Consider the following 57671-nt stretch of genomic DNA (forward strand, 5'->3'; position numbering starts at 1 on the left):
ATACAGAATTTCGGATTTAAAGGATATTCGATTTACTAAACTGTTGAATACATTAAAAGGAACATTAGTTGACTGAAATAAAACTGCATACAACAATGTATAACCTGTGCTAGCCAAATATTAAAGAAACAAACCCGTAACTAGCGGTTATACGAGACCGTTATGCACAAGCAAAAACCAATACAAATAAATGAGTGAATTGATTAAGAAGTATGCTGTTTTATTAATAATTGGATTACTCATATCTCGAATTTTATCTGTTATTATTCTGCTTGCAATTCCAAATTTATTGACATCTGAATTACCAGAAGGCGGAACTTCAACTTTGAGTGGTAGCTATTTAAGTGGTGGACTTGAATATCTTGTCAACATTGGATTTATTTTTCTCTTGTCAAAGGATATGAGCAATGAACGAATTAAATCAAATTTGATTTTGGTTATGACCTTTTTCTCATCAATGATTGGCGTTGTCCTTTTCCTATTAAGTGTGGCTCAAAAAAAGTCGAACCTTACCAAAATTAAACTGAATGAATAAACTCTTAAAAATTTTAAACAAATACATTGTTCTACTAATTCTATGGTCAATTATTGGAATGGTTTGGATTTACATTCAGCCTATTTTAATGCGGAAAGGAATGTTGAGCACATCTGATTTTGAGTCGTACTCATTCATAAATTCTTTGCAAACATATATAGATTATCTGATTCGAATTATAATTGTTGCTCTAATAATAATCGATTTTAAAAAGTATAAATTGAATTATATTTTACTGTCAGCATTCGCTACATTGTTTTATCCTCTTTTGGGAATTGTAATATTATCACTTTTACTAATAGAAAAATGGAAGGAAAATGCCAGTGCATAACAACGGCTATAGTTCATTATGGCTGAAATTTCTAACAGCTACGCTAAAGCTTCGGTGCTCGCAGTCGGAATTTCGAGGCTTTTTGCTAAATTTATGGTTTGCTAGCGCCAGTTCGTTTCGCTCGTGTCGGCGGAATGGTACTCGCGTAACATTCCGTAACGAAACCATAACCAAAACCGTTAGCCACAAGTTGAATGAATAAACTAATTGAAAAACCACATCTGATTTTCTTACTTGTTATTCCAATAATAATGCTGATTGGAATTTTGAGTGGAGACTCTGTGTTGGACATCAATGTTCACGACACTTATTTTGTAATTGCCTATTTACATTTAGCAATATTGATTTCAATACTTTTCGGAATAATCGGAATTGGATATTGGATTATGAAAAAGGCGAACAGAAAATTATCAAAGTGGCTGAATTGGACTCACATTGGACTTACTTTTGGCGGAACTTTAGTTGTATGGATTTTGACTAATTTTTATCGGACTGAAATTATGGAATATGAATTCAATAATAATCTGACTTTAATTATCACTCTGATTATTTTATTAATAATTATTGGACAACTCATTTTTCCGATTAACATCATTTACGGACTGATAAAAAAGAAAAATAAAACCAGTGGCTAACATTGGCTATGGTCTCATCCCTAGTCCTCGGGACGAAACCATAGCCGAGACCGTTACCTGCAAGCAGAAAAAATTATGTTCCAAGATTCAATAACTCTTAAAAATCGACATCAGAAATTCATAAAAACAGTTTCTGAAAACGGAATAGTTTACGGACTGAAAAGTAAAAATGGATTTGCAACATCAAGTGCGAATAACTACGAAGACGATGATGGAAATCCAATTGGAATGATATGTTTTTGGGCTGAAAAAGTTCGAGCCAAATCTTGTGCTAAAGAAGAATGGAAAAAATACAAACCAACTGAAATTCAATTAGCTGAATTTATGGAAAATTGGTGCGTAGGAATGGCTAATGATGGACTTATAATCGGAACGCAATTTGACCAAAATCTATTCGGGCACGAAGTTGAGCCATTAACCCTGATTTTAGAACTAACCGCTGAATTAAAATCAAATGGAAAGGATTTAAATTTCAGAAAGTTCGACGGAATTGAGGACTTAGAAAAACAAGTAAAAGAAACAACAAAATAAAAAGCCAGCAGGTAACAACGGCTATAATTCATTGCGGTTGAATTCCTAATCAAAATTCAACGCTTTTTTGCTAAATTTATGGTTACGGCAGAATGATACTCGCGTACCATTCCGTAACGACACGAGAGACTGAAGGTCTCGAACTGACGGAGTAAACCATAGCCAAAACCGTTAGGTGCAATACTTAGAATCAGCCATGAGAATTCGAATCCTTCTATTATTATTTCTTTCAATTCTAAGTTGTAATCAACCTAAAAATAAGAAATCAGAAACTGTAGAGAAACCAGAGCCTGAAGTTATTATTGAGAAAAAAGTAGAATTCGAATATAACTCACTTTATATATCAGACTCTTTTGATTTTCCTGTTGGTAAGCCAGATGCCAGTGGATATTACAATGCCCAAAAGTTCGGCGAAAACTTGCATTTAGGTGATGACTGGAATGCTATAACTGGAGGAAATTCGGACTTAGGTGATCCTATTTACTCAATTGCAAATGGATATGTCAAATATGCTCAAGACTATGGTGGTGGATGGGGAAATGTCATAAGAGTTATTCATAAAATGCCGAATGGAAAAATGGTAGAATCTCTTTATGCGCATTGCGATACAATATTAGTTAAAGAAAAGCAATGGATTACAAAAGGAATGAAAATAGGAACGATTGGAAATGTAGATGGACAATATTTTGCGCATTTACATTTTGAAATTCGAGATGATTTGGATTTACCTATAGGTTATGGGTATTCTGATAATACCAAAGGATATTTGGATCCAACAGAATTTATAAAAGAAAACAGATAACCGTACAGCACCTAACAACGTGTATAGTTAATGCAGCTTGCTGGTTAAGCTGAAGAATTTTTCTTACTTTTATTAAAACATGACTTCCATCGGAATCATCCTGCGGACGATTCCGCACAAACCATACACGAACACGTTGTAAACAGTTATGGAAAACGTACTAACATTTTTACTTGGAGCTTTGTTGATAGCACTTGGAATTATTTGGTACAATTACGAAAGAAAGAAATTCGTTGCTCAAAGAAAAAATGAAGATTATATGCGAATGTCGTTCACGATTGAATTCATTTTAGGTGCATTTATCCTTTTTGCAATTGGAATAAGACTAATTTACGACTCATTTTAAATGAACGAAAACAAAGATTATTTTAAAATCTCTAAAAATGGAAGTATTCACACTTTGAGTGACCGAATTCCATTTAACTGGAAAGAACTAATGATTTGGACTTCTGCTTCATTCATTTTCCTGATTTGGTTTCTCGGAATTGGAATAGGAATTTTTGTAGCAATTTTAACTTTAATCGGATATACATTTTACCGATTTACTTCTTGGATTTACTACACGGAATTAAAAATTGACGAGCAAACTGGAAAAATAACCCGACTAAAAAAAATACTCAACCGAACTCAAAAAACGGAATTAATTGCAGATAAATTTGACCCAACCCGATTTGAGTATTCGGAATTGACTCGTAGCGGAAAAACAAAATTCTTAATGAATTATAGAACACATAAAAATAATGAATTACTGATTCTAAAGAATAAAGCTGATAAAGAACTTATTATAAAATACATTGCGGAAAAAATAACTGGTTACAACAATGCATAACCGCAATTTGCTGCCGCCAGTTCGCTCCGCTCTTGTCGGCAGATTCGCCTACCCTTCGACAAGCTCAGCAAAGGCCAAGCGAATCCACTCGGAATTGCTAAAGTCTGGGCTTAACCGAAAAACAGTAACTTAAAATCCGTAACTGACGGTTATACGAGACCGTTGTGCTTAATTTAACCCAAACAAAAACATAATGAAAAATTATTCAAAAAAAATATTTTTACTTGTTCTATCTCTAACTCTAATCCATTGCTCAAGCGGCAATGATTCATCGGAAAACCCTCAAAATAATGATGATTATTTTGTTCAAATGTTTTCTGGGATAGTACGCTTTGGCTTTGAAACTATACCAAATGACAATTCAATTTACATAAGAACAAATATTGAGACCCTTGTAGCAGAATTCATAAGAATAGATGAATCTGGAAATACTACAACTACTGATATTTCTTCTATCGCATTTAATAATAGTGCTTACATAGATGCCATTTTTTATGATTTTAATAACCAAATTAATATTGTAGTACTGGAAGAAGTAAATCCATCCGAATCAAATATTAAAATGATATCATTAGATTATAATGGTACTTTGATTAATCAACAAACACTTGAAACTAACACTATTTACACAAATCTAAGAATTCATTCAAATGGATTCTTAGCATATACTGAGATTTCTGATTTGCAGGAACACACTCTAAATTATAAGATATTTAATCAGTCAGGAAATCCTGTAAATACTCAAATAATCGATTTTGGTGCAGACAATCCTAGAATTGATGATGTCTATTTTGAAAACAATAATGTTTTCGTAATTGGTAAAAATAATTGGATGCAAGGACAAGGTTATACTAACCAGATATGCAGAGTTTATAATAGTAATGGAGAGTTAATTAACAGCCATAGTTTTGATTTCATTTATAATAGCAACAACGTATTAAGAGTGTTAAACAATAGAATCCATCGTTCATATAATGCTGGACTAGGTACTGAAATGGAAGTTTATGATATTGATGGAGTTTTAATTAACGCTACAACTTTAAATCATTTGCTTAATTTTAGTTACAATTCTATTGGGCAATTTATGTACGTAGAATATAATAGTACATTAAACAAAAACCTTGATTTTAAAATTTTAGACTCTCAATTAGAATCCGAAATCTATTCTAGAAATTTTGGTGCTGATAATAGCACAGGTAATACTGGAACAACTTGGGTATTTTCGATTAAAGAAACCGAAAATTTCTACAAAGTATTTGGTCAAACTACGGCACCAAAGAATGGTGATTTTGATTTACCAGAAAACTCAAGTAGCTTCGATGATTATCTAGCTCGATTCAATAAAAACTAAGCACAACAACGTGTATAACTCATTGCAGCTGAATTCCTAATTGAAGTTCATTAACTTTTGGTTACGGCAGAAAATCAGCTATGATTTTCCACAACAAGCCATACACAAAACTTTGGCTAACATTTACGCAACCTTTTGAGAAAATCGCATCTTAAAATAAATTAAAGTATGAGAAAATTAATCTTGATTTTATTTTTAGCTACTTCATGTGAAATTAAAATGGATAATGATTTCCCTTTGTCAGTATCTAACAATTCGGAAACATCCATTAACGTATATTTTAATACTGACCAAAACTTTCAATATATATATCCTGATTCTACAATCACAAATTTTGAAAATAGAATTAGTGAAAAAATTTTGCCTAGTCAGATAATTGCTGTTTCAGGAGGAAGTTCTCACTGGGAAAGTATTTTTGAAATTAATGTGCCTAACGATACTTTATCTATGTTTATAATAAATTCTGATACATTAAATTTATACAATTTGGGCGAAATTGGTTCCACATATAATATTTTAAAACGCTATGACTTAAGCTTGAGTAACTTAAAAGATTTAGACTTCATTGTTAGTTACCCACCAACACTAGAAATGGAAAACATTAGACAATACCCTGAATTTGAATAAAAAACGATTTGCCAACAACGTGTATAGCTCATTACGGCTGAAATTCCTAATACCTACGCTAAAGCTTCGGTGTTAGATGCGGAATTCATTGCAATTTGCTATCTTTCGGTTACGGTGGAAAATTCTAGCAGATTTCCACAACGAACCATACACAAGACCGTTGTGCAACATTAGTAAAAATGGAAAAAATAAGAAGGCAACTGACTTTGTTCCTTAATGAACCGAATGGTATTATCGAGAAAATTCGTGCCGAATTTAATCCAAAACAATACAGACTGATATCTGCACATGTAACACTCTGTCGCGAAGACGAAATTGAACCGATTGAAAATATTATTTCAAGAATAAAGTCTATTGAATTAGAAAAAACAATCCGAATTGAATTTGGAAAAGCAGAACGGTTTTCGAACGGAAAAGGCGTTTGTATTTCATCCTTAGACCATAACAATGAATTTAAAGAATTAAGAAAATTAGTTCTAGGACAAACCGAATTGGAAAAAGAGCAAGTTCCTCATATAACACTAATGCACCCAAGAAATTCGACTTGTACTAATGACATATTTGAGAGAATTGAAAAATATGACTTACCAACTGAATTGAATTTTGGGAAAATTAGTCTAATCGAGCAAAGAAATGGTGGAAAATGGAAGGTATTACAGGAATTTGGAATTGTAAAAAAATAACGTTGCACAACAACGGCTATAGTTCATTGCGGCTGAATTCCTAACACCTACGCTAAAGCTTCGGTGTTCGATGCGGAATTCATTGCAATTTGCTATCTTACGGTTACGGCGGAAAATCGGCTATGATTTCCCGCAACGAGCCATACACAAAACCGTTGTAAGCCATTAGAACGAACATGACGATAAGAAAACTAAGAGATACTGAATCGGACTTTCTAGCAGAAATGTTATATGAAGCGATTTTTATTCCAGAAGGACATGACCCTTTACCAAAAGAAATCCTTAAAGAAAAATCATTATCCAAGTACTTTGAAAATTGGGGAAAAGATAAGTTTGACATTGCTTTGGTAGTGGAATCTGACAATGAACTTGTCGGAGCAATATGGGGACGACTTTTCACAGGTGAGAGCAAAGGGTTTGGATATGTGGACAACAAAACACCAGAAATCAGTATGGCAGTTCAACATGAATATCGAAATCAAGGAATTGGAACCGAATTGATTAATGCAATCGCTTCTGAGTATCAAAGAATCAACGTGGATTATTTGTCGCTTAGTGTAGACAAGGCAAACAAAGCTGCAAATTTGTACAAACGCCATGGCTTTGAGATAGTGGCGGAGAATAAAACAGATTGGACCATGAAAAAACAGATATGAAAAAAATTGACAGAATGATGACCAATATTTGTTCAGAGAACCAAATAACTAAAGTAGTGATAAGGTAATGAAAGGGCAAATTTTCTTTTACTTAGGTCTCTCCCTTATGGCAATGCACGAAATGGATGCTATCCGTTGCAAAGAGTGGCGAATATTTCCAGGACTTTCAATGCTTGATGACAAAGTTGGACATATTTTATTTCTCTTTGCTCACATTCCTCTGTTTTACTTTATATTTTGGAAACTAACCAATAACAAAAATATTGAATCATTTATCTACGGCTTTGACATTTTTATGATTGTGCATTTAGGACTTCATATACTATTTCTAAAACACAAAAACAATGAATTTAAGGATTGGATTTCTTGGTCAATAATTGTCGGTGCAGGACTTTGTGGACTAATAGACTTAGTGATATGATATTTGTTACATAAAATAAACTAACTACTAAAAGAGAATTGAAGTGCCTTGAAATTCAGCACTACTCATATACGATATAGTTGTAACCAACTTGAGAAAATGTCTAAAGCAAAAGAAAAAAATATTGGTTTTAAGAATACGCCTGCAAAAGTGAGAGAGATTGTTTTTGCTCTCAGAGATGGCTTACAAAATACAATTAACGATAAACTTATTGGTTTGTACTTGTATGGCTCTCTTGCTTATGATTGCTTTAATCCCGAAATAAGCGACATAGACTTCGTTGTAGTTTTGTCTGAATTACTAACCCTTGAAGAAGAGCAAAGAATATCTCAACTGCATAAGCATTTGGGCTGTGAACCCAAGTATGGAAAACGTCTCGAAGGGACATATATCACGGAAGAACAGGTAAAATCTGATAATTACCCGCCTAATTTCCTTTATTACGTAGAAGGTCATGAATTTGTAAAAGCAAAAAACGGACAAAAAGAGCAAGATTTCCCCATGCATCGCCAGCATTTACATGAATCAGGCGTAAGGATTATTGGCTATGATACTCAGAAATTGTTTAAACCTGTGCCGTGGGAGGTATTAAAGCATTCCCTCAAGCAGGAAATGCCATTCATCAAAGAACAATTCGAAAAACGACCTATATATGCTGTACTTAATTTGTGCCGAGTAGTTCGAGCATATGAAACTCGGAGACTTTCTTCAAAGAAGCAAGGCGGTGAATGGGGACTTCAATTTTTACCTGTTAAATTTTATGAATTAATCAAAATTGGACTTAACGGATATACAAACAGAATAACGGACGGACAAAAAGAATTCTTAATAGAAAACCTTCCACTTTTCTATGAGTATTGTTTTGAAAGGACAGCTAATAGTTGAAAAGAAATAAAAAAACTGGCTACAACAACACCTATACGCAATACCCTTCGGGACACTGCGCATAGCCAACATTGTAGAGCACATTAAATCAAACCAAGAACCAATGAACAAAACCATAGTTTTATTATTACTCTTGACAATCGGATTTTTATCCTGCAAAAACTCTGAAAAAGAAGTTGACAAAATTGAAATTGTTAAACAATACTTTAAGACTCTTGACAATTCTGACTATTCTAAAATATCTGATTGGTTTGCTGACAGTTTAACTACAATTGAAGGAGAATATAAACAGGCATATTCTAAAAGCGATTATTTGGGATTTTTAAAATGGGATTCTGTTTTTGACCCTAACTACGAAATACTTGAAATTGGGCAAAATAATGGAATTGTAAAAGCAAAAATTTCAAAGATGGACAAAAGAATCTCTTTTCTTCACGAAGAACCGTTTATAATAAATCAGATAATCAAATTCGAGAACGATAAAATAATTAGTGTTGAAACGGAATACATGGGTTTTAATGAAGCGACTTGGGAAAGGAATAAAAACGGACTTTTGAGCTGGATTGATGAAAACCATGCTGAATTAAACGGATTTATATACGACCAAACTGAATCTGGAGGAATAAAATTCTTAAAAGCAATTGAACTGTATAAGAATAAAAAATAACGTGCTACAACAACCTCTATAGCTCATTACCACACATTTTTCAAAATGACGAAAAAACAACGAAAAATATTCTATGCTATAATTTTCATTTTAGGAATTTTATTAATGATTTGGCAAATCAAAATATATCGGAATACTATGATTGACTTATCAATCTTAATCGGAATTATTATTATTGTCGGATTGGTAGCTTTTATTGCAGACTATAAAAATTATGAAAAAACATACGGTCACGAAGGAATTGGACTCTACTTTTATTCTGGAATGCAGTACATAATTGGATTTGGATTTATTGCTTGCTCAATTTTCACACTATCGAATTACTATTTTGCTGAATCGAAAACCAAAACCGAATCTTACGAAATTATTGACCGAACTTGGATACAAGGCGGAACGAAATACAGGAGGAATAAAAAACAACCAGTATTCACAATAAATTACGAAGGAAAAAATAAAGAACTTGTTTTTAATTCCAATTACTATGAAAAAATGGAACTTTATAAAAGTGTTGAATTTGAAACTAGAGAAGGTTTATTTGGATTTAAAATTCTGGAAAATAAAAAACTGAATGAATAAAAACGTTGGGTAACAATGTATAACCTCAATTTGCTGCCCCCTGTTCGCTCCGCTCGTGTCGGCGGATTCGACTACCCTTCGACTTCGCTCAGGGCAGGTCAAGCGAATCCACTCGGAATTGCTAGCATCAGTTCTAAACCAAAAACCAGTAATTTAAAATCCATAACTAACGATTATACGAGATCGTTTTAGCCAATTAAAACTAAACAATTGCAACGTAGATAGAATTCAATCGTCTTTTTTCCAAAATAAATACAATAATGATAAAAAATCTATTTTGCGTAGCCCTGTTTTTCTTGATAGTCTTTAGTTGCCAAACTAATCAAGAAGGGACGACAGTCTCAAAAAAAGAAATTAAAGAAACTAAGCAACTAAGTGTTGGTAGGAAACAAATGATTAGTTCCACAATTCTAAACGAGGATCGTCCAATTATCATTTCCTTGCCAAAAGATTATGATATATCTGATGCAAAATATCCTGTTTTGTATTTAACCGATGGCCTGCAGAATATTTGGCACGCTGTAGGAACACTAGAAGTATTAACAAGAACCGGTAGCATTCCGCCAATGATTGTTGTTGGTATTGAAAGCACAAATAGAATGCGTGATTTTACACTAACAGTTAGTGAGAACAATCCAGGAAGTGGAGGCGGAAAAAAGTTCTTGGAATTTATTGAAAAAGAATTAATTCCTTATGTAGAATCGAATTATAGAACGAATGCCTACCGAGTCTTAGAGGGGCATTCTTTGGGCGGATTATTTACAGCATCAACCTTTATGGAAAATCCAGATTTGTTTAATAGTTATATAGTGATGAGCCCTTCATTATGGTGGAATGGAGAGGAACTTACGAAGAAAGCTCAAGAATTTTTCAAAACAAATTCTAAGTTAAAGAACTCATTGTTTTTTGGTATTGGCACTTATGAATCTGGTGCTGAATATGGAATGAGAAAAGAACTCAAAAACTTTGTGGATGTCATATCAGAAAACAAACCTAAACAATTAAGATTTGAGCGGAAAGAAATCGAAAAAGAAGGACATATGTCTTCAGTTCTATTATCAAACTATCATGGGCTAAAATTTATTTTTTCTGATATGAATTTTCCCGAAAGTCTGTATAAAAACTACACCGATGGAAAATTTTTGGAACACGAAAACTATATAATGGATAAATATGGCGAAGCAGCAAAACAATCAGCAGAGTCTTACGTGAATTTAGCCGCCACGTTAAGGCAACAAGAAAAATATCCAGAAGCAATTACTGTACTTAAGAGAAGTGTGTCAGCTTATCCTTTTGATGTAGGTTTAATGAATTTTTTAGCCAATACATATGAAAAGAATGATGATATTGACTCAGCAATAGCAACTTATAAAAATGCAATAGCAACTTCAAAGAAAAACAATTACAATCGAGAAGAAGAATTTAAAACTCAAATTGAACGACTTATAAAAAAATAACTGGCTATAACAATGGCTATAATTCATTACTAGGAAAGAATTAAAAAGAAAAACAATTGCTACATTTGAAATCTAAAAACAGCAACCCAATTATCGATTTATGCTGCGCCTCTTTCTAGCTCGACTTGCCTTATCCGCGTCACAGTTTGAAGACGCAACGACATCAAAGCTGAGACCATTGGTAATTATTAAACTAAAATGCTAGAAAACATATATTTTATCGCATCTTTCGTAGGGATATTGATGGGATTTATATTAATATCTCAGCTATTTAAAGGCAAAAAATCAGATTTTTTTATTGGAATCGTTGTTTTGACTTTAGGCATAGAATTATTGTTTTCTTGGGGTGTTCTATCTGGCTATACCAATAGCCCAAATGCCATTCCTTACTGGAAGTTGTTGAATTACCTACTACTACCACCATCTACTTGGTTGTTTATTAAGTATAACACAAATGATAATTTCAAACTACAACTGTGGCATTACAGTCTGTTTTTACCAGCAATTATAGCCTATGGTTTAGAGCTTTACTCAGACCTTGTAACAATTTCATTGTGGAAATATGATGCATGGATTTGGCTGACTGAATACCTGCCAATATTGGGTATGCTTTATGTAATTATATTTTTTTGGGTCATTTATTATAAGCTACACTTCGGCAAAGGAAAGAGCAAACAAAAAAAACAAAAAATCCAACAATTAAGGCTAGTTCTATTAATGGTAAGTATAACTCTATTGACATTGTTATGGTTGATTTTCACCTTTATTGGTTGGGATTATTATAACATGATTGAGATTATCATAATATCTATGTTCCTTGGATTCACTGTTTTGAACTTTGTGCATAATCAAGGATTTCAGACACTAAAGCTAGAAGAAAAGAATCGTAGTTTTCCTAATTATAACGACGAGGAAAACGTTAAATTATTGAAAAAGCATTTAGAGCAAAATCAACCATACCTAAAACCCATACTTCCTTTGAAGGAATTAGCACTCCAATTAAGCCTCCCACCAAGATATTTATCATTTTTAATCAATGAATACCTCGGTAAAAACTATAAGGAATTTATTAATGAGTATAGAGTTAATGCCTTTTTGAACAAAGTTCAATCTAACGAACTGAATACCAAAACCATTTTAGGTCTTGCCTTGGAGTGCGGCTTCAATTCAAAATCTACTTTCAACTACGTTTTTAAAAATATTACCGGTAATTCCCCTAAGGAGTATTTAAATAAGTATTCCAAATAAGTGTTTTTGTACTTCCTAAAACGTGTTTTAGGTCGATTCTTACCATAGAACAGTGGTTCTTTGTGTAAAATTTAAAAACACTATTTATGAGAATTACAATTATCCTTTTGATTATTATTTTGCCTACACAGGTATTTTCACAGAACAATAAAATTACGATTAACACAAATAAAAATATTGAGTTCTTAGGGTATATTATTGAACAAGGTGACCCTATGGGCAACGAAAAGAGCCATCCCATTTCTGTCATAATTAATAAGTATCCCGAGAATAAGAATAGTGAAACGTTGTTGAAGCTATTCAATCTGGCTAGTGATATAAATTATAGCACGCTAACATATCTAATGTATTTTTTACCTGAATTACCCTTAGCCAAAGATTACAGTGTATCTCTAGAACTTGCATCCTATCTAGGATTTAATTCAGAAACCGAAAAGAAAAACCTCAATCAAATGGTATCGGAATTAAATAACTACTATCATGAATCAAATTTCGACACCATATGGAACGAACTTAGACCTTATCGAAAAAATATAACATCTATTTTGCACGAAAATCGACCTGAATCAAAGGTTTTTGACCAAATGGAAATGTTCTATCAATACAAATATGATCATTACAGCATACAGCCAATTATAACGCTTTGGCCATGTGGATTCGGTATCCGAGATTTAGAAAACAAAAGAGCCGTCTTTGTAATGGGACCTTTAAACATAAATTATGATTTCACTGATCAAGAAGCTTATATAAATTTAGCAATTCACGAATTTGGACACTCATTTGTAAATCACGTGGTACTTAAAAATGAAAATCTTTTAAACAAAACGAAGAAACTATTCGCACCTATTAAGGAGGATATGACCAGACAGGGATATTCCGATTGGAAAACGTGTATCATAGAACATTTTGTCAGAGCTGGAGAAGTTATTATTAGAGATTTAATGGGTGATAAAAAACAAAGTGAAGCCTTATTAAAGTCCTATACAGAAGATAAAAAATATATTTTTCTTCCTTCTATAGTTCAGAGCCTTAAGGCTTATCGATTGGATAAAAATTTATCTTATGAAGCTGCTGTAACTGCTTCGCTGAGTGATTTATCCGAAGAGATGAAAATTGAAAACGAATAGTCTAACTGTTGCTAATAATGGCTATAATTCAACGTTACCTTTTAACTTTAAAACAAAAACCAAATCTGATGCAAAAATTATTGACTTTAGGAATTTTAACACTACTCATTTCCTGCCAAACCCCAAAAAAGCATTCTGACAAATTCTTTACAAACTTTAATAAGAATATAGAAACCTATTTTCTAGCCGAGCTACTTTCTATAAATCATAGAAAAACAAACAAGCAATGGGAGGAATACAAACTAAAAACCTGTAAAGAATACCAACCTATTGTTGCCAAAGCCTTAGCTGATTTTGGAAACCTTAACCAAAGTAAAATAGCGATAGAAACAGCTAAACTAAATGATACCTTAGTAAGTTTAGGATATGGAAACGATGTTATGATGGGAATTTTATTAGAGCAACCTGAATTTAATCTTTTACAAGAGCCTTCAGATTTTAAATTTTCATATACCCATTTGAAAAACCCACAAAAAAAGGGATTGGAACAACTAATCTCAGATTATTTAAAATTACTATACAATTTCTATCAAAATGAGAACATCGATGATTTCTACGAGAAAAATATACGTTTTTACAATGGTGCAATCAATGAAGTTCAGACGCATATACCCGAAGGATTTACAGAAGCAATGGAAATATATTATGGGGACGACAGAGATGAATATATTGCTTTGGTGAGCCCTATGATGATTTGGCCCATAGAAGACAATGAAGGACGAGGAATAGCAGCGACGGTTAAAAAAGATGGTAAACGCATAGTTTATGAAGTTATGAGCCCTTACGTTCAAGTGCCAGTTGATTTTACAAAAAACAACTACGATCAATTCGGTTTTGATTATCAACCGAGAGCAAGAACTTTAACGATTCATGAGTTTGGACATTCATTTGTCAATTCAGAACTCGTACCATATCAAAAACAAATTGAGAGACATTCTTATCTATTTACCGATCGTTTAGAAAAAGTAATGGAAACAAAGGGTGTTCAAGATTGGAATGTTCATGTCATTGAAAGCTTTGTACGCTTAGGAGAGATTAGAATAGCCGAAATTCAAAACGATAAAAAAAGGGCTGATTATTTACGAAACTATCATACTAATTTGGAGGATTTCATTTTTCTACCACAATTAGAGGAAAAAATAATCGAGTTTGAAAATAATCGGGAAAAATACCCAATGTGGAAAAATTTCATTCCAGAACTTTTAAGCGTGTTTGAGGAAAGCACGACAGAATTCGTGAATAAAAAACTAAAATAAACGTCACATAACGCAGTATATAAGCAATAACGGTTTGAGTGCAAACTCGAACCGTTTTTTGTTTAAATTAAGTTATATTGTAACCCGAAAAGTGATCTTATAAAAATCTGCTACTGCTCATATGCAAAACCGTTGAGTGGCATAACAAGACGGAATCGTAGCTCCTAAGTTTACTAAAAAAACTCTTTTGTACGAGAATTGTAAATACCAATTGTTCAGAACTGCCTTAGAAGAAGGTGCGCCTATTACAGACGAAAATTGGGATACAATAAAACCTCATTTAAAACTTAGGCATTTTAACAAAGGAGAGGCCATAATTGAACACGGTCAAGTTGAAAACTATCTCTCAGTAGTAGCAAAGGGGTGCGTAAGATTTTTTGTTCATAAAGATGGTAATGAAATAAATTTTGAGTTTTCGTTTGAAGGTGAGTTTTCTACTTCCTATGCCTCTTTCTTATCCAGACGTCCTTCGTTTGTGTTGATGGAAGCTGTTGAAGACGTAACCTTGATCAGTATACACTATGATAATTTACAAACTTTATACAAGGATTCTGCTACCGGAGAAAAAATTGGGCGGCTAACTACAGAAGGCTACTATATATGGCGGGAACATCGTGAAATTCAATTGCTCACACTTTCTGCAGAAGAACTATATATTGACTTACTTAATCAATATCCCGAATACATCAACCGTATCCCACAAAAGTATTTGGCTTCATATCTTCAGGTACAACCTGAGTCACTAAGTAGAATAAAACGACGAATTTATAGTAATAAAAAACGAAAATAACCCAGGTTATTTTTAGTCAAGTTTCCTCTACGGAACTTTGTAATGAAATTCAAAAATTGAAATTATGAAAGTTCACAAGAGGTTTTTAATGACAATTATTGCCTTAAGTATCTTTACTTTATCTAATGCTCAAGAGATGGCTACCACGTTTAATAAGCATAATAACTTCTATATAAGTTTTGGGGCAGGCACTTCTGTACTGAGGGATCTTCCATCGGATATTTATTTTGACGGAAGTACCAACCTACAGTTGGGATTTATGTACGAACGTGCATTTCACAAACGATTTTCTTTTCTTACTGGTATTGAGTTTGAACAGGCAACTTATAATTTTAACGGAGACCTTGATTTTAACTCGAATAATGGTTTTGATCTAGTCAGAGCTGGACCAGACAAGAAATATACAGGGTTTAGGCAACGCAATCTCACGGCCCCAATTCAAGGAAGGTTCTATTTTATGGATAACAATGCTTCCGATTCGCGCAATATATTTATTCAGGCTGGATTAAGATTAACCCAGTCTCTGGACTTCATTGGTAATGATAGTTTTGAAACTTATTATTTTTATCGCAGTAGAGGAAAAGATGAGTCAATCATGTTAACAGATTTTGTCAATCAAAGGCGCATACAATTAGAATTCATGTTTGGATTTAAAGGACAGTTTTTTAAAAAGTTTGATGTATTAAATGCCTCAACTTTAGGCTTTATGTATCAATTGAATCCGATTTTTACAAGTGATTCAACAGCAGTACATCCAATACATTTCACATGGCGATTTTTGTTTTAACAACAAATTGAACGTAAGAGATATGGACAGAAGAACTAAGGAAAATAATGACTCTACCTGGTTAAATACCTTAAAACAGCATTTTCCATGGAAAGCATTTTTTGTTGGAGCACTTTTACCTATTATCGTATATTACATTTTTCACCTATATGGCCAGCCCTTAACTGGTGCTTTTATAGCTGCCGCATGGGGAGGTGTTGTTGTTCTCATATCACATTTTATTCTGCGAGATGTTAATCTTTTCGCCATATTATCCTTACCACTTACACTTATAGAAATTATAGGAACTCTAATAACATTGAGCCCAGACTTTTATTTAGCAACATCGGCAATAGATCATTTTCTTTGGGCTGTTGTATTTTTAATATCGTTAGCATTTTCTCGTCCATTGATACTAGTTTTTGCCGACGCAATGAAAAGTATTCCGAATACTACCGAAATTCTTGAATTTCGTAAAACAAAAGCATTCAGAAATGCTTGGGTTAAGCTAACCTATATCTGGGCCGCTGCACATTTAGTGTCTGCTATTGTATTGATTATTTCTCAACTTTATACGTCAGTCGAATTCTTTTTAATTATTAGAACCTTATTAAACTTGCCCTTATTAGCTGTTTTAATAACTATAAGTTTTTGGTTTCCGGAATGGTATTGGGAAAAATCTTGAATAAATCAACTAAAAAAATATTTAAATATGAAAACCGTTAAAATACTAATCACCGTCCTTATTGTTAGTTTGACAAGTAGCTGCATGCATAAAAGCAATACCAGCATGGATGATGTTCTTAACTCTAAACTTTTGGTCTATCAGATTTCTGGTTTTGATGGGCCCAAAGTGAATATCAATAACGATAGTCTTGCACAGTTCCTCACGTCTTTGTACTACAACGTTCCACTTACTGATATTGAAACAGCATTACAATGGGATTCAGAAACAACATTGAATAATATCGATGTGCTCATCGAAAACAAGTTACTTTCAAAAAGAGGTGATTATTATCAACCAACTCTTGGAATATTGACTCTAGAGCGAGGACAACTATTGAAAGAAGAGGCTCAAAAAGTAGCCAACATTATTGCAGACAGTATTATAAAGAGCTTACCTAAAATTCAAAAGATACACGACCAAACCAATATTTCCAATTACCATGATTTTAAAGAATTATCTTTCTTTTATCTCAGTAATGTTCTTCTTGATAATTTTCAAATTCAGGCCATGGAAGAAGGTTTTTTAAATAAGCCGCGACCTATGAGAAATGGGAGTAGATATTATATCGCTATTGTTGAAGACTATACAGACAACAAAACAGAGCCCTATGGTATCTATGGAAACCAAGGTCTTTTTTGGAACGATTCCATTGGCATTTCTGTTTATGGCAATAAAAGAGTTAAGTCTAATGTAGGCTGGGATAATTATGAGGATAAGGAGGTTTATGTTTTTGATAAAGATGATACGCCTTTGGTTACAGAGAAAATGCCAACAGCTTTTTTACCAACTTTACTTGATCTACTTAATGACAACAAATCAAATTTTGAATCCACTTATCAAAAACTGAATTTTGACAAAGAAGTTACCTTCGAGGAATTTTTTATTTTTTACTATCACTTTGTATATACTGTAGCTACCGATATTCTTATTGAAAAAGACATTATAATTAAGCCTCAAAACAGTTTGTTTTATTATCAAATTGCACATAAGGTTCAATAATTAGTTTATTGTTGCTTAAAATTAAAAATCTAAAAAGAGTTAAAATGCCAAACAACTAGAATGACTATAGTTAATTAAGGCTAACTCCGATAGGGTATTCAACGCTTATTTACTATCTTTAAGCTACAGCAGGAAAGAATCCTCTCACCTTTGCTAAAGCTTCGGTGAGCGTAGACGGATTTTTCTGCAACGACATGAAACGTCTTTAGTGTCGTACTGACGAAGTAAATCATAGCCGAAACCGTTAGAAAGTTTAATAATAACAAAACTATGGGTAACGCAAACGATCCTACTGATCACGAATATGGAATCAGTAATGAACAAAGAGCTAGAAGGGAAAGCTCAAAGAAATCGGATAATAATCCTTGGCCAGGAATTGGTGGAGCAATTATTTTACTTTTAATCATATTTGCACTGTTAAAAGGATGTTCTTGAATTTAAAACAAAGAAATTCCCTAACAATTCTTCAGCGTGAATTCAAAAGTTAAAAACCTCCCACTCAAAAATCGCTTCAACAATCCCGTTGCCGGTATTACTCAAATGAATTAACTTTGGGCTACAGATGAAAATCATCATCGAGAACGTTGTACTTAATTTGAGAAATGATGAGTAAAAAATCAATCTTGATTTCCGTCCTTATAATCGCAATTGGACTCACACTCTGGAATTTTGGATTCTTCAATCGATATAATTACTTGACTGCTAAAGCAGACATTGCAAAAAATAACCCTCAAATAGTTTATGTTGGTGAATCAATATTAACACCAGCAGATTTAAATAAAGTAAGTAAAAAGTATGGCTTTGAAATCGTTGGTCTAGGTTGCACACTGAGTGGAGTTGAGCAAAATGGAATTGATATTTACAATTCCCAGATTAACAACTATCTGGACAAGCTAAACGGAAACGGATGGAAATCTGAATACACAAAAGAGATTGATTCTTTGATGAAGCTAACTAACATTCCAAAAACTGCATTTTGGATTGAAAAAAATGGAAATGGACATTGGTACAATGTAGATTTTATGCATAGCCATAAAAACAATGCGAGAATTTCGATTTTTGACAAATTTGGTGAGCTAATAACCAAAGGGCATTTTATTCTAATTTGTCCTAGTGATGAAATTGAATTTATGGGCGAATTAGATACTCAAATCGACTTTTATGATGGTGAAAAAATTCAACTTAAAAGTAATTGTTATTTGATGAAAAGAAAATAAACTGCTTAAAACAACAGTAAAATCACTTTACCACTCCACATTGCTCAAATCACTCAAATTCATTAACTTTAAGTTACGGAGGAAAATCGTAGCCGAGACTGTTAGGCACAAGTTGAAATCAAATACATTGAATAAAAGATTAATAAGCATTCTAAAAGCCGTTTTGGCAACTCTATTGTATATAGTTGGAATGGAGCTTATTGGTTCTTGGCTTTATATCGCAGAAGCCATTGAATTCAAAAATTATAATAGTTACTATAATTTAATACAAGGTATATTACAATTTATAGGAGTTCTAATTTTTATATACTTCATTAAAAACAGGACATTTAAAAGTTTGATTAAGAAAACGGATAGAAAATGGTATTTACTTGCACTTATATTGGGTGTTTCATTTGCTTTTATACAAACACCATTAAAGTGGGTTTACAACTTATTGTTTGGGACTGAATATTACATTGCTTATAGATTTGATGGATTACCAAAATTCAAGAATATAAATATGATTTCAGGCGTACTTCTGATTCCTATTGCCGAAGAACTTTTTTTCAGAGAGTATATCCAAAATAAATTACAGAAAAAAACCAACATAATAGTTGCTATTTTAACAGCGTCTATATTGTTTGCTTCAATTCACTCACCTTATCTTAATTTAATATTTGATTCGGTAAAACAAGATTGGCATTGGTTTTATTTGACAATATTTGGTGGCATACTCTCAGGACTCTTATATTACAAATCCAATTCAATTGGGCCACCTATTATCTTTCACATGTTTTGGAATATAATGGTATATATTGTCTGATATGTATAAAAGCCAGTGCCTAAAAATACCTATAACCCCTTCCCTAACCATATTGCTCGTGTCAGTCTAATTAACTAACTTTAGGCTATAGCGGAAAACCTTAGCCAAGAAGTTAGCATGTAAGCTCGAATAAATGAACGAAGTCGAAATCAAAGTATATCACAAAGAAGAGAAAGTAACAACTACACTTTATGTTGAGCAATTGTCTGAAAATAAATTTCGGATGATAGATAACGACTTTTGCAACTATAAACTAACTTTGGGTACGGAGTTCGAAACAAGAATAAACAAAGACGGTAAACACGAGATAACAAAAATTACGAAGGAATCGGAATACATTACTCGCAGATTCGGATTGACACCAAATCATAAAGAATCTGATTATAGAATGCTTGGAGAGGAATTGACCCTAAGAGGTGGATTTTGGCAAGTTGATATAGGGAGAATTGCTACTATTAGCATTCCAAAAGATTTTGAGTTTGATATTGACGAAGTAATCAAAGAGTTGGGCCTAAAGTTGGTGGAAATAATTGATTAAAATGCAATCAAAATCTATTGAACAGCTTGAAAATGATTATTGGAAAGAAGAAATTTGACCAAATAAATGAAAAAATAAAACCTATTGTGCGGCAATAGCTATCGCTCTTTATTTGTAAGTTACTTCCCGACTCCACATTGCTCAAATCACTCAAATTCATTAACTTTAAATTACGTCGGAAAATGACTCGTGTCCTTTGCTGCGACAAAACCACATACAAACCCTAATGTTTAATTTAAGACATGAGAATATCATTACTTGGGGCAACAGTAAGAACCGGTAAACTAGTACTGAAACGAGCACTCGAAAAAGGCTATCAAGTGAATTGTCTTGCTCGTAAAATTGAGCGGATTAAAAAAAAGTAGTGATATCAAAAGCATAAACACTAATAAAACTACTAGCAAAACCGTCCAAGTCGCATTGCATTAAGTCGCTAAGACATGGAAAAATTCTCACATAAATTTACTATCTTTAACACATAGAAAATCGAGCAATCAGCTTGTGTCTTCCTTTAAGAAATCCAGCCTACCTCGCGGCTATTTTTCCATTGTAGAACAGACACAATCCATTAGCATACATTAAAAATTGATTTATGAAAAAAGAAATAAGCCTTTTAGTCTTTAGCATCCTAATATTGACCTTTTCATGTTCATCTGATGATGACTCGAACGATGGTGGAGATACAATAAATCCCATAAAATTAATTCAAAGCCTCTCTTTTGATGATGAAACAAACGTTGATAGCCTGTTCTATGACAACAACAATAGATTGATCTTAAAGAAAGAATATCTAGACGTCGGACAATTGGACTATGACACACACTATGAATACGATTCTGCCAATAATTTGATAAGAACATATAGAATCCATTCTACTTCTGTTACACCAAGTGGAGAAGTGAATTATACTTATGATACAAATGGTAATTTATTATCTCGGGTTTACTCCACGTTTGGGTCAACCCAAGAATACCTCTTTGAATATGAAGCTAATGTTATTATCGTTAATAGAAATCAGGAAGATGAAGTTAGAATCAACTTATCATCTGGCAATAGAATACAATCTGTGGAAAGAAAAAATGCCAGTAATCAATTTTTCGTATACAAAGAATACATCTATGATGGTAACAACATCACAGAAGTGAGAATAAATGAAGGCTCGGAAGTTATTTCTTTTGTTTTCGAATTTGATAACAACAACTTTCCTTTCTCGGTTTTTGATTTCGACTTGCCAAATGGCCTAAGTATAAAAAGAATTGAGGAGGCTATTCTGTTTTCCAATTATCCTTTTATTACAATTGGAGATGGCGATAATTATTTTGGGTTTTTAAACGAAAATAATGTTATTTCTTGCTCTGGCAGTGGTTCTAGTAACTACAGTTATAGTTACGATTCTGAAGGTTATCCTGTGCAAATCACCTATGATTTTTTGTTTATCCCTAGCAGCCTAATTGTAACATATTATTAAAATAATTTTTATTGATCATAGTTATAGTAGCCTCTCTATAATGCTTAGCTGATATCACTAAAATTAATTAACTTGAAACTGTAAGTAAAGACCTTTAACAAGGTAAAAATCGTATGTGCTAAGTGTTATTTTAGCTTTAATTTACACTATATGAAAAAGATTTACATCTTGAGTGCCATCATAATGGTTGTCCTTGCTGTTGCAATTACCTATTTAGGTTTACAGCGCGATCATATTTTTAATCCACCCGTAATTACAGGAGTAGGATTTTTGGTAATTGCAATTGTCTTTATGGTTGCTGGAAATAAAAAATGAACGCAATGCTGTAACCGAGTTACATTTTGGAAATGGTAAGGGAATAAGAAATGGCTTATGAAAAAATAATCATAAAATGAAACCAATGAATATTTGCTTGTTGATGATTTTAACCCTGATGTCCACCTATAATGAGGACGAACAATCGAATACTACAGAAGTAGATGTTCTTTACATAATGCCCGAAGAGAGCGAGCCTCATGAAGGCACTTGGTTGCAATGGCCGCATCACTATCAATATGGTATAGAATATCGAAATAGTTTAGACCCAACTTGGGTAGATATGACTCAAGCTTTAGTGAGTAGTGAAAACGTTCATATTGTCGCCTATAATGATACAGAAAAGAATAGAATTATTGGATTGTTGACCTCTGCAGGAATACCTTTAGATCGTATAGATTTCAAAATTCACAGAACGGACGATGTTTGGGTGAGAGACAATGGACCAATCTATACCAAAGATTTAGCTGGCAATGTAGTTATACAAGATTGGGGGTTTAATGGCTGGGGAGAAAAAATTGACGCCGTCTCTGGCTTTCCTATAGAATTCGAAAACTGTGATGCTATCCCTACTAAAATCGGCGAAAGCCAAGGTATAAGCGTCATTGATTTAAATAACACAATGATTAATGAAGGAGGTAGTGTAGTGATAGACGGTAATGGTACCTTAATGGCCTGCAAAAGTTCTATTTTAAATGCTAACCGTAATCCTGAGATGACCCAAAAAGAGGCAGAACATATATTTAAAACATATCTTGGCGCGACGCATTTTATTTGGCTAGACGGCCAGGCAGGTCTAGAATTAACGGACCAGCATATTGATGGATTTGCCATTTTTGGAAACGCTACGACCATTGTTACGATGAATGAAAATGACCTCTTGGAGTATGATGTGCTTCAAAGTGATATTGATAAACTTTATGAAGCCACAAATAAGAACGGAGAGGCTTATAACTTTGTACAGGTCCCTTTAACCCAGAATACCGTTAAAAAGACAGATGGAACAGACTTAGGCTATAAAGGCTCTTACGTCAACTATTATATTGCAAACAACAGCGTATTAGTTCCTAATTATAATGATTCTAACGACGTTGTTGCCAATGAGATCATACAAACACTATACCCCACAAGAACCGTGGTAGGTATAGACGTAAGAAATCTATACGAAAATGGTGGCATGGTACATTGTGTAACACAGCAACAACCTCAATAGCATTGCTGGTAGACCATAGAATAAGTTTTTCTTTAAGCGTAAGTTTATGATTAAGAAACTTTTATGGATTTACTTTATTAGTAGTAGTTCACTATTCAAGATTTTTTAATCTAAAATTCCTATTAGCATTAAATATATTACCTAATGCTAATCTAATATTTAAGTATTGACCATCAAGTTGTGTACCTCCACGGTTTCGGTAATCTACCCAATTATATCTAAGGTGAAGTCCCAAATATGCACCACTTTTTCCATATCTATATTTAAAAACCAATCCAATATTTGAATTAAAACTAGGTAAATTCTTTCCGTCATCGTCATCATCCTCATCAGTACTTAAGGCAACGATACTTTCGTAGGCAATACCAGGTGAAATCCCTAAATTTATTTTTCTGGAATTAAAAAAATCGTACGTATATTCTGCACCGAAGTATATACCAGTCCATGTGTCGTCTGTTATTAAATCTCCTTGGTAAACAAATGAATACTCTTCCGCCGAAGACCCTATTCTAATATCAAAAACAACGTCGATTGTGTGTTTTAGTGTTTTTCCCCCTAAAATTCCTCCAATGTGCGGTCTTGTACCAAAGACTGAAATATTACCATAGTTTAAGATGGCACCACCTATATATGCAAAGTGCAGTTCCCACATACGGAGTGTTTTGCCATAAACTGTACTGTGCAAGCCTTTTAGCTTGCTGTAATAAGGTGCTCGTTTTATTTTGTCAAAAGAAGGGTTTTCATTTGCATAAAAATCTATCAATAATTGCTCATCTAGAGAACCAGAATTAGAATCTTTCGCAATTTTTTGTGTTAAACTATCAATTGAATTAATTTTTTGGTAATAGCTGTTCTCTAAAGGTATTGAGTCATTTTTATTGTTTATTGAGCCTCTATAAAACAAAAGCGCTTCTATTGTAGATTCTGAAATTGATGTGGGCGAAAATCTATTTCCGTTTATGTCGAGAATAGTCCGCAATCGATCAATAGCCTCAATGTTCCCACATTTTGACTGCCAATAATCCAAGAAGTCATAAATCTTTATCATTTCATTATTGGCATACAAATCCCCTATGATTGAAGATGCGCTATAGGTCACATCCCTACAGTCTATAGCCCTGTTACTAGAAATCATATCATCAAAGGATTGTCCCACGGAAATTGTAAAAAAGAATAATAGGATAAATGCGTAATAGTATTTCATGTGGAATCAATTCTAAGATCTAGGACATAAATAATAATGTTTGGTTAATTGCGTCATTTTCTAAGAATTTATTGACAGAATAATCTACAAAATCCATTTTTGTCGAAGTCCCTATAAATATAAAGCTATTCCATTCTATTTTGGCATTAATAAAGTAAAATATATTATAGGAATGGTTAATTTTACAGGTATTGTGCTCCATAAGCCACCGAACTCATAATGAAGATATAATTTTAGGATATGGTTCTGAGATGGTTAAAGAATTTAAAAAAGCGAAACAAAACTACTTACAACAATAGTTCATTATTGCTAATCTCAATAATTATCTAGACGATGTGGAAATTAATTTTCCCGTTCACTTCTTTTGTGTACTAATTGGAATCTCAAACCTTTTTACTAAATTGAAGTTCTAATTTTTTTTGCTTCTCACACCTATATGGAAGATATTATTTTCTTAAAATTTTGAATAACTAACTGTAAAAAAGATATTGTCATCAACTTAAAAAACAAATCAAAATGAAAATTGCTACTGCAGATATTTGGGATGATTACATGGCAGATGTAAAACTGTTAAATGTAGAGCTAAAAAATTACGGGAAGAAAACAGCCTTTTATGGAGAAATCGTTACTCTTAAGCTATACGAAGACAATTCCATTCTAAGGAAAACCTTGGAAGAAAAAGGGGTTGGAAAAGTTTTGGTCGTTGATGGTGGTGGTTCTAAAAGATGTGCACTACTTGGAGATAATATTGCGACATTAGCCATAGAAAATGGTTGGGCGGGGATTATTATATATGGTTGCATTAGAGACTCTAAAGTCATAAAGACATTGGATATCGGTGTAAAAGCCATAGGAACTTGCCCAGTAAAAAGTGCAAAAAGAAATGTTGGTTTAAAAGGTGAAACACTTTTAATACAGGGAACCGAAATAGTTCATGGCGGCTATATATATTCTGATGAAGACGGAGTTTTACTTTCGAGAAAAAAATTGTTGTAGCTCCTTATTTAAAATTGAAAATGTATAAACCATCCTTATGTCCTAAGAATTCATGCACAAAACCCACTTAATCAGAATTAATCTTAAGAGAATATCGCAATGAACAAAATAGTTGTTATAGCTGCCTTGTTTCTATGTCTAGGATGTCACAATAACCATCACGAAACAGCTACAGACCAATTAAAAGAACACAGTGATAAACACCATGGAGATAAACATGCGAAGAAGCATGGCCCAGCTAATGAGTTTATGCACCAAACTCCCGTAAAGGATTTAATTGAACGGTTCGAATCGCCTGAAAGAGATGATTATCAAAAACCTGAAAAAGTATTGAATTATTTAGGTGATTTACAAGGATACAAAATAATGGATATTGGTGCTGGTTCTGGCTACTTTTCCGTGAAGTTGGCAGAAAAAGGAGCAACAGTTATTGCTGCCGACGTGGATGACGAATTCCTAAATTTTATACAAGACCGAATCGACACTGATAATTTAAAGCATATAGAAACTCGCAAAATACCTTACAACTCCCCTAACCTTAAAGAAAGTGAAGTCGATATGGTACTAATAGTTAACACCTACCACCATATAGAAAATAGAAGCGATTATTTTTCAAAAGTAAAAATGGGAACCAAAGAGGATGGAGAATTGGTAATTATTGATTTCTTTAAGACAGAAGCGCCTGTGGGTCCACCAGCCAATCACAAAATATCTATTGATGTTGTAATAGCAGAGCTAAAAGAAGCAGGCTATACCAACTTTGTGGTTAATGTGGATTTATTACCCTATCAGTATATCATTAAAGCCAAGTAAAGAAAAGGCAAATTTCAGCAATTTAATCTTATGGTATATTAAGAACAATTACTACTGAAAATACCTAATAACTCTTCAAGGTGAAGCCAAAGGTTAAAAATTGGTCTTCGCGTTTTTGGCCTTCTACAACAATACTCTCAAAGGTATGAAGGTAATTAATCTTAAAGTTGAGGAACTTCCAAATAGGGAATTCAAGACCAAAATCGGCTTGCCAACGGTAATTGTTAGTTTCCTCTAAAGACGGTTGTATATAACTTTCGTGGGTAATGATGACTTTTTCTTTAAAGAGGTGGTATTTACCGTTCACCCAAACCGTACCACGGAAGGTGTTAATTTCGTCACTACTATCGTAATCATCGATATTAAAATCGGTATTATCAAAATTGGTTTGTTCGTACTCACTAGTGAGCGAAAACTTGAGCCAGTTTTTATTCTTTTTATAAGCTTGCCAAGTAAATCCAGCTCCTATCAACGATCGCGAGCTGATTTCTCGTCTAAAATTGGTACTTAAAAAGCCTAAAATCTGTGGATAAATTTTTTTCTCAGGATTGAAATATAAAAAGTTGAGGCTTAAAAAATCGGCATCTGCCTTTTCTTTACCAAACTCTTGGTAGACATACGAGTTTTGGGTCTTCACCACCCATTTTTTCCAAGGCTTATACGTGACACCAGATTTAGCTCTAAAAATTAAGGTTTCTACATTACCACCTTGCCAAAAACCGGTTAAGGATAAATCGGCTTTAATCTTTAGCGAATCACTTTCATTGATTTGTGCCGACAACAACAGAGGGAACCACAATAAAATGCATACTATCTTTTTCATGCCACAGTAACTGAAATTATACTTCCAAATACAATGCGAAGATATTTAATTGCCAAGGATTACCCTTAAATGGCCTTAAAATTTTACGATAACGTTTTCTTTAGAGGGAGATTAAGGTTTGCCCTCATTTAATAACTCAGCCACGAAGTTTTCAAATTCGGTTTTAAACTCAGTGTATTTTTCTCCAGTAGCCGGACCATTAAAACCAGTGTGTATTTTACGAACCTTTCCCTTTTTATCAATAAAAATGGAGGTTGGGTATGATAACACATGATTCAACATCGGCAATTTTTCCTGAGCCTTGGTTTTATTCGAGGTGCCAAACTGTGCCAAAAGTATTGGGTAGTCAATACCAATTTTAGATTGTAAACGGTTAATACGGCTATATGCGGTTTCCTTATCCTTGGCATATTCAAAGGCCAAGGCAATAAACTCAACATCCTTACCCTTGTTCTTTTGGTAATAATCAGCGTAGTATTTGCTTTCATCCAAACAGTTTGGGCACCAAGTGCCCATAATCTGTACAATGACCACTTTGTCTTTAAATCGATAGTCCTTTAGGCTTACCATTTCATCAGACGTATTAGGGAATGTGAAATCAATACTATCGTAACCTTCCTTTAAAAAGGTAAGTTCATTAGCACTAGGCAATTCATAATTTTCATTGCGTTTGCCTACAAAAGGTTCTTTCCAGTGATTCCCAGAATAAAAAGTACCTTCCATAGTGGAATCGCTTACTTTTGCCGTGAATAAAAAAGCATGTGCACCATCGAAGGTGGAAAGTTTCATAGTATCACCATCCATTACACCTTCAAGATAACGGTAATCACCAGTTGTGGTTCTAAAAGTACCCGTAACTTTTTCACCTTGTTGCTCAAATATCCCTTTAGCGATATATTCATCACCTTCAATACCTTGACTAAATACAGTTTCCCAAACTCCCGAGACATCAAATTCTGGCTTTGTAGATGCTTCAAATCGAAGTGCAGGGCTAGGTCTACCATATTCAGCAAAAAACGGCACTACGCGATCTAAGCTTTCTTTAATAAAGCTTCCCTTTAGGTTATCACCATGAAATGTAGCTGCTATATAACCTTCAAATACTGGTGTAGTAATAAAAATTGAATCGTTACGATATTCAATTTCGTCCACCTCTATGACTTCTTCGGCATTAAATATTTTTAACTTGTTTTCTGATTCTACTTCAAAAACAAAGGGTAATTCTTCATTATCTTGAACTTCTAAAACAGCTCGGTAAGTTCCAACTTTTAACTTATTCGCTTTAGCTGTTTCATTTTTACAAGAAATCGCAATCAACACAACCAAAAGACCTAAAAAATATCGCATCATAATATGGGTTTGTATGAAGTTCGAAATAACAACATTTACCTTACATAAAAAAGCAAAGCTTCATTTCATTTAGCGACAAGTATTTTTATCTTTGTAGCTTCATTGAACTGAAATTATGAAGATATCATTCAACTGGCTTAAGCAGTTTATAAAGATAGATTGGGACGCTGAAAAAACTGGTGAACTACTTACGGATCTTGGCTTAGAAATAGAGGGAATTGAACGTTACGAATCCGTAAAAGGTGGATTAAAAGGTGTTGTGGTTGGTGAAGTCTTAACCTGTGAGCAACATCCTAATGCCGATCGCCTAAAAGTCACCACAGTGAACATTGGAGATGACGAACCTGTACAGATTGTTTGCGGTGCGCCTAATGTTGCAGCAGGACAAAAAGTGCCTGTAGCGACTATTGGCACTACCCTATATTCTGCTGATGGTGAAGCATGGAAGATCAAAAAAGGAAAGATTCGTGGTGAGGAAAGCTTTGGTATGATTTGCGCTGAAGATGAATTAGGTCTTGGTGAATCGCACGATGGGATTATGGTTTTAGACAAAAAACTCAAAGTAGGCACACTAGCAGCGGAAATCTTCGATATTGAGAATGATGATGTCTTTGAAATTGGTTTAACACCCAATCGTGCCGATGCTATGAGCCATTATGGTGTAGCACGCGATTTGAAAGCTGGTCTGTTACAAAAAGAAATTGCGCTAGAGCTCATTACACCATCGGTAATGTCGTATCACGTAGACACAAGATCCTTAAAGATTGATGTGGACGTTAAGGACAAAGAAAAATGTCCACGCTACTGCGGAGTGACGATTTCTGGTGTTAAAGTGGAAACATCTCCTAATTGGTTGCAGCATCGACTGAAGTCCATTGGCTTATCACCCATCAACAATATTGTAGATATTACCAACTATGTGTTACACGAACTGGGGCAACCTTTGCATGCCTTTGATGCCAATAAAATTTCAGGTAATAAAGTTTTAGTAAAAACCTGCAAGACTGGTACTAAGTTTACTACACTTGATGAAACAGTTAGAGAATTACATGAGGATGATTTGATGATCTGTGATGCTGAAAAACCGATGTGCATTGCTGGTGTTTTTGGTGGTATCGATTCTGGTGTTACCGAAAATACGGTGAATATATTCCTGGAGAGTGCTTATTTTGACCCTGTGAGTATTAGAAAAACAGCCAAGCGCCATGGACTAAATACGGATGCATCATTTAGGTTTGAAAGAGGTGTTGATCCTAATATCACCGAATATGCGCTAAAACGCGCTGCTTTGTTGATAACTGAAATTGCTGGTGGGGAAATTACAAGTGATATTTCGGATGCTTACCCAAATAAAATCGAAGATTTTCAAGTGCGCTTAAGTTTTGAGAATGCTAAGAAATTAATTGGTGAAGAGATTCCTAGAGAGACCATCAAAAGTATTTTAACATCCTTAGAAATAAAAGTGAATAACGTTACTGAAACCGGATTAGGACTTACTGTACCGGCTTACAGAAATGACGTACAGCGCGAAGCTGATATTATTGAGGAAATCCTAAGAATTTACGGTTATAATAACATCGGCACCACTGAAAAACTAAATGCTTCCATATCCAATTCCAATAGATTTGAAGACTATAAACTTCAGAATGTGATTGGCAATCAGCTAGCCTCACAAGGCTTTTATGAGATTATGGCAAACTCTTTAACGTCCCCTAAATACATTGAATTAAGTGAGGATTTACAATCAGAACACAATGTTCAGATATTAAATCCGTTAAGTAATGATTTGGAAGTGATGCGCCAGTCGCTATTATTCTCTGGGTTAGAAGCGGTATCTCACAACATCAATAGAAAGCGTAATGACTTAAAGCTATTTGAATTTGGTAAAACATATCATCAATACTCAGAAAACCGCAAAGAGCACAAACACTTATCGCTATTTGTTTCTGGAAATAAAACCGAAAAACGTTGGAATTCTGAAACAAAATCTAGCAACTTTTTCTATCTAAAAGGGATTATTGAAACTGTTTTACAGCGTTTAGGTTTAAACCGTTTAAAATCTGCACCAACCAATTCTGGGGTTTTAAGTGAAGGGATGAGCCTTTCACTTGGAAAGAAAACCTTGGTCAATTTTGGATTGGTAAAGAAATCAGTGTTGAAACACTTTGGCATTTCGCAAAATGTACTATTTGCCGATTTTAATTGGGACAATGTCTTGGAAATGGCACAGCATAACAAGATTAAGTTTAGTGAGATTCCGAAATATCCTGAAGTACGCAGGGATTTTGCACTATTGCTAGACAATGCTGTGACTTTTGAAGATATCCACACCATAGCTAAACAAACTGAAAAACAATTGCTTAAAAATGTAAATTTATTTGATGTTTACGAAGGCAAGAACCTACCTGCTGGTAAAAAGAGTTATGCGGTGAGCTTCACCTTACAAGACGAACATAAAACCTTAACTGATAAACAGATTGATAAGATAATGTCTAAGCTACAGGCTAATTTTGAATCCAAGCTTGGTGCAGAATTACGATAAACATTATCATTTTCTTTACACTTATCACAAACCCTTTTTTTATTTTTAACAAAACTTAAAACATCAAAAAATGGCAAATGTAACACTTGGAGGTACTCCAGTAGAAACAATAGGAAACTTACCGGCAATTGGTAGCAAAGCACCTGATTTTAAACTCACAGGTACGGATTTAACAGACAAAACCAACGCTGATTATACAGATGTACGATTGGTATTAAACATTTTCCCAAGTGTTGATACTGGTACTTGCGCACAATCTATAAGGACATTCAACGAAAAGGCAAGTCAATTAGATAACACTAAAGTATTATGCATTTCGAAAGACCTTCCTTTTGCTATGGCGCGCTTTTGTGGTGCCGAAGGTATAGAAAATGTAGAGAGCTTATCTGATTATAAAACAGGTCAGTTCGGTAATGACTACGGATTAACGTTTACCACTGGTGCCTTTGAAACATTACTATCGCGATGTATCGTTGTTATTGATACAGACGGTACGATTCTACATACGGAACAGGTTTCTGAAATTGCAGATGAACCTAACTATGATGCTGCTATTGAGAGTCTAGCATAACTTTTTATGCAAAAAAAAGAACCCTTTATTGTCAATAGGCTTAAAAGTGTAGGTTTTGCCTTTAAGGGCATGCTCATTCTTATAAGAACAGAGTCTAGCATAAAAACACAAGTCCTTATTGCTATTGCCGTGACTATTGCTGGTTTTTATTTTGAGATTTCTTCAACGGAATGGATGGTACAAATCGCTATGATAGGATTGGTTATGAGTATAGAAGGTGTTAATACAGCGGTTGAATATATAGCGGATTTTATTCATCCCGATCATCATCCAAAAATTGGACTAATTAAAGATATCTCTGCTGGTGCAGTTTTTATTGCCGCTGTAGTTGCTGTTATCGTTGGCTGTATCATCTATTTTCCTAAACTTTTTTAATACCAAAACCATTCAAATAAACGTTACAAAAGAGTGGCTTTATTCCACTTTTAATTTAATAGTACATCTTAAAATGAAGTTGTTGGTGCTAATTCTTTTTCTAGGCTATTTCTTAATGGGTTGCAATGCTAAAACTAAAGATACTGTTATCATCGAGACTATTGAAATAACCAAGGATACTATAGATACTATCGAAAAAGACACTTTGAATATCTCAAAGGATTTTGTTTTAGGGAAATTCGATTACAAAGTTGATTCTACATTTGTAAAGGTGAGCACAAAGTATGCAAACAAAACGATTTATTTAAAAGACGAAGTTTACAGAGCGTTTCTGCAAATGTGTGATGCTGCTACCAAAGACGGTATTTCATTCAAAATCATTTCTGGAACTCGGAATTTTTATGAACAAAAAGCGATTTGGAAACGCAAATGGAGTGCGTATAAAAATCTTAATCCAAAAGAACGTGCTTTGAAAATTTTGGAATATAGCTCTATGCCTAGTACATCGCGACATCACTGGGGAACTGATATTGATTTGAATAGTTTAAATAATTCGTATTTTAACAGCGGAAAAGGATTAAAAGAGCACAAATGGTTAATGGCTAATGCCAATAGTTTTGGTTTTTATCAAGTTTATACTGAGAAAACTAATGGTAGAACGGGATACCAATTAGAAAAATGGCATTGGTCGTATTTACCTTTAGCAAGTCAATATCTAGCATTTTACAATGCCAATATTGGCGAAAAGGATATATCAGGATTTAAAGGCTCGGAATTAGTCTCGCAGCTTCATATCATTGAAAATTATGTGAATGGCATTTCTGAAAAAGCGATAAATTATAATTAAACTTCCGTTTTGTTGGAAGATATATATGGCAAAAAAAACAACTAAAAAGCAAAGAGCTACCAAAGCAAAGGCTAAGCCCAAAACAAGATTAAGAAAGCCTTCTTTTAAGTTATCAAATCAACAGAAGCTTATTTTTGGAAGCTTATTGATTATACTGGGTGTTCTACTTTTTATCTCGTTTTTATCTTTCATTTTCACTGGGAAGGAAGATCAAAGTGCACTCAGCACTTTCCCAGAACGCTCAGACGCTTATAAAAACTGGGCAAGTCAATTGGGCGCCTGGATTAGCGAACTATTTATAAGTAAGGGATTTGGTTTACCTTCGTTTATATTCTCAGGTTTAATTTTTCTGTCAGGTGTTTATGTTACTCTAAATCTAAAGAAAACAAAACTAAGAAAGCATTGGGTTTGGGGAACTCTAATTGTTATATGGCTCTCTATATTCTTTGGTTTTTTTACTCACAAATACGATATGTTAGGTGGTACCATAGGTTTTGAAATGAATCATTTCTTTCAAGATTATATAGGTAAAATTGGCACTGCTTTATTATTGTTATTTGGACTTATTGCCTATTTAGCAATTAGGTTTAAGGTTACTGGTGATACCTTTGTCAATATATTTCGCAGTGCCAAAAAAGATTTGAAGAATGACTCGTCTTTAAATTCTGAAAATGAACAACCGCCTATTGTTGTCGATAACAGTCTTACCGAAGAAGCTGAAGCTATAAAATCTGCGTTTGAAATTCAACTCGACAAACAAGAACCAACAATAAGCAACCACTCTAAACCTAAAGAGGGTACTGAAAGTCTTAAGATAGAGATCGATAAAAAAGCAATTGACACATCAGGTTTAAAGGTTGAAGTTGAAGCGGTCGCTGAGGAAAAGTCTGAAACGGACAATCTTGCGGATAAATTGGTTGAAGATTTTGGACAATTTGATCCTACACTGGAATTGAGCAACTATCAATTTCCACATTTAGACTTACTCAAAAAATATGATAATGAAGGTATTTCTATTGACCAAGAAGAGCTTGAAGAAAATAAAAATCGTATTGTAGAAACCTTAAACAATTATAAAATAGGGATTACAAGCATTAAAGCGACTATTGGCCCAACGGTGACGCTTTATGAAATCGTTCCGGATGCAGGAATTCGAATTTCAAAAATTAAAAACCTTGAGGATGATATTGCTTTATCCCTTTCGGCATTGGGAATCAGAATCATTGCACCTATTCCTGGCAAAGGTACTATTGGTATTGAAGTTCCTAATAAAAAAGCCACCATTGTCTCTATGCGTTCGGTGATAGCCTCTCAGAAGTTTCAGCAATCCAAAATGCAGTTACCAATTGCCTTTGGTAAGACCATTAGCAATGAAACCTTTGTCGTTGATTTAGCCAAAATGCCACATTTGCTTATGGCTGGAGCCACAGGGCAAGGAAAATCTGTTGGTTTAAATGCTGTATTAACATCACTGTTGTATAAAAAACATCCGGCGGAAGTAAAGTTTGTACTTGTCGACCCAAAGAAAGTGGAGTTGACTTTATTCAATAAGATAGAACGTCACTATTTAGCTAAGCTTCCAGATAGCGAAGACGCCATAATTACCGATAATACCAAGGTTATAAATACACTGAATTCGTTGTGTATTGAGATGGACAATCGCTATGATATGCTCAAAAATGCATTTTGTAGAAACATTGCAGAGTATAATGCCAAGTTTAAAGCTCGAAAACTTAATCCAAATGACGGTCATAAGTTTTTGCCCTACATTGTACTAGTAGTTGATGAATTTGCTGACCTTATCATGACTGCTGGCAAGGAGGTAGAAACACCAATCGCTAGATTAGCGCAATTGGCACGTGCCATTGGCATCCACCTTATTATCGCTACACAGCGCCCTTCGGTAAATGTCATTACAGGTATTATAAAAGCGAATTTTCCGGCACGTATCGCATTTAGAGTGACTAGTAAAATTGATTCGCGTACCATCTTGGATGGTTCTGGCGCAGATCAGTTGATTGGTCGTGGTGATATGCTCTATACGCAGGGTAACGACTTAATACGACTTCAATGTGCGTTTGTAGATACACCAGAAGTTGAAAGAATTACAGAGTTTATTGGCAGTCAAAAAGCGTATCCAGATGCACATTTATTACCAGAATATGTTGGTGAAGAGGGTGGCACAAATCTTGATATAGATATCTCAGATAGAGATAAGTTATTTAGGGAGGCCGCAGAAATCATTGTGACAGCACAACAAGGTTCGGCTTCTTTATTGCAACGTAAACTAAAACTGGGTTATAACAGAGCAGGAAGATTAATAGATCAATTAGAAGCCGCAGGTATAGTTGGTCCTTTTGAAGGTAGTAAAGCTAGGCAGGTATTAGTGCCAGATTTAGTAGCTTTGGATCAATTATTAGAAAATGAAAAACCATAACATTACAACATAGACAAACAAAATGAAATCTAAGATTCACAAACGCAATAAGAAAAATAGAAATCTTGTGAGTAAAAGAGTATTTATTCTAGTATTTTTAGGATTAGGAATGATAGGTTTTGCCCAGAGTGATGCAAAAGCAGAGGCTCTACTTGATGAGGTAGGCAGCAAAATCAAAACTTATAGAAACATAAGTTTGGACTTTAAATACGAGCTTAATAATGTAAGCGAAAACATTAAGCAAGAGACAAGAGGTGATGTAGTTATTGAAGGAGAAAAGTACAAGCTTAATATTTTGGGAGTAACTAGAATTTATGATGGTAAGACCTTATATACAATAAGTCCTGAAGATGAAGAAGTTACCATTTCATCAGATAACACGGAAGATGAAGGTACTATAACTCCGAGTAAAATGTTATCATTTTATGAAGAAGGTTATACATTTAAAATGGATATCGTTCAAAATGTAAAAGGCCGAAAGATTCAATACGTTAAATTGAGTCCTATGGATACCAATTCTGAAATAAAACATGTGTTATTGGGTATTGATGCAACTACCAAACACATCTACAATCTTATTGAAGTCGGTAAAAATGGAACGAAAACAACATTAACTGTTAATTCTTTTCAAACCGATCAGCCTATCTCAAAAACCTTATTTACATTTGACGAAAGTAAATACCAAGATTACTTTATAAACAGAATCGATTAAGGTTTTAAACGCTTATATGTGAAAATACTTGATAGGTACATACTTATCACATTTTTAAGGACGTTTTTTAGCGTCTTTATTATATTCATGTTCATCTTTGTACTGCAAGGGGTTTGGCTCTATATTTCTGAACTCGCTGGCAAAGACTTGGATATTTCTGTTACAGCTAAATTCATTCTGTATTATATCCCAAAACTTATTCCCTTGGTGGTGCCCTTAACGATTTTATTATCGTCCATAATGGTATTTGGGAATTTTGCCGAGAATTATGAGTTTGCAGCAATGAAATCCACAGGGATTTCTCTACAACGTGCCATGCGAAGTCTCAGTGTTTTTATCTTTGCTCTTGGTGTAGCTTGCTTCTTTTTTGCAAACAACGTTATTCCTTGGGGAGAGTATAATTTTTACAACTTAAGAAGAAATATTGCTAAGGTAAAGCCTGCTTTAGCAATTGCCGAAGGACAGTTTAACGAAATTGGCAACATTAACATAAAGGTTAATAAAAAATCTGGAGATAGAGGCCAATATCTCGAAGGCGTCGTAATGCATCAAAAGAGTTCGTCAAGATCAGGAAATTATAAAGTAATAGTTTCAGAAAAAGGGGAACTAATTAGCACAACAGATTCGAATATTTTACAATTACAATTAATCAATGGTAATTACTATGAAGAAATTGTAAATAGAGATGCACGCAAAAATCAAAATAAACCTCATGCCAAAAGCTATTTCGACACCTATACCATTAATGTTGATTTAGAAATCTTAAACTCTGAAGATCTTGATGAAAAAAATTATAAGGATCGTTATAGTATGTTGACGATTCAACAACTCACTAAACAAATAGATACCTTAAAAAAGGAAAGGGATAAAGATTATGGGGCTTTATCTACTACGCTTTATAATCGTACCACTTATAAATCACTTAACCGCAATATTAAAAAAGCAAAAAAAGACACTTTGTACACTGGTGAAATCCTTGATCTATTCGGTGCAAATAACAAAGTTCAAATTGTAAATTTAGCTATAAATTCAGCAAACAGTACAACTCAAATTTTAGAGTCCAATAAGAAAAATTTTGAGTCTAAAACTATTTGGTTAAATAAACATATTATTTCATTTCATGATAAGTTTGTATTAGCTTTTGCATGTATTATACTATTTTTTGTGGGAGCGCCATTAGGTGCATTAATCCGTAAAGGGGGAATAGGTTTGCCTATGGTTATTGCCATAGTATTATTTTTAACCTATCATTTCTTTGGAATCTTTGCCAAGAATAGTGCAGAAAAAGGGAGCTTTAGTCCCATAATTGGCGCTTGGCTCTCAACAGCAGTAATGTTACCTTTAAGTATCTACTTAACTACAAGAGCTACCAATGATAAAGGTGTCTTTCAGTTTGATGCTATTTTAGTACCATTAAAACGAGCATTCACACCAAAAAACAGATTACAACTTTCAGAAAGTGAAACCAAATCCTATAACTATTACAAAAGGTATTCGGTTGAAGAATTGGTAAACGTTATTAAACAGCAAGGTGAATATGACCTCGATAAAAAACCTAAGGAAATAGCGCTACATAACTTATTGAATAGAAATATTCCACTCGAAAAATTAATGGAAGAAGGACTAGATGTCGATAAAAAACTTATTCGTGGAAAGCATTTATTAAAAGATTATAAAGATTACTCAAAAACAAGCTTAGTCAGCTTTATTGTTGGAGGAGCTTTGCTGGGATTACACTTTATTTTTAAAAACAATAAATTACCTGTAGCAGCTGATGCTTCGCTTAGCTTAAGTATAATAGCCTTTATCTTTTTTGCCATTTATGTCGTTGTTGATGCTTATGTTTATTCAAATTTTTATAAAACCATTGGTCAAAAAGACAAGCGTATCAACCCATTTCTTTTAATATTATCGCTACCACTCTATCCATTAAAGTATATTATTCTTAGAAATAAGATAGAGCACGACTTCTATCAAAGTTGTATTCAGAATATAAAATAAGCGTATCTTTGCTACGTATAAATCCATTGTGATGACCGTAAATTCCATGAATACCCAAACCAAACTAAACACTATTGAAGAGGCTATTGAAGATATTCGTCAAGGTAAAGTGATTATTGTCGTGGATGATGAAAATCGTGAAAATGAAGGCGACTTCTTAGCTGCAGCCGAAAAAGTGACTCCAGAGATGATCAATTTTATGGCTACGCATGGTAGAGGTTTAATCTGTACTCCACTTACCGAGCATCGTTGTGAAGAATTAGAACTCAATATGATGGTAAGGAACAATACGGATCCCATGGAAACGGCTTTTACAGTTTCAGTAGATTTAAGGGGAAATGGTGTAAGCACTGGTATTTCTGCCAGTGATAGGGCAAAAACAGTAAAAGCACTAGTTAATAGAGATACCAAAGCTTTTGAACTGGCAAGACCTGGTCATATTTTTCCTTTGGTAGCCAAAGAAGGTGGTGTCCTAAGACGTACAGGCCATACGGAAGCGGCTATCGATTTTGCTCGTTTGGCTGGTTTTGAACCAGCAGGTGTTATAGTGGAAATAATGAATGAGGACGGTACCATGGCGCGCTTACCAGAACTTATGGAAGTAGCCGAAAGGTTTGATTTAAAAATTGTATCCATCGAAGACCTTGTTGCTTATCGTATGGAGTACGATTCTTTAATTGAGAAAAAAGAAGACTTTGATGTTGAAACACGCTTTGGAAAGTTTAGATTAAGAGCGTATCTACAGACTACTAATAATCAGGTTCACATTGCTTTGACTAAAGGAACTTGGACATCTGATGAAACCGTATTGACAAGGGTAAATGCCACTTTGGTTAATAATGATATACTAGGTACACTGACCAATAATGCTGATAAGAAGTTAGATGATATGTTTAATGCCATCAATTCTGAAGGAAAAGGAGCCCTAATTTTTATAAATCAGCAAGCCCAATCGATGAATCTTCTCTCACGCCTAACGGTCTTAAAAGAAAATCAGGTAGAGGGCAAATTAGTAAAAGCGCCAAGAATTCCTATGGATAGTAAAGACTTTGGTATTGGTGCCCAAATACTTCACGACTTAAAAATAAGTAAGCTTAGATTGATGTCTAATAGCCTACAAACCAAACGCGTTGGTATGATTGGTTATGGCTTGGAAATTGTGGACTACGTTAATTACTAATCGATTAATATCCGTTTACTTACCGAACGATTTTCTGAATTAATTTTTAATATATAAATACCAGAAGTTAAATTACCAATATCAATTTTTTTGGTACTCCTTTTACTTTTAATCATAAGTTGGCCTAAAGTATTGTAAAGCTCTATATAGTCTATTGGTTCATCTGTTTTTATATTGATATAATCTGATGTTGGATTAGGGTATATATTAAATTTATCTTCAAGAACCTCATCAGTTCCCAAATTATTTTGATAAACACGTACATAATCTATAACCATAGCACTTTCAGTAAAACTAGAATCTATAGTACCTGCAAAACCACCCATGGCCACATTCAATATTAAATACTGTTCTAAATCAAATGGCCAAGTATCAGCATCCTTAACAGCAGGATTATAGGTATAATACCCAACATCGTCTATCATAAAGGTTATTTGGTTGGGTGACCAATTCATGGAATAGACATGAAAATCATTAGCTACATCTGCCAATGGAAAGGTTTCGGTATTTACGGTATTACCAAAACTAGAAGGTGTATGTATGGCACAACTCACTTCATTAGTAGCATGTAAGCCATGCTCCATAACATCCAATTCGCCGCAAGCAGGCCAAGTTGTAGTACCAAAACCTTGAGTTTGCCAATAAGCACCAGTCTCATTAATATTTTTACCAAGTGTCCATATAGCAGGCCAAGTACCATTACCTGCTGGTAATTTTGCCCTAACATCTACCCTGCCATACGTAAAGGCAAACTTAGAATTTAACCTTGCTGAAGTATAATTTAAGGTCACTCCATCTTGGGTTAAGTTTTCGTTCTTAGCCACTATGTTTAAGAAGCCATTTTCTACAAATGAATTATCCAAACGATCCGTATAGTGCTGCTCTTCTCCATTAAACCACTGGCCTCCATTTGGTCCAAATGTTTGATGATACCACTTTGTCCCATCAACTACTTCTGGAATAGAGCTGTCAAACTCATCAGACCACACCAAATCTGTATAAATCACATCGAGTTCATGAGGGTCACTTGCAGCAGAACCGTTATTAATATCATCTATACGAAATGCACCTGGTATGTTGCTTCCATCATCTATTCTAATCACCAACCTGCTGTACGTGCCACTTCCACCAACCGTTGAAAAATCAAAAGTGAGGTTTGACCAATTATTTTGATTTGATGGTACGGCAACACTAACCTCTACGTCGGGATTTGTACCATTCTCTAATTTAACAACAACCATATGAGTATTTGGGTCAAAGGCATAGAATCGCATTGTAATTTCATCCTCTGTATCTAAATCAATTGGTTGGGATAAATCAATATAATGGCCTTGTTCGGATGTAGAACCTGAGCGGAAAAACTCTCCTGTAGGATTATTGGAATCTGTTGGAGATGGTACAATAGTGAATGTACTGCCGCCCCAAACATTAAAATTATGCGAACTGTCTGAGAAATCGATTGGCATCTGCTGTGAAAACAACAAACTTATTGAGAAAAAAAATATTAGCAGGTAATTTAACTTCATAGAATCTATTTTTGTCTAAAAATAGAAATACTATAAACTAATCACTAGAAATTGACCTATACAAAAACTGTACAGACGAGCTATTTAAATCCTATATACTCATCTTGAGCATCGAGAATTTCCTTAACATAAGCTTTGTACTCAGGGTAATCTTCTGGGGATATATCTTCTATTGAAGTGTTACATCTAATTGAAACTTTCAACTGACTTGGCTTAGGCTTATCATAAGTAATATTGTAAAAATGATTTTTGAATGAAAAAGCCTTACTCTCTGGTATTTCAACGAAAGACTTATCGCCCTCTAAATCAATAATGTAATCTGTTGTATAGATGTCCACATACTCATATTGAATATAATCGATTGGAAAATTTCGTTTTTCAAGCTGAATAATTGAGCTTTCATAGGGATGTGTAATAATAGGTAACTGTAAAATTTTAATTGAACCTATACTATTTAATTTCTTATTGATTGTTAAATCAGACGTATATGAAATCATTTTATCATCATTCTTATTATCTATTTGAGACACATCATTTAATGTAAAATCATCGAATATTTTACCTTTATAATCATCCAAAATAGATTTTTTAATCACCTCAGGATTGGGTTCATCAAATACTTGATTATAGTAAGATGCATTATGTCCTTTAACCTTAGACGTTATAAGCAGATTCATATTTTTTTCTGTAACCCCAACAACTACTATATTATTAATCTCCGATTTATCCCTAGCAATATTGTCTAAATGAAATAATTCATATTGTATTTTAGCTTCTTGGGAATCAAATGGTATTTCTAGTGCCGTTGCTCCACGCAAACTCGTAGGAAGTGATTTATAAGGTAAGTATTTATCCGTCAATTCTAAAAACTGTTCTTTGCCATCAATGATGACCTTGACGATGCAATGATTAAAATTGGTACTCGGTAAAACCATATCATTTCTTCCGTAATCAGATGTAAGTATTAATACAAGATTTGACTTTAAATCTGCCATTTTGGCCAGAGTGGTAAATAATGTTGAAAAATCCTTACAATCCCCCAATTTGGTATTTATGGTTTTTGAGGGCTTTTGCGGTATAAAACCACTTTGCCTAAAGTTGACATAGCTATAATTAAAGTCCGAAGTCACATAATTATAAATAATTTTGGCTCTTTCATCTTCACTCAAATTTTTATGGCCATTGGGAAACAATTTCTTAAACTCAGATTTAACCAAATCATTAACCTCTATTCTAGAACGTACCAAATCAGAATACCATTCCGAAACTTCATTCCAATCATTGATTGTGCTAAAATGCAAGTACCCCACTTCATCGACAGAGTTTGGCATATAGTCCTCTGCAAAAGGTAGCGTAGTCGGACTATCTAATTCCCATTGATAAAGCGTATATTCTTTTCTCTTATCAATCTTAGGTCGCAAATCACCATTGACAAACTTATAGTTGAGCTTTCGAGAATTTGGAATTAAAACTTTTGCCGAAGACTTTACAATAGGGTGAAAAGAGAAAAATTGATACTTATCGGAAATATCCTTATAGAAATGGCCTGTGGTTGACGTAGTTCCTTCATAATCAATATAGACGATATCACCTAAACTTATATCTGTAAAAACAAGACTTGAACCGCTTTTGTCCGCAGGCACAATATTGCCATTTGGTTTAATGAGTTCTGATTTTGTAATAGTATAAGATCCCGTTAGACCCAAGTTGTATTCTTTAAATGTATCTATACCACTATTTGATGTAATCTCATAAATATAGATGTAGCGATACTTAAAACCTCCCTCTTTATAAATTTCGATATAACTATCATCCAGAAGAATATTAAATCCATAATTATTGGATTTAATTTTGTTTCTGTTCACCTTTACAAAACCATAAACATCGTCCAAAACCAATTCTTTTATATTATCAGGTTTATTGGATAAATCCGAAATCTTTTTTCTTAAACCAGAATCGCCACTATTATGCGTCAAAGCCTTTTTGTAATATTTTAAGGCTTCATTAGGCTGGTCTAATTGTCTTAGTATATCTCCTTTAAATTCCATGGCGACAAAACTGTAAGGGAAGTTTTCCAATAACTGATTGGCATAGGGCAATGCCTCTTTATACCTTTGATATTCAATCAGTTTATTTACTATTCTTTTAACATAAGCGTTATTTGACTTCAAATCGTCATAGTATTTTGTGATCAGTCCAATACATTTTTCCTTTTCATTTCTATCTTCGTAATATCTTAATAACTTATTTTCAGCCTCCATAGAGAAGGTTCTAGAAATCATCATCTCAAGCAACTCAATAGTTTTATCCTGATCTTGAAATACTTGGTCATAAAGGGAGATAAATGTGAGGTCAAAACTATTATTTCCGGCAGAGTTTTCATGAATAGCATCTAGTGCTTTACGAAGCTCAACAAGATTCTCCTTTCTAGCATAATAAAAGAAGTCCGCAGAAGCATGAAAAAGTTTGGAGTCAAAGGCCTTTTTTAGCTTATTAATATAGTCCTCAAAATCGGTCATGCTCATTCTGAGCAAGTCATTATAATTCGCCAACTTATTAAGTATTGGTAAATAATAATCAGGGTCGTCTCTTTCTATATTCTCATTTAATTCATTTATGGAGGTATCATCATTTTCAAGGTTATAGGTGGTTATTAGTGCCTTTCTCAAAAATGAACTTTCTGGGTACTTTTCATAATATGGCATAATTACAGCTCTTGCCTCATTATATCTTGAATTCCTTATATAGGTGTTGAAAAGAGCATAATGATAGAAAAAGTTCTCTTTATTTTTTTTAACTTTTTCTTTAAAATATAATTCAAAGTCATTCTCTTTAAACTCTGGCGACAGCGCTTGCAAATTCGAAGTATTATATTTGACAGGTTTACTAGAAATATTCAAACCCTTAATCGGCATTTTTAATTCATCGAAAACAGAAATTAAAAAATAGGAAGAAGAGTTGCTTTCGGCATTTTTAATAACTAAACGATTTGTGCCCTTCGGTAAATTTACCTTTAATTCGTACCCACTAAGATCTGTGCTAACATCTTTATCATTTTTAAAAATCTCGATATCATTCAAGAATATCTTAAATGCAGATCCACTTCCTATCCGTAAAATTACTCGTTGATCTACTGGAGATGTTATGAACGTTTGAGCATAATGTACTCCTGACCCATACTCAGCGTGATTTTCAAAAAATTGATAGGCTTGTCCCTTGCTTACTTTATCATACCATTTTAATGATCCATTACTCCTAGCGTCAAAAATCACATCATCGTCCGATTGCACTTCAGGTTTGTAGAACTTGTCAATCCCACTTTCATTTAAGTTTTCGAAAACACCACAATATTGCCAATCGTTGATACTATTTATTTTTTCGTTATCTGCATAGTACGATTCCCAGTCATTGAGATGACGCTTTACAACGGATTGCATATAGATTAATGCATCTTTTAAATCAACGTTTGTCACCCTATCTGGGGTTATATGATTTATGAGTTTAACATTTTGATTATTAAAACCGTTACTTATATAATCATCAAATATGAATGGATTACCCCAAAAAGCATATAAGAAATATTCAAAATCTTCCTGCTCTAAAAACTGCTCTACAAAACTCTCATTTCGCTCTAGCTTTCCTGCTTCTATTCTAGAAACTTCATTTAAAACCAGCCACTCGATGGTATTCTCTTCTTCTTCGTGAAGAATTTTAACGGCTTCCTCACGATTGTTTTTTAGGAGGTTATCCCAAAACGTATCATAGCTATTTTGAGCATTCGAATAAAAAATTGTGAGCAAAAAAATAAATAGGAAAAAATGTGATTTTTTCATTGAGAAGAGAGTTTGAAATTAAATTGATTGTATGATACTTACCATGCTTTCAGCTCTTGTTTTAACTTCCTCAGTTGTCCAAGATAATTTAATCAAACAAGAGATATTTCTGGAGATATAAGCATCTGATTGTTCAAAAGTCTTTGTGTCAAGGTATCGCAATCCATCTTTGACTTCTTTTGAAATAGGAAATAAAGATTTCAACTCTTTAAGGTGATCCCACTTTCTTATGTAATGCCAATTATTATCGTAATAGTGAAAACATCCATCGATACCATTATCCTTAAAAGCTTCGGAAACTTTTCTAGTTGTATCTAAATCAGGTAAGAAAAAATTTAAAAACGCATAGCTTTCTGTACCACCTTCAGGCACCCTCCTAAATTCAACTTCTGCAATTTGAGAAAGTGCTTCTCTAATGATTGTATAGTTTCTCCTTTGAATTTCGATAAACTCTGGCAATCTCTTAACTTGAGCCAAACCAACAGCAGCATTTAACTCAGATATTCTAAAATTATATCCTAAAAAAGGATGGGTTTCTGCACCACGATCATGACCTACATGATCATGGCCATGGTCTGAATAATGATCTGCGTTTATATAATAGTCCTCATTATTGGTGACAACAGCTCCACCTTCACCACAGGTAATGGTTTTTACAAAATCGAAAGAAAAACAGCCTACATCGGCAATGCTTCCTAAAGGTTGTCCTTTATAGCTTCCGCCTATGGCCTGACAAGCATCTTCAACGAATATCAAATCGTATTTATCGCAAACTGAACGTAAAGCATCCATATCACCCATACTCCCACACATCTGCACGATCATTACAGCCTTAGTTTTTGAGGTCACAGCCTCCTCTACAGCCTTAGGGTCTAAAGTCAACGTGTCGTCTATATCCACTAAAACCGGAACGGCACCCAGCATCATAATAGCTTCAAAACTCGCCACAAAGGTAAATGTTGGCATTATAACCTCATCACCTGCTCCAACACCAGCGGAAGCCAATGCTACTGTTACGGCTGCTGTACCACTAGACACCAATTGCACATGCTTAGAATTAAATGCTTTAGTAAGTTCTACTTCAAGTTCTTTAGCTTTCCAATGCCCTTTGCGCATACCATCAAATCCATAACGCATTAAAACACCATTGTCTAACACATCATTAACTTCTTTTCGTTCTAAATCACCGAATAATTCGAATCCTGGCATAAGTTTATACAGTTATATTCTTACAACAAATATAGCTTTTTGTAGACTTTTTAAGAGGGTTTATTTATAATTCTACTATAGTTTCAGATAAAGATTTTCTTACTTTTTTTAAATCCGCAAACATATCATCTTCTGCTCTGTAACCAACTGGAAACATTAAAACAGAACTCAATCCATATTGGTCTAAATTTAGAGCCTTATCAATTTCTTCAGGAATAAATCCCTCCATAGGGCAGCCATCTATGCCTTCAACGGCACAAACAGTCATAAGATTGCCAAGGGCGATATAAGCTTGCCTTGTCGCCCAATCGATCTTTTTGTCATAGGGCATTTCGTTTATTGTGGTTTTCAAACCCTGCTTAAAAGGCTCTAATACGGCATCTGGTGTATTTCGTATTTCTTTAACGGTGTTAAAATGTACATCAACATCAACTTCATCGATATTGTCTTGAATACAGAGAATTAGGAGATGTGAAGCATCAGCTACTTGCTGCTGACCAAATGAGTGCTCTACCAATTTTTTACGTTTTTCCCTATCTTCTACTATGACCATTTTTAATGTCTGTAGTCCATAGGATAAAGCGGTAAGATTAAAAGCTTCCTTTAAAGTCTGAATTTGTTCTTTTGACAGAACTTTTGTAGCATCAAATTTCTTAGTAGCATAGCGCCACTTTAATTTTTCTAAAATAGACATAGAATTTTTTTTGCAAAGATAATTAATAAGAAAAAGTTTTATAACAAAAAAACACTTCACCTTTTCTGTGAAGCGTGTTTTGGATGAGAATGAAGAGGGATTATATATCCTAAATGGTTATCCTAGACAAACATAAATCCACACAACGCTTTGCGCAGTTGGTTTTCCATTTTCATTCGCCTTCAAAAGCAAGTCTTTGTCAGTTCCAAAAATACAAAACCCAAAACTTTCGTTTCGGGTTTCTTTTGCGGAGAAAGAGGGATTCGAACCCCCGGAGGTGTGACCCTCGCTGGTTTTCAAGACCAGTGCATTCGACCACTCTGCCATTTCTCCGATTGCATACCAGCCCAACAAAAATGCTTTACCGTTCTGGCGGGTGCAAATATAAAACCCTTTTTGATGTTGCCAAAGGGTTTTTTTAGTTTTTTCAATTTAATGATGGTCATTGATTTTAAATAAAATTAGCAACATTAAATTAAGGATTGTATTTTCGGCACAATATATGTTATTAAAAACGTTATCATCACAAATCCATCTTTATGAAACATTATGCATTACTTGTAGTCGTTTTTTTAAGTGCGCTTAGCCTTGCGCAGAATAAAACAATAGCTATTGGTGAAAAACTGGTTTATGCAGCGTCTTACAATATGTCGGGATTGCTGACAGATATTGCACAGGTAAAAATGGAAACTAGTGAGGTTAAAACATCCAAGAGCTCTTTAATGCGTTTAAAATGTACTGCAACTACCTATAAGGATTGGGATGGTTTTTTTAAGATTAGGGATTTATACGAGAGTTATGTCAATCCAAAGACCTTAACACCATTTCTCTATAAGAGAGACATAAGTGAGGGTGGTTATTATAAATTTATGCAGTACAAGTATAACCATAAAGCCAAATTGGTAAATAGTTTAAAGCGTAAAAAAAGAAAAGACGGGACGACTTGGGACGAGAAGAAAAGTGTGAAAATCAAACCTGCAACTAAAGATTTAGTTAGTACTCTTTACTACATTAGGAACTTAGATATACATAAAGCTAGCCCTGGAGATCAGCAAAATTTTACGGTGCTGTTTGATAACGAAGAACATATAATCACATTAAAATATATAGGTAAAGAGACGATCTCTACAAAGCTAGGAAGAAAAGAATGCTATAAATTGGCTATAGTAGCCATAAAAGGAAGTGATCTTCTGAAAGGTAAAAATGACAACTTGCTTTGGCTGACTGCAGACGCAAATAAAATTCCGGTTTATGCTAAGTTTAAAATTCCTGTCGGAAATGGAGAGTTAAAGATTCAATCTGCTTCGGGTCTAAGAAATTAGTTTAAAATACGTTAGTAAAAAACACATCAGAATGATTAAAAAACTATTCATCATTTTAGGTTTTATAGCGGCAATTTTAGCTGTTATTTTAGCAGTTACTCCGCTTTCGAATTTGGCGATAGCTCCGATTATTGTGGCATTTATAAGTGGATTGGTAATACTCTTGGTCTCAAAAAAAGAGAAAACCAAAACTAAAACCATCCAATATATTTTTCTGATGGTCATAATAGCTTTGTTTTTAACTATTTATAAAGGCATCTACGCTACTTCAGAAATTGGTAATACTGAACAACTAGAGCAACGCGATGAGGAAAACCTTGAAGATTCTAAAGAAATCTTAGAAGACATTGAGTTTGATGAAGATTTATAGAATTTCGTTACTTACCTAAAAAATATTTGATGCTTTTAACTTATTTTTGCGCAAATCAAATAGTTACATGAAATTTTTAATTGCCTCAGCTCTAGTCCTTGTCGGTTCTTGTTCAACAATTCGACATAGTGAAAAGATAGATAATTTAAAGGAAAGCATATCCTATGATAATGCAAATACGGTTGAGCAATATTTAAGTACTATTAACTCAGAGCAACTGAGAACTTACGTCGAAGAAATATCCTCTGATAAATATGAAGGACGCATGACTGGTGAGAAAGGTCATGATAACGTTTGTGACTACATTAGAAATTATTATAAATCACTTAATATTAAGGCGCCAGAATCGCATTCAAATTATTATCAAAAGGTGCCCAAAAAGGCTTTACCAGAGAATATAAACGATTCACAAAATGTTATTGCTTATATAGAAGGTTCAGAATTTCCTGATGAATACATTTATATAGCCGCTCATTCCGATCACGAAGGTATCATTGACGGTGAAATATATTCAGGAGCTGATGATAACGGTTCTGGTACAGCAGCTATATTTGAGATGGCAGAAGCCTTTAAAATGGCGTCAAATGACGGAAATGGCCCTAAGCGAAGCATTGTTTTTTTGCATGTTACTGCCGAAGAGGTAGGACTGCATGGTTCTCGCTATTATACCGACAATCCAATCTTTCCTTTAGAAAATACCATTAGCACCATAAATATAGATATGATTGGCCGTGTTGATGAACGTCACAAAGACAATGAAGATTACATCTATGTTATTGGTGCAGATCGCATAAGTACTGAGCTCCATTACATAATACAAGAAGCAAATTCTAATTTTGTAAACTTAGATTTAGACTATAAGTACAATGAGGATAGTGACCCAAACCGCTATTTCTACAGATCGGACCATTACAATTTTGCCGTAAAGGACATTCCTGTTGTTTTCTTTTTTAACGGTGAACACGAAGATTATACAAAGCCTACCGATACGGCAGACAAAATCAATTATCTACTTCTGGAAAAACGAACAAAGCTAATCTTTGCTACGGTATGGTATTTGGCTTATTCCCCCACTCCATTAAATCCAGAAATCATTTAGTGTTAAAGTTTATTAAAAGCTAAGAAGCTTATAATTTTCAGCTTTTGATTTTTCGTATTTTTGGTAGCTTACTTAAGCTAAAATTATAGCTTATAAACTAAAAATTTTCAAATGATAAAGAAATTATTACTCCTGAGTATCACATTATTGCTGGTAAACTGTGGAAGTTCTTCAAAAGGTAACACCGCTTCGCAAATGAAGGAAGCAACAACTATTGATCCAACAGAATATGCAACTACAATTACCTCGGATGAATTAAAGGAAATGTTATATACCTATGCTTCAGATGAATTTGAAGGAAGAGATACAGGTGAAAAGGGCCAAAAAATGGCTGTAGAATACCTAAAAAACCAATACAAGTCCATGGGTATTGCTACGCCGTTGGGCAACGACGATTATTTTCAGGAAGTCCCCTTAGAAAAACAAAGTGTAGCCGAAGCCAAAATTTCTGTCAATGAAACCAGTTTTAAAAGCTTTGAAGACCATATTGTTTTAAGGTCTCCTGGTAATGTATCCATTTCCGAAGGTGAAATCGTCTATATGGGTTATGGTATTGATGCGGATAATTATTCAGATTACAAAGATATAAACGTCAAAGGTAAAATTGTTCTAGCTAAAGCAGGAGAACCAAAAGATGCAGAAGGTAATTATGTAACATCTGGTAAGCCAGAAAATACCAAATGGTCTTACGGTCGTCAATCAATTTCAAGTAAAAGGGATGCTGCAAGAGATCATGGAGCAAAAGGACTTATTTATATGGATAATGACCTCTTTCTAAGATATGCATCATACTTCCAAAGATTAGCCTCAGCTGGTATCCCAGGACGATTGAGTTTGAAAAGTAATGAACCAGAAATGATGATGTTGATGGTAAATGAAAATCTTGGTAAAGCCATATATAATACAATTCTAACTGATAATGAACAAAAATTAATCAAAACCAAAATAGAATTGTCCATTGAAAATAAATCGGAAATTGTAGCCTCAGAAAATGTGGTTGCTTACATTGAAGGTTCTGAAAAACCTGATGAATTTGTTGTTATCTCCGCTCACTTGGATCACGAAGGCATCAAAAACGGCGAAATTTACAACGGCGCTGATGATGATGGTTCTGGTACGGTAGCCCTTGTTGAAATTGCTGAAGCATTTAAAACGGCTGAAAAAGTAGGACATGGACCCAAACGCTCAATTTTATTTCTTCATGTAACAGGCGAGGAAAAAGGGCTTTTAGGCTCTAGACATTATACTGACAATGATCCTATATTCCCTCTGGAAAATACAGTAGCTAATTTAAATATCGATATGATAGGTAGAACAGATCCTAAACGAGAAGAGGGCGATAGGAATTATGTATACCTTATTGGCAGTGATAAATTAAGTACAGAATTACATAACATTTCTGAAGCCGTTAACGCCAAATGTTGCAACATAGAATTAGACTATACCTACAACGACGACAACGATCCTAATCGTTTTTATTACCGATCAGATCATTACAATTTTGCAAAAAATAATATTCCGGTTATCTTCTATTTTAATGGTACTCATGATGATTATCACAAACCAAGTGATACACCAGATAAGATTGAATACGATTTGTTAGAGAATAGAGCACGCTTAGTGTTCCACACGGCTTGGGAGTTAGCTAACAGAAAAGAACGCATTAAAGTAGACAAAGCTTTTGCCGAAACTAAACTGATGGGACAATAACCAAATAAGTAAAAAAAGGTTTTGCAAAAAAACGTAAATCCTTTACATTTGCAATCCTAATTAAAATGGTGGTTGTAGCTCAGTTGGTTAGAGCGCCTGATTGTGGTTCAGGAGGTCGTCGGTTCGAGACCGATCTTCCACCCAAAAAGACCAAGCCTTTCAGAAATGAAGGGCTTTTTTTGTCCGCTTATATCAAGTCAAATAAAGAAGCTACAGCCGGATAACGCTCAACCGTAAAACCTTCACCATATTCAGTTCCGATAAGCCTTCCTATGTTTCTAGCTCTATAAGTAATACTATCGGTAAAGTTTTTGCTCGAAATTGGTGTTTCTGGCTCCTCACTGTTCGGATCAAAAAACTGTGTTCTATAGGCTTGAACCGATTCCATCTTTTTATCCATAAATCCAGTGACATCGACTACGATATCGGGTGTAAGATCTTTCCACTGAATATAGTGATAAACGGCTTTTGGTCTCCAAGGTAATTGCCAATCATCTTCATCATCGTGCCTAGTATCAATTTTTCGTAAGCCACTTAAAAAACAGGCATCACTTACGAGTTGGCTAGCACGTCCATGATCAATGTGTCGATCTTCAATGGCATTGCATATTACTATTTCGGGCTTATACTTTCGTATTTCTTTAATAACTTCTATTTGATGATGCCTATCATTAACAAAGAAGCCATCGGCAAATTCCATATTAGTGCGCATAGCTAAACCGAGAATCCGAGCGGCTTCAGTAGATTCTTCATCACGCGTCTCAGCAGTGCCTCGAGTCCCCAATTCACCTCTGGTTAAATCTATAATCCCTACTTTTTTGCCATTGGCAACCTCTTTTGCAATCGTTGCCCCACAACCTAATTCTACATCATCTGGATGTGCTCCAATGGCTAAAATGTCTAATTTCATGTGTTACTTAGTTTTTTCAGATGTCAAAAATATTAAAAAGCATATAGAATATCGATTTCTTTTTATTCCGCAAACGGTTTCGTTTAAATTCTCCCCATATTTCTTATTAAATATATCACTAAAATTGAATAATTCGTAATTCCAAGAAAGCATGACATTCGTCATAATTATTGCTCTGTTCTACAAGTAATTTTACTCTGTAATTCTTAGTAGACATAATTATGAATTTAATGCTGGCCATCTTAATCATTACCATAGCTCTTTTTATTTGGGGGAAATTTACGCCAGATGTCGTTGCCTTACTTTCTATGTTAAGCCTATTCCTTTTTGGTATTTTAGATTTAACAGAAACCTTGAGCGGCTTTAGCAACCCAACTGTGATTATGATTGCCGCTTTATTTATAATCGGTGAGGGTTTATCCCAAACAGGATGGACTGCTTTAGCTGGTCAAAAATTCATAAAAATGGCCGGTAAGAGTACGACCAAACTTCTACTCATAACGACCCTAGGCTCTGGTCTTTTATCGGGAGTTGTCAGTAACACAGGTACAGTGGCTACTTTAATGCCAGTAACCATTTCTTCCGCATGGAGTATCGGAACATTACCCTCTAAACTCCTAATGCCAGTAGCTTTCGGATCAAATACTGGTGGTTTATTGACGTTAACAGGTACACCACCCAATATCATTGTTAATAACACCATGTTAGAAAGTGGTATGGAAGGCTTTTCCTTCTTTGAATTTGCATTAATAGGCTTACCGTTATTACTTATTACACTTGTCTACTTCAGATATATAGGATATAGATTATTACCCAGCAACAAAACCAATAACAAACCTGTAGATATAAGCACTACACTTCATAAATGGATTGAAGCTTACAAAGTAGATGACGACTATTATCGACTTAGAGTCCGTTCGGTATCCCCTTTACTCGATACTACACTAGGGCAATGGAAGTTTGAAGACAAGCATCAAGTCTCTATCCTAAGAATTAAGCGACGTTATCCCAATCTTCTAAAACGTAATGAGTCCTTTATAGAATTTCCCTCCGATGATACTGAATTTAAGTATCATGATATTATCACTGTAAAGGGAGATACTGAGGCCATCAATGCCCTAATGATTAGATTTAGATTAGGTCTTTTACCATTAGAACCAATTGCAGACGAACTTCGAAACAACCTTATCAACCAAGAGGTTGGTATGACTGAAATTATAGTAACACCGAAGTCAACCTTAGTAGGAAGAAAAGTAAGAATAGGCCGCTTCTTTAAACGATTTGGTGTTCAACTGATGGCCGCATCTAGAAACAACAAGGCGTTTACAGATCGCGAAATTGTGGTTAAAGCTGGTGATGCTTTTTTAATACGTGGTATCTGGAGCGATATAGAACAACTAAAAGCTCATCACGAAAATTTAGTCATCATTGGAAGTCCTGAAGGTATGGCCAAAACCGTGACCAACATCACTCACAAATCGTATATCGCACTTTTTGCACTGGTTTTAATGATAGGCTTATTAGTATTTAAAATCGTTCCTGGTGCTGTAGCTGCTTTAATCTCAGCTGGAATCGTTTTAGTATCGGGTTGTGTACCAATAACAAAGGCATATAAAGGCATCAGTTGGATTAGTGTCGTCATGATAGCCGCAATGATTCCAATGGGATTAGCACTCCAAAAAACAGGAGTCGCACAGCTTATTGCCAGTGGTCTTGTTGAAACCTTGGGGAACTTACATCCTATTGTATTACTAGGTGGCATATTCCTATTGACAACAACATTTAGCCAAGTGATTAATAATTCTGCTACGGCAGTGCTAATGGCACCAATTGTCATATTAGCCGCCAACAGTCTTAACCTGTCTGCAACACCATTTATGATTGCTGTAGCCATAAGCGCTTCAACAGCTTTCCTAACACCAGTTGGAACAACAACAAATGCCATGGTGATGACAGGTGGTGGTTATAAGTTCAAAGACTATGTAACAGTAGGAGCACCTTTGCTTCTGCTATTCTTAATAACAACATTACTATTAGTGCCATTGATTTGGCCGTTTTAAGTGGAGTAAAAAAATAAATAGAAAAATAATGGACTATTAAACATATAATTATGGAAACATTAGAATTTAAAAAAGATACTTTACCTGTTGGTAACATTTCAGAATTACGGGAGTTACTTGATGTTGCACCAAGTGTTACGCTTGCAAGGAACACTGATGAACTTGTAGATTTAGCCGTTGGCGGCGAGTTGAACAAAACCAAAGAAGTTCGATTTGATTTGCCAGATGGAAGTAGTTATCACGAAGTAGACGTGATGCGAACTAAAAATGGTATAGCAGCAAATTATACTGAGGTTTACATGCGCAGACGAGATCCTGAATGTATGGTAATAGCAGATGACCGACCTACCGATAAGCCTACATTTAAAGATCGGTTTGGAACCAGCTTTGATTCCCTTAGAGAAGAAACATTCGAGTGGTTAAAAAAACAAGACTTGGCCATGTTTTATTTTCATGCTGGTAAACCAGGTATGGGCTATAATGCAGTAGCGATTATCCCAGCTAATTGCGGTTTCTTTGGATTGGGATTAGCGCTCTTGCAGGGCATATTAGACTATACGGACTTACCTGAGGATTTTTCACCTGAAGCTGTTATTTATGTGGCACCTCCATTTAGACACACGCACTTTGAGGGAAAACAAGTTGTAGTACACAACAGAATACCTGATAAATATGAAATGTTCTCTTATAACCTCTATCCAGGACCAAGTGCAAAAAAAGGAGTCTATGGTATGCTAATTGGTAAAGGTGAAGATGAAGGTTGGGTAACGGCACACTGTTCCGCAGTAAGAGTAACTACACCTTATGATAACGTAATAACCATGATGCACGAAGGTGCCAGTGGTGGTGGGAAAAGTGAGATGCTACAACAGCCTCACAGACTTGATAATGGTAGAATCTTACTTGGAAAAAACATTTTCACTGACGAAGAATTTGCCTTAGAGCTTCCAAGGACCTGCGATTTGAGTCCTGTAACTGATGATATGGCCTTATGCCATCCTAACTTGCAGCAGGATGCCAAAAAACTTTGGCTAGAGGATGCCGAAGATGCTTGGTTTGTTAGAGTAGATCACATAAAACACTATGGAACGGATATCACACTTGAGAAAATTACGGCTCAATCTGAGCAACCACTTTTATTCCTAAATATTGAAGCAGTACCAGGTGGAAGGGCGATGATTTGGGATCATGTTGAGGATAAACCAGGAGTACCATGTCCAAACCCAAGAGTAATTTTACCTAGGGACGCTATGCCAGGAGTGTATTCAGGATCTGTGAGGGTAGACATTAGAAGTATTGGGTTAAGAACTCCCCCTTGTAGCAAGGAAGAGCCAAATTATGGTATCGTTGGATTAATGCACGTTTTACCACCAGCTCTGGCTTGGTTATGGCGTTTAGTAGCTCCAAGAGGGCACGCTAATCCTAGTATTATTCAAACCGAAGGTATTAGTAGTGAAGGTGTTGGAAGCTATTGGCCATTTGCTACTGGTAAGAAAGTAAAACAAGCCAATTTGCTTTTAGAGCAAATAATCAGAACTCCTGGTGTTAAGTACATTCTAACACCAAACCAACATATTGGGGCTTGGAAAACCAGTTTTATGCCACAATGGATAAGTAGAGAATTTTTGGCTAGACGCGGAAATGCTAGTTTTAACGAGGAACAAATAAGCCCTTCTAGATGTAGTTTATTAGGTTATAGCTTAAACTCTATGAAGGTTGAAGGTGTAAGAGTCTCCAGAAGATTCCTTAAGGTTGAAAGACAAGAAGAAGTTGGAACTGAAGCTTACGACCAAGGTGCTGAAATGTTATATGATTTCTTCGTAAAAACCTTGGCTCAATTCCAAGATGAAAATTTACATCCATTGGGTCAAAAAATTATTGAATGTTGTTTGAACCGTGGTACCATAGAAGATTACGAAAGAATCTTTAATGAGTATGTAAAATAATTTAGAAGTCATTAATATTCAATCTGTCATATAAAAGTGAGGATAACTAATGTCAAATAAGGGTTTTTGAATGCATCAATCCTTATTTGACATGGCTTTCATAGTTTTTAAAACTCTAAAAAATAAGCATGATAAATATCATAGATTTTTGGTCTTAAACGAAGTAATTTTATGCATTCATAAATATTATTTATGATACTCATAAATCATTCTTTTGCAAAAAAAATCACAAACATATAATCATGGAAACATTATTAAAAGAACCAATTATGAAAACTAGAGACCTCACTAAGTATGGCATAATAGATTCTAAAGTACATTGGAATTTATCGCCAGAAGAATTACAAGCCATTACCGTAGAAAAGGGAATGGGGAAAGAGACTGCAAATGGTACATTGGCCATTAATACTGGGAAATTTACTGGACGTTCACCTCAAGATCGATTCTTAGTAAAAGATGATTATACAACAAATAGAGTATGGTGGGGAAAAACAAATAAAGGAATATCTCCTGAAAATTTTGATTATTTACAGTCTGAAATAGAAAAATACCTTAGTGGTAAAGAGATTTTTGCTAGAGATGGTTTTGTATGCTCCGACCCTAAGTATAGAATGGGTGTAAGAACTATAACTGAATATCCTTGGTCTAATATGTTTATTTATAATATGTTCTTAAGACCAACAGCCGAAGAATTAGAGAACTTTGAAGAAGAGTGGTTGGTACTTTGTGCACCTGGTTACGAATGCCCAGAACCAGCTAAACGCGGACTTAGACAAGGTAACTTCTCAATACTTAATTTTACTAAGAAGATAGCACTTGTAGGTGGTTCCGCCTATACAGGCGAAATGAAAAAAGGTATTTTCTCTGCTCTTAATATGATTTTACCTGTTGATAAAAACGTATTACCAATGCACTGTTCAGCTAATGTTGGCGAAGATGGTGAAACCGCTATTTTTTTCGGTTTATCAGGAACTGGTAAAACTACTTTATCTGCCGATCCTGATCGTAAACTTATTGGTGATGATGAGCATGGTTGGACAGCTGAAAATAGAATCTTTAATTTTGAAGGTGGATGTTATGCGAAATGTATAGACCTTACAGAAGAAAAAGAACCAGACATTTATAGAGCTATAAAGCCAGGGGCTATTCTTGAAAATGTGATTTTTAAGGACAATAATGAGGTAGATTATTTTGATAGCACCATTACACAGAATACGCGAGTAAGTTATCCATTATATCATATAGATAATATACAAACACCATCTTATGCCGATAAACCCAAGAATATCTTCTTCTTAACTTGTGACGCATTTGGTGTATTACCGCCAGTATCGAAATTAACTCCTGGTCAGGCCGCTTATCACTTTATATCTGGTTACACAGCTAAGGTAGCAGGTACAGAAGCAGGAATTACAGAGCCTGTACCATCATTCTCAGCATGTTTCGGTGAACCATTTATGCCATTACACCCAACAAAGTATGCAGAAATGTTAAGTGCAAAAATGCAAGAAGCTGGAGTTAACGTTTGGTTAGTAAATACAGGATGGAGCGGTGGCCCATACGGTGTGGGTTCTCGCATAAAACTTAAATATACAAGAGCTATGATAACAGCCATTCTTAATGGAGACTTAGACAATGTAGATTTCGAACAACATCCAATATTTGGATTATTTATGCCGAAGTATT

At 34.4% G+C, this 57671-nt stretch carries 54 protein-coding genes and 2 tRNA genes (1 of these 56 running past the window's edge); 47 read left to right on the plus strand and 9 right to left on the minus strand.

Annotated features, from left to right (window positions below; translation table 11 throughout):
• The first annotated feature begins 190 nt into the window (after window positions 1-190).
• From Q0992_RS10650 to Q0992_RS10790, 29 genes are all read left to right on the plus strand, one after another.
• Window positions 191-535, plus strand: coding sequence for a hypothetical protein (locus Q0992_RS10650; RefSeq protein WP_299523682.1), 345 nt, complete (start codon window positions 191-193; stop codon window positions 533-535).
• A gap of 525 nt (window positions 536-1060) precedes the next feature.
• Window positions 1061-1501, plus strand: a complete 441-nt coding sequence (locus Q0992_RS10655; protein WP_299523685.1) for a cbb3-type cytochrome c oxidase subunit I — start codon at window positions 1061-1063, stop codon at window positions 1499-1501.
• 75 nt (window positions 1502-1576) lie between these two features.
• On the plus strand, window positions 1577-2032 hold the full coding sequence (locus Q0992_RS10660; RefSeq protein ID WP_299523688.1) for a DUF2750 domain-containing protein: 456 nt from the start codon (window positions 1577-1579) through the stop codon (window positions 2030-2032).
• A gap of 175 nt (window positions 2033-2207) precedes the next feature.
• A complete protein-coding gene (locus Q0992_RS10665; RefSeq protein ID WP_299523691.1) occupies window positions 2208-2834 on the plus strand; it encodes a M23 family metallopeptidase in 627 nt (208 codons plus the stop codon).
• 148 nt (window positions 2835-2982) lie between these two features.
• Entirely contained in the window at window positions 2983-3180 is a 198-nt protein-coding gene (locus tag Q0992_RS10670) for a hypothetical protein (protein WP_299523693.1), read from the plus strand.
• Window positions 3181-3663: a hypothetical protein gene (locus tag Q0992_RS10675; RefSeq protein ID WP_299523696.1), complete on the plus strand. Its 483-nt coding sequence runs from the start codon at window positions 3181-3183 to the stop codon at window positions 3661-3663. It abuts the gene before it with no gap.
• Between the two features lie 193 nt (window positions 3664-3856).
• Window positions 3857-5014, plus strand: coding sequence for a hypothetical protein (locus Q0992_RS10680; protein ID WP_299523699.1), 1158 nt, complete (start codon window positions 3857-3859; stop codon window positions 5012-5014).
• Window positions 5015-5182: 168 nt separating this feature from the next.
• Complete coding sequence (locus Q0992_RS10685; RefSeq protein ID WP_299523702.1) at window positions 5183-5641, plus strand: hypothetical protein; 459 nt, start codon at window positions 5183-5185, stop codon at window positions 5639-5641.
• A gap of 179 nt (window positions 5642-5820) precedes the next feature.
• A complete protein-coding gene (locus Q0992_RS10690) occupies window positions 5821-6324 on the plus strand; it encodes a 2'-5' RNA ligase family protein (RefSeq protein ID WP_299523704.1) in 504 nt (167 codons plus the stop codon).
• Between the two features lie 176 nt (window positions 6325-6500).
• Entirely contained in the window at window positions 6501-6980 is a 480-nt protein-coding gene (locus Q0992_RS10695) for a GNAT family N-acetyltransferase (protein ID WP_299523707.1), read from the plus strand.
• Between the two features lie 67 nt (window positions 6981-7047).
• Entirely contained in the window at window positions 7048-7401 is a 354-nt protein-coding gene (locus Q0992_RS10700; protein ID WP_299523710.1) for a DUF6713 family protein, read from the plus strand.
• 99 nt (window positions 7402-7500) lie between these two features.
• A complete protein-coding gene (locus Q0992_RS10705) occupies window positions 7501-8286 on the plus strand; it encodes an aminoglycoside adenylyltransferase domain-containing protein (protein ID WP_299523713.1) in 786 nt (261 codons plus the stop codon).
• 103 nt (window positions 8287-8389) lie between these two features.
• On the plus strand, window positions 8390-8953 hold the full coding sequence (locus Q0992_RS10710; protein ID WP_299523716.1) for a hypothetical protein: 564 nt from the start codon (window positions 8390-8392) through the stop codon (window positions 8951-8953).
• Between the two features lie 138 nt (window positions 8954-9091).
• Window positions 9092-9529, plus strand: coding sequence for a hypothetical protein (locus Q0992_RS10715; RefSeq protein ID WP_299523719.1), 438 nt, complete (start codon window positions 9092-9094; stop codon window positions 9527-9529).
• 260 nt (window positions 9530-9789) lie between these two features.
• Window positions 9790-10986 (plus strand): alpha/beta hydrolase-fold protein, encoded by a 1197-nt coding sequence (locus Q0992_RS10720; protein WP_299523722.1) that lies wholly within the window; start codon window positions 9790-9792, stop codon window positions 10984-10986.
• Between the two features lie 198 nt (window positions 10987-11184).
• The gene (locus Q0992_RS10725) at window positions 11185-12234 is read left to right on the plus strand and encodes an AraC family transcriptional regulator (RefSeq protein WP_299523725.1); all 1050 of its coding nucleotides are present in this window, start codon (window positions 11185-11187) and stop codon (window positions 12232-12234) included.
• An 86-nt stretch (window positions 12235-12320) separates the two neighbouring features.
• Entirely contained in the window at window positions 12321-13361 is a 1041-nt protein-coding gene (locus Q0992_RS10730) for a DUF4932 domain-containing protein (protein WP_299523728.1), read from the plus strand.
• A 68-nt stretch (window positions 13362-13429) separates the two neighbouring features.
• Entirely contained in the window at window positions 13430-14617 is a 1188-nt protein-coding gene (locus Q0992_RS10735; protein WP_299523731.1) for a DUF4932 domain-containing protein, read from the plus strand.
• A 187-nt stretch (window positions 14618-14804) separates the two neighbouring features.
• On the plus strand, window positions 14805-15407 hold the full coding sequence (locus Q0992_RS10740) for a Crp/Fnr family transcriptional regulator (RefSeq protein WP_299523734.1): 603 nt from the start codon (window positions 14805-14807) through the stop codon (window positions 15405-15407).
• 64 nt (window positions 15408-15471) lie between these two features.
• On the plus strand, window positions 15472-16194 hold the full coding sequence (locus tag Q0992_RS10745; RefSeq protein ID WP_299523737.1) for an outer membrane beta-barrel protein: 723 nt from the start codon (window positions 15472-15474) through the stop codon (window positions 16192-16194).
• Window positions 16195-16216: 22 nt separating this feature from the next.
• The gene (locus Q0992_RS10750; protein WP_299523740.1) at window positions 16217-16858 is read left to right on the plus strand and encodes a VC0807 family protein; all 642 of its coding nucleotides are present in this window, start codon (window positions 16217-16219) and stop codon (window positions 16856-16858) included.
• A gap of 84 nt (window positions 16859-16942) precedes the next feature.
• Complete coding sequence (locus Q0992_RS10755; protein ID WP_299523743.1) at window positions 16943-17899, plus strand: hypothetical protein; 957 nt, start codon at window positions 16943-16945, stop codon at window positions 17897-17899.
• A gap of 270 nt (window positions 17900-18169) precedes the next feature.
• Window positions 18170-18334: a hypothetical protein gene (locus tag Q0992_RS10760; protein ID WP_299523745.1), complete on the plus strand. Its 165-nt coding sequence runs from the start codon at window positions 18170-18172 to the stop codon at window positions 18332-18334.
• Window positions 18335-18501: 167 nt separating this feature from the next.
• The gene (locus Q0992_RS10765; RefSeq protein ID WP_299523748.1) at window positions 18502-19116 is read left to right on the plus strand and encodes a hypothetical protein; all 615 of its coding nucleotides are present in this window, start codon (window positions 18502-18504) and stop codon (window positions 19114-19116) included.
• Window positions 19117-19243: 127 nt separating this feature from the next.
• Window positions 19244-19921 (plus strand): CPBP family intramembrane glutamic endopeptidase, encoded by a 678-nt coding sequence (locus Q0992_RS10770; protein WP_299523751.1) that lies wholly within the window; start codon window positions 19244-19246, stop codon window positions 19919-19921.
• A gap of 133 nt (window positions 19922-20054) precedes the next feature.
• Complete coding sequence (locus Q0992_RS10775; RefSeq protein ID WP_299523754.1) at window positions 20055-20459, plus strand: hypothetical protein; 405 nt, start codon at window positions 20055-20057, stop codon at window positions 20457-20459.
• 592 nt (window positions 20460-21051) lie between these two features.
• Window positions 21052-21927, plus strand: coding sequence for a hypothetical protein (locus Q0992_RS10780; protein WP_299523756.1), 876 nt, complete (start codon window positions 21052-21054; stop codon window positions 21925-21927).
• Between the two features lie 150 nt (window positions 21928-22077).
• The gene (locus Q0992_RS10785; protein ID WP_299523759.1) at window positions 22078-22242 is read left to right on the plus strand and encodes a hypothetical protein; all 165 of its coding nucleotides are present in this window, start codon (window positions 22078-22080) and stop codon (window positions 22240-22242) included.
• 85 nt (window positions 22243-22327) lie between these two features.
• Entirely contained in the window at window positions 22328-23455 is a 1128-nt protein-coding gene (locus tag Q0992_RS10790) for an agmatine/peptidylarginine deiminase (protein ID WP_299523762.1), read from the plus strand.
• Between the two features lie 91 nt (window positions 23456-23546).
• Here Q0992_RS10790 and Q0992_RS10795 read toward each other — a convergent pair whose 3' ends face one another.
• Window positions 23547-24659, minus strand: a complete 1113-nt coding sequence (locus Q0992_RS10795; RefSeq protein WP_299523765.1) for a hypothetical protein — start codon at window positions 24657-24659, stop codon at window positions 23547-23549.
• A 516-nt stretch (window positions 24660-25175) separates the two neighbouring features.
• On the opposite strand from Q0992_RS10795, the gene rraA reads away from it, so the two are divergent.
• Both rraA and Q0992_RS10805 read left to right on the plus strand, forming a co-directional pair.
• Window positions 25176-25655 (plus strand): ribonuclease E activity regulator RraA, encoded by a 480-nt coding sequence (gene rraA / locus Q0992_RS10800; protein ID WP_299523768.1) that lies wholly within the window; start codon window positions 25176-25178, stop codon window positions 25653-25655.
• 99 nt (window positions 25656-25754) lie between these two features.
• Window positions 25755-26468, plus strand: a complete 714-nt coding sequence (locus Q0992_RS10805; RefSeq protein WP_299523772.1) for a class I SAM-dependent methyltransferase — start codon at window positions 25755-25757, stop codon at window positions 26466-26468.
• A 64-nt stretch (window positions 26469-26532) separates the two neighbouring features.
• On the opposite strand, the gene Q0992_RS10810 is transcribed toward Q0992_RS10805, so the two are convergent.
• On the minus strand, window positions 26533-27291 hold the full coding sequence (locus Q0992_RS10810; protein ID WP_299523775.1) for a DUF481 domain-containing protein: 759 nt from the start codon (window positions 27289-27291) through the stop codon (window positions 26533-26535).
• Window positions 27292-27402: 111 nt separating this feature from the next.
• Window positions 27403-28638, minus strand: a complete 1236-nt coding sequence (locus Q0992_RS10815) for a peroxiredoxin (protein ID WP_299523948.1) — start codon at window positions 28636-28638, stop codon at window positions 27403-27405.
• Window positions 28639-28756: 118 nt separating this feature from the next.
• Here Q0992_RS10815 and pheT point away from each other — a divergent pair, with 118 nt between their 5' ends.
• The 8 genes from pheT (at window position 28757) to ribB (ending at window position 39306) form a co-directional block, all read left to right on the plus strand.
• Window positions 28757-31183: a phenylalanine--tRNA ligase subunit beta gene (gene pheT, locus Q0992_RS10820; RefSeq protein ID WP_299523778.1), complete on the plus strand. Its 2427-nt coding sequence runs from the start codon at window positions 28757-28759 to the stop codon at window positions 31181-31183.
• Window positions 31184-31253: 70 nt separating this feature from the next.
• Window positions 31254-31754: a thiol peroxidase gene (gene tpx, locus Q0992_RS10825; RefSeq protein ID WP_299523781.1), complete on the plus strand. Its 501-nt coding sequence runs from the start codon at window positions 31254-31256 to the stop codon at window positions 31752-31754.
• A 6-nt stretch (window positions 31755-31760) separates the two neighbouring features.
• Window positions 31761-32129, plus strand: a complete 369-nt coding sequence (locus Q0992_RS10830; protein WP_299523784.1) for a diacylglycerol kinase family protein — start codon at window positions 31761-31763, stop codon at window positions 32127-32129.
• Window positions 32130-32202: 73 nt separating this feature from the next.
• Window positions 32203-32976 (plus strand): M15 family metallopeptidase, encoded by a 774-nt coding sequence (locus Q0992_RS10835; RefSeq protein ID WP_299523787.1) that lies wholly within the window; start codon window positions 32203-32205, stop codon window positions 32974-32976.
• A gap of 25 nt (window positions 32977-33001) precedes the next feature.
• Complete coding sequence (locus Q0992_RS10840; protein WP_299523790.1) at window positions 33002-35413, plus strand: DNA translocase FtsK; 2412 nt, start codon at window positions 33002-33004, stop codon at window positions 35411-35413.
• Between the two features lie 22 nt (window positions 35414-35435).
• Window positions 35436-36125: an outer membrane lipoprotein carrier protein LolA gene (locus Q0992_RS10845; protein ID WP_299523793.1), complete on the plus strand. Its 690-nt coding sequence runs from the start codon at window positions 35436-35438 to the stop codon at window positions 36123-36125.
• Between the two features lie 18 nt (window positions 36126-36143).
• The gene (locus Q0992_RS10850; protein WP_299523796.1) at window positions 36144-38126 is read left to right on the plus strand and encodes an LptF/LptG family permease; all 1983 of its coding nucleotides are present in this window, start codon (window positions 36144-36146) and stop codon (window positions 38124-38126) included.
• A 31-nt stretch (window positions 38127-38157) separates the two neighbouring features.
• The gene (gene ribB, locus Q0992_RS10855) at window positions 38158-39306 is read left to right on the plus strand and encodes a 3,4-dihydroxy-2-butanone-4-phosphate synthase (RefSeq protein WP_299523799.1); all 1149 of its coding nucleotides are present in this window, start codon (window positions 38158-38160) and stop codon (window positions 39304-39306) included.
• Here ribB and Q0992_RS10860 read toward each other — a convergent pair.
• From Q0992_RS10860 to Q0992_RS10880, 5 genes are all read right to left on the minus strand, one after another.
• Entirely contained in the window at window positions 39303-40832 is a 1530-nt protein-coding gene (locus Q0992_RS10860; RefSeq protein ID WP_299523802.1) for a family 16 glycosylhydrolase, read from the minus strand. The two genes, ribB and Q0992_RS10860, sit on opposite strands and share 4 nt — an antisense overlap.
• Window positions 40833-40912: 80 nt before the next feature.
• Complete coding sequence (locus Q0992_RS10865) at window positions 40913-44665, minus strand: DUF3857 domain-containing protein (RefSeq protein WP_299523805.1); 3753 nt, start codon at window positions 44663-44665, stop codon at window positions 40913-40915.
• An 18-nt stretch (window positions 44666-44683) separates the two neighbouring features.
• Window positions 44684-45874, minus strand: coding sequence for a DegT/DnrJ/EryC1/StrS aminotransferase family protein (locus Q0992_RS10870; RefSeq protein ID WP_299523808.1), 1191 nt, complete (start codon window positions 45872-45874; stop codon window positions 44684-44686).
• A gap of 64 nt (window positions 45875-45938) precedes the next feature.
• Window positions 45939-46568 carry an NAD(P)H-dependent oxidoreductase gene (locus tag Q0992_RS10875; protein ID WP_299523811.1) on the minus strand — a complete coding sequence of 210 codons (630 nt, stop codon included), beginning with the start codon at window positions 46566-46568 and terminating at the stop codon, window positions 45939-45941.
• Between the two features lie 248 nt (window positions 46569-46816).
• Window positions 46817-46901 (minus strand) — tRNA-Ser (locus Q0992_RS10880).
• A gap of 206 nt (window positions 46902-47107) precedes the next feature.
• Between Q0992_RS10880 and Q0992_RS10885 the strand changes: the two genes are divergently transcribed.
• The 5 genes from Q0992_RS10885 (at window position 47108) to Q0992_RS10905 (ending at window position 51212) form a co-directional block, all read left to right on the plus strand.
• A complete protein-coding gene (locus Q0992_RS10885) occupies window positions 47108-47890 on the plus strand; it encodes a DUF3108 domain-containing protein (RefSeq protein WP_299523814.1) in 783 nt (260 codons plus the stop codon).
• Between the two features lie 31 nt (window positions 47891-47921).
• Window positions 47922-48260, plus strand: coding sequence for an FUSC family protein (locus Q0992_RS10890; protein ID WP_299523817.1), 339 nt, complete (start codon window positions 47922-47924; stop codon window positions 48258-48260).
• Window positions 48261-48327: 67 nt separating this feature from the next.
• The gene (locus tag Q0992_RS10895) at window positions 48328-49359 is read left to right on the plus strand and encodes a M28 family metallopeptidase (RefSeq protein WP_299523819.1); all 1032 of its coding nucleotides are present in this window, start codon (window positions 48328-48330) and stop codon (window positions 49357-49359) included.
• 111 nt (window positions 49360-49470) lie between these two features.
• Complete coding sequence (locus Q0992_RS10900) at window positions 49471-51069, plus strand: M28 family metallopeptidase (RefSeq protein ID WP_299523822.1); 1599 nt, start codon at window positions 49471-49473, stop codon at window positions 51067-51069.
• Between the two features lie 67 nt (window positions 51070-51136).
• Window positions 51137-51212 (plus strand) — tRNA-His (locus Q0992_RS10905).
• Between the two features lie 44 nt (window positions 51213-51256).
• Here Q0992_RS10905 and bshB1 read toward each other — a convergent pair.
• A complete protein-coding gene (bshB1, locus tag Q0992_RS10910; protein ID WP_299523825.1) occupies window positions 51257-51979 on the minus strand; it encodes a bacillithiol biosynthesis deacetylase BshB1 in 723 nt (240 codons plus the stop codon).
• A 221-nt stretch (window positions 51980-52200) separates the two neighbouring features.
• On the opposite strand from bshB1, the gene Q0992_RS10915 reads away from it, so the two are divergent.
• The 3 genes from Q0992_RS10915 to pckA all read left to right on the plus strand — a co-directional run.
• Window positions 52201-54039 carry an SLC13 family permease gene (locus tag Q0992_RS10915; RefSeq protein WP_299523827.1) on the plus strand — a complete coding sequence of 613 codons (1839 nt, stop codon included), beginning with the start codon at window positions 52201-52203 and terminating at the stop codon, window positions 54037-54039.
• A 50-nt stretch (window positions 54040-54089) separates the two neighbouring features.
• Window positions 54090-55985: a DUF4914 family protein gene (locus Q0992_RS10920; RefSeq protein WP_299523829.1), complete on the plus strand. Its 1896-nt coding sequence runs from the start codon at window positions 54090-54092 to the stop codon at window positions 55983-55985.
• Window positions 55986-56227: 242 nt separating this feature from the next.
• Window positions 56228-57671 carry the 5' portion of a phosphoenolpyruvate carboxykinase (ATP) gene (gene pckA / locus Q0992_RS10925; protein ID WP_299523830.1) on the plus strand. The gene runs 194 nt beyond the window's last position, so the window shows 1444 of its 1638 coding nt (coding positions 1-1444); its start codon is at window positions 56228-56230; its stop codon lies beyond the right edge, outside the window.

The sequence above is a fragment of the Winogradskyella sp. genome, assembly GCF_028289625.1.
In the GTDB taxonomy this organism is placed as follows: domain Bacteria; phylum Bacteroidota; class Bacteroidia; order Flavobacteriales; family Flavobacteriaceae; genus Winogradskyella.

What these genes read in the sequence shown, in the direction of transcription:
- bshB1 (WP_299523825.1), bottom strand. Translation starts at nt 51,979, where the DNA reads ATGAAATTAGACATTTTAGCCATTGGAGCACATCCAGATGATGTAGAA.
- pheT (WP_299523778.1), top strand. Translation starts at nt 28,757, where the DNA reads ATGAAGATATCATTCAACTGGCTTAAGCAGTTTATAAAGATAGATTGG.
- Q0992_RS10720 (WP_299523722.1), top strand. Translation starts at nt 9,790, where the DNA reads ATGATAAAAAATCTATTTTGCGTAGCCCTGTTTTTCTTGATAGTCTTT.
- Q0992_RS10670 (WP_299523693.1), top strand. Translation starts at nt 2,983, where the DNA reads ATGGAAAACGTACTAACATTTTTACTTGGAGCTTTGTTGATAGCACTT.
- Q0992_RS10685 (WP_299523702.1), top strand. Translation starts at nt 5,183, where the DNA reads ATGAGAAAATTAATCTTGATTTTATTTTTAGCTACTTCATGTGAAATT.
- Q0992_RS10675 (WP_299523696.1), top strand. Translation starts at nt 3,181, where the DNA reads ATGAACGAAAACAAAGATTATTTTAAAATCTCTAAAAATGGAAGTATT.
- Q0992_RS10680 (WP_299523699.1), top strand. Translation starts at nt 3,857, where the DNA reads ATGAAAAATTATTCAAAAAAAATATTTTTACTTGTTCTATCTCTAACT.
- Q0992_RS10690 (WP_299523704.1), top strand. Translation starts at nt 5,821, where the DNA reads ATGGAAAAAATAAGAAGGCAACTGACTTTGTTCCTTAATGAACCGAAT.
- Q0992_RS10735 (WP_299523731.1), top strand. Translation starts at nt 13,430, where the DNA reads ATGCAAAAATTATTGACTTTAGGAATTTTAACACTACTCATTTCCTGC.
- Q0992_RS10725 (WP_299523725.1), top strand. Translation starts at nt 11,185, where the DNA reads ATGCTAGAAAACATATATTTTATCGCATCTTTCGTAGGGATATTGATG.
- Q0992_RS10650 (WP_299523682.1), top strand. Translation starts at nt 191, where the DNA reads ATGAGTGAATTGATTAAGAAGTATGCTGTTTTATTAATAATTGGATTA.
- Q0992_RS10710 (WP_299523716.1), top strand. Translation starts at nt 8,390, where the DNA reads ATGAACAAAACCATAGTTTTATTATTACTCTTGACAATCGGATTTTTA.
- Q0992_RS10715 (WP_299523719.1), top strand. Translation starts at nt 9,092, where the DNA reads ATGATTGACTTATCAATCTTAATCGGAATTATTATTATTGTCGGATTG.
- Q0992_RS10840 (WP_299523790.1), top strand. Translation starts at nt 33,002, where the DNA reads ATGGCAAAAAAAACAACTAAAAAGCAAAGAGCTACCAAAGCAAAGGCT.
- Q0992_RS10890 (WP_299523817.1), top strand. Translation starts at nt 47,922, where the DNA reads ATGATTAAAAAACTATTCATCATTTTAGGTTTTATAGCGGCAATTTTA.
- Q0992_RS10660 (WP_299523688.1), top strand. Translation starts at nt 1,577, where the DNA reads ATGTTCCAAGATTCAATAACTCTTAAAAATCGACATCAGAAATTCATA.
- Q0992_RS10835 (WP_299523787.1), top strand. Translation starts at nt 32,203, where the DNA reads ATGAAGTTGTTGGTGCTAATTCTTTTTCTAGGCTATTTCTTAATGGGT.
- Q0992_RS10860 (WP_299523802.1), bottom strand. Translation starts at nt 40,832, where the DNA reads ATGAAGTTAAATTACCTGCTAATATTTTTTTTCTCAATAAGTTTGTTG.
- Q0992_RS10815 (WP_299523948.1), bottom strand. Translation starts at nt 28,638, where the DNA reads ATGCGATATTTTTTAGGTCTTTTGGTTGTGTTGATTGCGATTTCTTGT.
- Q0992_RS10750 (WP_299523740.1), top strand. Translation starts at nt 16,217, where the DNA reads ATGGACAGAAGAACTAAGGAAAATAATGACTCTACCTGGTTAAATACC.
- ribB (WP_299523799.1), top strand. Translation starts at nt 38,158, where the DNA reads ATGACCGTAAATTCCATGAATACCCAAACCAAACTAAACACTATTGAA.
- Q0992_RS10900 (WP_299523822.1), top strand. Translation starts at nt 49,471, where the DNA reads ATGATAAAGAAATTATTACTCCTGAGTATCACATTATTGCTGGTAAAC.
- rraA (WP_299523768.1), top strand. Translation starts at nt 25,176, where the DNA reads ATGAAAATTGCTACTGCAGATATTTGGGATGATTACATGGCAGATGTA.
- Q0992_RS10700 (WP_299523710.1), top strand. Translation starts at nt 7,048, where the DNA reads ATGAAAGGGCAAATTTTCTTTTACTTAGGTCTCTCCCTTATGGCAATG.
- Q0992_RS10655 (WP_299523685.1), top strand. Translation starts at nt 1,061, where the DNA reads ATGAATAAACTAATTGAAAAACCACATCTGATTTTCTTACTTGTTATT.
- Q0992_RS10920 (WP_299523829.1), top strand. Translation starts at nt 54,090, where the DNA reads ATGGAAACATTAGAATTTAAAAAAGATACTTTACCTGTTGGTAACATT.
- Q0992_RS10865 (WP_299523805.1), bottom strand. Translation starts at nt 44,665, where the DNA reads ATGAAAAAATCACATTTTTTCCTATTTATTTTTTTGCTCACAATTTTT.
- Q0992_RS10760 (WP_299523745.1), top strand. Translation starts at nt 18,170, where the DNA reads ATGGGTAACGCAAACGATCCTACTGATCACGAATATGGAATCAGTAAT.
- Q0992_RS10915 (WP_299523827.1), top strand. Translation starts at nt 52,201, where the DNA reads ATGAATTTAATGCTGGCCATCTTAATCATTACCATAGCTCTTTTTATT.
- Q0992_RS10730 (WP_299523728.1), top strand. Translation starts at nt 12,321, where the DNA reads ATGAGAATTACAATTATCCTTTTGATTATTATTTTGCCTACACAGGTA.
- Q0992_RS10805 (WP_299523772.1), top strand. Translation starts at nt 25,755, where the DNA reads ATGAACAAAATAGTTGTTATAGCTGCCTTGTTTCTATGTCTAGGATGT.
- Q0992_RS10745 (WP_299523737.1), top strand. Translation starts at nt 15,472, where the DNA reads ATGAAAGTTCACAAGAGGTTTTTAATGACAATTATTGCCTTAAGTATC.
- Q0992_RS10755 (WP_299523743.1), top strand. Translation starts at nt 16,943, where the DNA reads ATGCATAAAAGCAATACCAGCATGGATGATGTTCTTAACTCTAAACTT.
- Q0992_RS10845 (WP_299523793.1), top strand. Translation starts at nt 35,436, where the DNA reads ATGAAATCTAAGATTCACAAACGCAATAAGAAAAATAGAAATCTTGTG.
- Q0992_RS10790 (WP_299523762.1), top strand. Translation starts at nt 22,328, where the DNA reads ATGAATATTTGCTTGTTGATGATTTTAACCCTGATGTCCACCTATAAT.
- Q0992_RS10830 (WP_299523784.1), top strand. Translation starts at nt 31,761, where the DNA reads ATGCAAAAAAAAGAACCCTTTATTGTCAATAGGCTTAAAAGTGTAGGT.
- Q0992_RS10895 (WP_299523819.1), top strand. Translation starts at nt 48,328, where the DNA reads ATGAAATTTTTAATTGCCTCAGCTCTAGTCCTTGTCGGTTCTTGTTCA.
- tpx (WP_299523781.1), top strand. Translation starts at nt 31,254, where the DNA reads ATGGCAAATGTAACACTTGGAGGTACTCCAGTAGAAACAATAGGAAAC.
- Q0992_RS10775 (WP_299523754.1), top strand. Translation starts at nt 20,055, where the DNA reads ATGAACGAAGTCGAAATCAAAGTATATCACAAAGAAGAGAAAGTAACA.
- Q0992_RS10785 (WP_299523759.1), top strand. Translation starts at nt 22,078, where the DNA reads ATGAAAAAGATTTACATCTTGAGTGCCATCATAATGGTTGTCCTTGCT.
- Q0992_RS10795 (WP_299523765.1), bottom strand. Translation starts at nt 24,659, where the DNA reads ATGAAATACTATTACGCATTTATCCTATTATTCTTTTTTACAATTTCC.
- Q0992_RS10810 (WP_299523775.1), bottom strand. Translation starts at nt 27,291, where the DNA reads ATGAAAAAGATAGTATGCATTTTATTGTGGTTCCCTCTGTTGTTGTCG.
- Q0992_RS10875 (WP_299523811.1), bottom strand. Translation starts at nt 46,568, where the DNA reads ATGTCTATTTTAGAAAAATTAAAGTGGCGCTATGCTACTAAGAAATTT.
- Q0992_RS10705 (WP_299523713.1), top strand. Translation starts at nt 7,501, where the DNA reads ATGTCTAAAGCAAAAGAAAAAAATATTGGTTTTAAGAATACGCCTGCA.
- Q0992_RS10870 (WP_299523808.1), bottom strand. Translation starts at nt 45,874, where the DNA reads ATGCCAGGATTCGAATTATTCGGTGATTTAGAACGAAAAGAAGTTAAT.
- Q0992_RS10765 (WP_299523748.1), top strand. Translation starts at nt 18,502, where the DNA reads ATGATGAGTAAAAAATCAATCTTGATTTCCGTCCTTATAATCGCAATT.
- Q0992_RS10780 (WP_299523756.1), top strand. Translation starts at nt 21,052, where the DNA reads ATGAAAAAAGAAATAAGCCTTTTAGTCTTTAGCATCCTAATATTGACC.
- Q0992_RS10885 (WP_299523814.1), top strand. Translation starts at nt 47,108, where the DNA reads ATGAAACATTATGCATTACTTGTAGTCGTTTTTTTAAGTGCGCTTAGC.
- Q0992_RS10695 (WP_299523707.1), top strand. Translation starts at nt 6,501, where the DNA reads ATGACGATAAGAAAACTAAGAGATACTGAATCGGACTTTCTAGCAGAA.